53 protein-coding genes (1 of these 53 cut by a window edge) are annotated in these 57,671 nt (G+C 44.8%); 20 read left to right on the forward strand and 33 right to left on the reverse strand.

Features of this window, described 5'->3' with window-relative positions; translation table 11 throughout:
* Positions 1-114 precede the first annotated feature (114 nt).
* Entirely contained in the window at positions 115-1,140 is a 1,026-nt protein-coding gene (gene ansA, locus D5I41_RS17115) for an asparaginase (protein ID WP_119010847.1), read from the forward strand.
* Between the two features lie 176 nt (positions 1,141-1,316).
* Entirely contained in the window at positions 1,317-2,000 is a 684-nt protein-coding gene (locus D5I41_RS17120; RefSeq protein WP_119010848.1) for a haloacid dehalogenase type II, read from the forward strand.
* Between the two features lie 14 nt (positions 2,001-2,014).
* On the opposite strand, the gene D5I41_RS17125 is transcribed toward D5I41_RS17120, so the two are convergent.
* Positions 2,015-2,305 carry a YeaC family protein gene (locus tag D5I41_RS17125; protein ID WP_119010849.1) on the reverse strand — a complete coding sequence of 97 codons (291 nt, stop codon included), beginning with the start codon at positions 2,303-2,305 and terminating at the stop codon, positions 2,015-2,017.
* Between the two features lie 48 nt (positions 2,306-2,353).
* Positions 2,354-2,758 (reverse strand): peptide-methionine (R)-S-oxide reductase MsrB, encoded by a 405-nt coding sequence (msrB, locus tag D5I41_RS17130; RefSeq protein WP_119010850.1) that lies wholly within the window; start codon positions 2,756-2,758, stop codon positions 2,354-2,356.
* Between the two features lie 348 nt (positions 2,759-3,106).
* Between msrB and gap the strand changes: the two genes are divergently transcribed.
* From gap to rlmA (D5I41_RS17150), 3 genes are all read left to right on the forward strand, one after another.
* Positions 3,107-4,102, forward strand: a complete 996-nt coding sequence (gene gap, locus D5I41_RS17140) for a type I glyceraldehyde-3-phosphate dehydrogenase (protein WP_119010852.1) — start codon at positions 3,107-3,109, stop codon at positions 4,100-4,102.
* 130 nt (positions 4,103-4,232) lie between these two features.
* A complete protein-coding gene (locus D5I41_RS17145; RefSeq protein ID WP_119010853.1) occupies positions 4,233-5,117 on the forward strand; it encodes a D-hexose-6-phosphate mutarotase in 885 nt (294 codons plus the stop codon).
* 108 nt (positions 5,118-5,225) lie between these two features.
* Complete coding sequence (gene rlmA, locus D5I41_RS17150; protein WP_371860107.1) at positions 5,226-6,005, forward strand: 23S rRNA (guanine(745)-N(1))-methyltransferase; 780 nt, start codon at positions 5,226-5,228, stop codon at positions 6,003-6,005.
* A 45-nt stretch (positions 6,006-6,050) separates the two neighbouring features.
* Here the strand turns inward: rlmA (D5I41_RS17150) and D5I41_RS21290 are convergent, their stop codons facing one another.
* On the reverse strand, positions 6,051-6,737 hold the full coding sequence (locus tag D5I41_RS21290) for a hypothetical protein (RefSeq protein ID WP_147094847.1): 687 nt from the start codon (positions 6,735-6,737) through the stop codon (positions 6,051-6,053).
* A gap of 903 nt (positions 6,738-7,640) precedes the next feature.
* Between D5I41_RS21290 and D5I41_RS21520 the strand changes: the two genes are divergently transcribed.
* The 6 genes from D5I41_RS21520 (at position 7,641) to D5I41_RS17185 (ending at position 13,512) form a co-directional block, all read left to right on the forward strand.
* Complete coding sequence (locus D5I41_RS21520) at positions 7,641-7,982, forward strand: ChaN family lipoprotein (protein WP_268978232.1); 342 nt, start codon at positions 7,641-7,643, stop codon at positions 7,980-7,982.
* A 1,198-nt stretch (positions 7,983-9,180) separates the two neighbouring features.
* Positions 9,181-9,939 (forward strand): class I SAM-dependent methyltransferase, encoded by a 759-nt coding sequence (locus tag D5I41_RS17165; protein ID WP_119010855.1) that lies wholly within the window; start codon positions 9,181-9,183, stop codon positions 9,937-9,939.
* A gap of 17 nt (positions 9,940-9,956) precedes the next feature.
* Entirely contained in the window at positions 9,957-10,268 is a 312-nt protein-coding gene (locus tag D5I41_RS17170; protein WP_369691434.1) for an EamA family transporter, read from the forward strand.
* Positions 10,269-10,270: 2 nt separating this feature from the next.
* Positions 10,271-11,215, forward strand: a complete 945-nt coding sequence (locus D5I41_RS17175) for a glycosyltransferase family 2 protein (protein WP_119010857.1) — start codon at positions 10,271-10,273, stop codon at positions 11,213-11,215.
* A 513-nt stretch (positions 11,216-11,728) separates the two neighbouring features.
* Positions 11,729-12,541, forward strand: coding sequence for a 23S rRNA (guanine(745)-N(1))-methyltransferase (rlmA, locus tag D5I41_RS17180; protein ID WP_119010858.1), 813 nt, complete (start codon positions 11,729-11,731; stop codon positions 12,539-12,541).
* Positions 12,542-12,564: 23 nt separating this feature from the next.
* Positions 12,565-13,512 (forward strand): ChaN family lipoprotein, encoded by a 948-nt coding sequence (locus D5I41_RS17185; protein WP_119010859.1) that lies wholly within the window; start codon positions 12,565-12,567, stop codon positions 13,510-13,512.
* Here D5I41_RS17185 and D5I41_RS17190 read toward each other — a convergent pair whose 3' ends face one another.
* Positions 13,513-13,953 (reverse strand): YcgN family cysteine cluster protein, encoded by a 441-nt coding sequence (locus D5I41_RS17190; protein ID WP_017032457.1) that lies wholly within the window; start codon positions 13,951-13,953, stop codon positions 13,513-13,515.
* A gap of 176 nt (positions 13,954-14,129) precedes the next feature.
* On the opposite strand from D5I41_RS17190, the gene D5I41_RS17195 reads away from it, so the two are divergent.
* Both D5I41_RS17195 and aqpZ read left to right on the forward strand, forming a co-directional pair.
* Complete coding sequence (locus D5I41_RS17195; protein WP_065210057.1) at positions 14,130-14,381, forward strand: hypothetical protein; 252 nt, start codon at positions 14,130-14,132, stop codon at positions 14,379-14,381.
* 107 nt (positions 14,382-14,488) lie between these two features.
* Positions 14,489-15,172 carry an aquaporin Z gene (gene aqpZ, locus D5I41_RS17200; protein ID WP_119010860.1) on the forward strand — a complete coding sequence of 228 codons (684 nt, stop codon included), beginning with the start codon at positions 14,489-14,491 and terminating at the stop codon, positions 15,170-15,172.
* A 95-nt stretch (positions 15,173-15,267) separates the two neighbouring features.
* Here the strand turns inward: aqpZ and recR are convergent, their stop codons facing one another.
* The 6 genes from recR to D5I41_RS17230 form a co-directional block, all read right to left on the reverse strand.
* On the reverse strand, positions 15,268-15,867 hold the full coding sequence (gene recR, locus D5I41_RS17205) for a recombination mediator RecR (RefSeq protein WP_119010861.1): 600 nt from the start codon (positions 15,865-15,867) through the stop codon (positions 15,268-15,270).
* A gap of 16 nt (positions 15,868-15,883) precedes the next feature.
* A complete protein-coding gene (locus D5I41_RS17210) occupies positions 15,884-16,213 on the reverse strand; it encodes a YbaB/EbfC family nucleoid-associated protein (RefSeq protein WP_119010862.1) in 330 nt (109 codons plus the stop codon).
* Positions 16,214-16,284: 71 nt separating this feature from the next.
* Positions 16,285-18,423, reverse strand: coding sequence for a DNA polymerase III subunit gamma/tau (gene dnaX, locus D5I41_RS17215; protein WP_119010863.1), 2,139 nt, complete (start codon positions 18,421-18,423; stop codon positions 16,285-16,287).
* A gap of 25 nt (positions 18,424-18,448) precedes the next feature.
* Positions 18,449-18,994 carry an adenine phosphoribosyltransferase gene (gene apt, locus D5I41_RS17220; RefSeq protein WP_119010864.1) on the reverse strand — a complete coding sequence of 182 codons (546 nt, stop codon included), beginning with the start codon at positions 18,992-18,994 and terminating at the stop codon, positions 18,449-18,451.
* A gap of 280 nt (positions 18,995-19,274) precedes the next feature.
* Positions 19,275-19,625 (reverse strand): YbaN family protein, encoded by a 351-nt coding sequence (locus D5I41_RS17225; protein WP_119011538.1) that lies wholly within the window; start codon positions 19,623-19,625, stop codon positions 19,275-19,277.
* A gap of 117 nt (positions 19,626-19,742) precedes the next feature.
* A complete protein-coding gene (locus D5I41_RS17230; protein WP_235868941.1) occupies positions 19,743-20,804 on the reverse strand; it encodes a response regulator in 1,062 nt (353 codons plus the stop codon).
* Between the two features lie 220 nt (positions 20,805-21,024).
* On the opposite strand from D5I41_RS17230, the gene D5I41_RS17235 reads away from it, so the two are divergent.
* The gene (locus D5I41_RS17235; protein ID WP_162892855.1) at positions 21,025-21,900 is read left to right on the forward strand and encodes a LysR family transcriptional regulator; all 876 of its coding nucleotides are present in this window, start codon (positions 21,025-21,027) and stop codon (positions 21,898-21,900) included.
* Between the two features lie 78 nt (positions 21,901-21,978).
* Here the strand turns inward: D5I41_RS17235 and purF are convergent, their stop codons facing one another.
* The 10 genes from purF to fabB all read right to left on the reverse strand — a co-directional run bounded on the left by purF (position 21,979) and on the right by fabB (position 33,438).
* Complete coding sequence (gene purF / locus D5I41_RS17240) at positions 21,979-23,496, reverse strand: amidophosphoribosyltransferase (protein ID WP_119010867.1); 1,518 nt, start codon at positions 23,494-23,496, stop codon at positions 21,979-21,981.
* A gap of 31 nt (positions 23,497-23,527) precedes the next feature.
* Positions 23,528-24,019, reverse strand: a complete 492-nt coding sequence (locus D5I41_RS17245) for a CvpA family protein (protein ID WP_119010868.1) — start codon at positions 24,017-24,019, stop codon at positions 23,528-23,530.
* Positions 24,020-24,082: 63 nt separating this feature from the next.
* On the reverse strand, positions 24,083-24,682 hold the full coding sequence (locus D5I41_RS17250; RefSeq protein ID WP_119010869.1) for an SPOR domain-containing protein: 600 nt from the start codon (positions 24,680-24,682) through the stop codon (positions 24,083-24,085).
* Positions 24,672-25,946 (reverse strand): bifunctional tetrahydrofolate synthase/dihydrofolate synthase, encoded by a 1,275-nt coding sequence (folC, locus tag D5I41_RS17255; protein WP_119010870.1) that lies wholly within the window; start codon positions 25,944-25,946, stop codon positions 24,672-24,674. The genes D5I41_RS17250 and folC overlap by 11 nt, the downstream gene beginning before the upstream one ends.
* A 43-nt stretch (positions 25,947-25,989) precedes the next feature.
* Positions 25,990-26,913: an acetyl-CoA carboxylase, carboxyltransferase subunit beta gene (gene accD, locus D5I41_RS17260; protein ID WP_119010871.1), complete on the reverse strand. Its 924-nt coding sequence runs from the start codon at positions 26,911-26,913 to the stop codon at positions 25,990-25,992.
* Between the two features lie 168 nt (positions 26,914-27,081).
* Positions 27,082-27,873 carry a tRNA pseudouridine(38-40) synthase TruA gene (truA, locus tag D5I41_RS17265; protein ID WP_119010872.1) on the reverse strand — a complete coding sequence of 264 codons (792 nt, stop codon included), beginning with the start codon at positions 27,871-27,873 and terminating at the stop codon, positions 27,082-27,084.
* A gap of 67 nt (positions 27,874-27,940) precedes the next feature.
* Positions 27,941-29,632, reverse strand: a complete 1,692-nt coding sequence (locus D5I41_RS17270) for a FimV/HubP family polar landmark protein (RefSeq protein WP_235868942.1) — start codon at positions 29,630-29,632, stop codon at positions 27,941-27,943.
* Between the two features lie 215 nt (positions 29,633-29,847).
* Positions 29,848-30,861, reverse strand: a complete 1,014-nt coding sequence (locus tag D5I41_RS17275; protein WP_119010874.1) for an aspartate-semialdehyde dehydrogenase — start codon at positions 30,859-30,861, stop codon at positions 29,848-29,850.
* Positions 30,858-31,991: a 4-phosphoerythronate dehydrogenase gene (locus tag D5I41_RS17280; RefSeq protein WP_119010875.1), complete on the reverse strand. Its 1,134-nt coding sequence runs from the start codon at positions 31,989-31,991 to the stop codon at positions 30,858-30,860. The genes D5I41_RS17275 and D5I41_RS17280 overlap by 4 nt, the downstream gene beginning before the upstream one ends.
* A gap of 235 nt (positions 31,992-32,226) precedes the next feature.
* Complete coding sequence (gene fabB, locus D5I41_RS17285) at positions 32,227-33,438, reverse strand: beta-ketoacyl-ACP synthase I (RefSeq protein ID WP_017027802.1); 1,212 nt, start codon at positions 33,436-33,438, stop codon at positions 32,227-32,229.
* 118 nt (positions 33,439-33,556) lie between these two features.
* On the opposite strand from fabB, the gene mnmC reads away from it, so the two are divergent.
* On the forward strand, positions 33,557-35,584 hold the full coding sequence (gene mnmC, locus D5I41_RS17290) for a bifunctional tRNA (5-methylaminomethyl-2-thiouridine)(34)-methyltransferase MnmC2/FAD-dependent 5-carboxymethylaminomethyl-2-thiouridine(34) oxidoreductase MnmC1 (protein WP_186811104.1): 2,028 nt from the start codon (positions 33,557-33,559) through the stop codon (positions 35,582-35,584).
* A gap of 91 nt (positions 35,585-35,675) precedes the next feature.
* Here the strand turns inward: mnmC and D5I41_RS17295 are convergent, their stop codons facing one another.
* From D5I41_RS17295 to D5I41_RS17305, 3 genes are all read right to left on the reverse strand, one after another.
* Complete coding sequence (locus D5I41_RS17295; protein ID WP_119010877.1) at positions 35,676-36,212, reverse strand: NADPH-dependent FMN reductase; 537 nt, start codon at positions 36,210-36,212, stop codon at positions 35,676-35,678.
* Positions 36,213-36,340: 128 nt separating this feature from the next.
* Positions 36,341-36,607, reverse strand: coding sequence for a YfcL family protein (locus D5I41_RS17300; RefSeq protein ID WP_017027799.1), 267 nt, complete (start codon positions 36,605-36,607; stop codon positions 36,341-36,343).
* A 3-nt stretch (positions 36,608-36,610) separates the two neighbouring features.
* Positions 36,611-37,141, reverse strand: a complete 531-nt coding sequence (locus D5I41_RS17305) for an elongation factor P hydroxylase (protein WP_119010878.1) — start codon at positions 37,139-37,141, stop codon at positions 36,611-36,613.
* Between the two features lie 216 nt (positions 37,142-37,357).
* Between D5I41_RS17305 and D5I41_RS17310 the strand changes: the two genes are divergently transcribed.
* Positions 37,358-37,981, forward strand: coding sequence for a trimeric intracellular cation channel family protein (locus D5I41_RS17310; RefSeq protein WP_119010879.1), 624 nt, complete (start codon positions 37,358-37,360; stop codon positions 37,979-37,981).
* A gap of 110 nt (positions 37,982-38,091) precedes the next feature.
* On the opposite strand, the gene aroC is transcribed toward D5I41_RS17310, so the two are convergent.
* Together aroC and prmB are read right to left on the reverse strand one after the other, a co-directional pair.
* Complete coding sequence (aroC, locus tag D5I41_RS17315) at positions 38,092-39,177, reverse strand: chorismate synthase (protein WP_119010880.1); 1,086 nt, start codon at positions 39,175-39,177, stop codon at positions 38,092-38,094.
* Positions 39,178-39,311: 134 nt separating this feature from the next.
* On the reverse strand, positions 39,312-40,244 hold the full coding sequence (prmB, locus tag D5I41_RS17320; protein WP_119010881.1) for a 50S ribosomal protein L3 N(5)-glutamine methyltransferase: 933 nt from the start codon (positions 40,242-40,244) through the stop codon (positions 39,312-39,314).
* Between the two features lie 61 nt (positions 40,245-40,305).
* Between prmB and smrB the strand changes: the two genes are divergently transcribed.
* Together smrB and D5I41_RS17330 are read left to right on the forward strand one after the other, a co-directional pair.
* Positions 40,306-40,836, forward strand: coding sequence for an endonuclease SmrB (smrB, locus tag D5I41_RS17325; protein ID WP_017027794.1), 531 nt, complete (start codon positions 40,306-40,308; stop codon positions 40,834-40,836).
* An 86-nt stretch (positions 40,837-40,922) separates the two neighbouring features.
* Entirely contained in the window at positions 40,923-41,420 is a 498-nt protein-coding gene (locus tag D5I41_RS17330) for a fasciclin domain-containing protein (RefSeq protein WP_119010882.1), read from the forward strand.
* Positions 41,421-41,487: 67 nt separating this feature from the next.
* Here the strand turns inward: D5I41_RS17330 and sixA are convergent, their stop codons facing one another.
* Entirely contained in the window at positions 41,488-41,952 is a 465-nt protein-coding gene (sixA, locus tag D5I41_RS17335; protein WP_017027792.1) for a phosphohistidine phosphatase SixA, read from the reverse strand.
* A 204-nt stretch (positions 41,953-42,156) separates the two neighbouring features.
* Here sixA and D5I41_RS17340 point away from each other — a divergent pair, with 204 nt between their 5' ends.
* Together D5I41_RS17340 and D5I41_RS17345 are read left to right on the forward strand one after the other, a co-directional pair.
* A complete protein-coding gene (locus D5I41_RS17340; protein ID WP_119010883.1) occupies positions 42,157-44,934 on the forward strand; it encodes an insulinase family protein in 2,778 nt (925 codons plus the stop codon).
* A 376-nt stretch (positions 44,935-45,310) separates the two neighbouring features.
* Positions 45,311-46,474, forward strand: coding sequence for a threonine/serine exporter family protein (locus tag D5I41_RS17345; RefSeq protein ID WP_119010884.1), 1,164 nt, complete (start codon positions 45,311-45,313; stop codon positions 46,472-46,474).
* Between the two features lie 76 nt (positions 46,475-46,550).
* Here the strand turns inward: D5I41_RS17345 and fadJ are convergent, their stop codons facing one another.
* From fadJ to D5I41_RS17380, 7 genes are all read right to left on the reverse strand, one after another.
* Positions 46,551-48,662, reverse strand: a complete 2,112-nt coding sequence (gene fadJ, locus D5I41_RS17350) for a fatty acid oxidation complex subunit alpha FadJ (RefSeq protein WP_119010885.1) — start codon at positions 48,660-48,662, stop codon at positions 46,551-46,553.
* A complete protein-coding gene (gene fadI / locus D5I41_RS17355; RefSeq protein ID WP_119010886.1) occupies positions 48,662-49,969 on the reverse strand; it encodes an acetyl-CoA C-acyltransferase FadI in 1,308 nt (435 codons plus the stop codon). Before fadI ends, fadJ begins: the two co-directional genes overlap by 1 nt.
* A 146-nt stretch (positions 49,970-50,115) precedes the next feature.
* Positions 50,116-50,862: an efflux RND transporter periplasmic adaptor subunit gene (locus D5I41_RS17360; RefSeq protein ID WP_119010887.1), complete on the reverse strand. Its 747-nt coding sequence runs from the start codon at positions 50,860-50,862 to the stop codon at positions 50,116-50,118.
* Between the two features lie 4 nt (positions 50,863-50,866).
* The gene (locus D5I41_RS17365) at positions 50,867-52,864 is read right to left on the reverse strand and encodes a preprotein translocase subunit SecA (protein WP_119010888.1); all 1,998 of its coding nucleotides are present in this window, start codon (positions 52,862-52,864) and stop codon (positions 50,867-50,869) included.
* Positions 52,857-54,998, reverse strand: coding sequence for a site-2 protease family protein (locus D5I41_RS17370; RefSeq protein ID WP_119010889.1), 2,142 nt, complete (start codon positions 54,996-54,998; stop codon positions 52,857-52,859). The genes D5I41_RS17365 and D5I41_RS17370 overlap by 8 nt, the downstream gene beginning before the upstream one ends.
* Positions 54,999-55,007: 9 nt before the next feature.
* On the reverse strand, positions 55,008-56,828 hold the full coding sequence (locus D5I41_RS17375; RefSeq protein WP_119010890.1) for a GAF domain-containing protein: 1,821 nt from the start codon (positions 56,826-56,828) through the stop codon (positions 55,008-55,010).
* Between the two features lie 176 nt (positions 56,829-57,004).
* Positions 57,005-57,671, reverse strand: partial view of a calcium-binding protein gene (locus D5I41_RS17380; RefSeq protein ID WP_119010891.1) — the 3' end only. It continues 23,594 nt past the right edge of the window; 667 of the gene's 24,261 nt are visible here — the last part of the coding sequence; the start codon falls outside the window, past its right edge; it ends in the stop codon at positions 57,005-57,007.

Raw genomic sequence — 57,671 nt, forward strand, 5'->3', positions numbered from 1 at the left:
AAAGCCCAGCATTACGCTGGGCTTTGTTATACTTGAAGCAGTGTCATATTGCTTGAGCCCTTAAATCCGCTATACTTCGCCCCCATCAGTTACCCGTAAAAAGCACCTGTCTTTATGTCTCAGCAGAACACACGTAAACACATTTATATCGCGTATACCGGTGGTACTATCGGTATGCAAAAATCAGCAAACGGCTATGTCCCTGTGGCAGGTTTCATGGAGTCACAACTTGCTGGTATGCCGGAGTTTAATCGTCCAGAGATGCCAGAGTACACTATCCACGAATACGCGCCTCTTATCGACTCTTCCGATATGACCCCTGCTGATTGGCAACAAATTGCCGACGACATTAAGCATAACTACGACAAGTACGATGGTTTCGTGATTCTGCACGGTACCGATACCATGGCGTATACGGCGTCTGCACTGTCGTTTATGTTGGAGAACCTTGGTAAGCCAGTAATAGTGACAGGGTCTCAGATACCTCTTGCGGAACTGCGCTCAGATGGTCAAGCCAATTTGCTAAATGCCCTGCATATTGCTGCCAACTACCCAATCAATGAAGTTACCTTATTCTTCAATAACCAATTGATGCGCGGTAATCGAAGTACTAAATCGCATGCCGACGGTTTTTCAGCATTTACCTCGCCCAACCTTCCTCCTTTGCTTGAGGCTGGTATCAACATTCAGGTGAGCTCTATTGCAGAAGTGGATAAGAAGCCCGTCGGTGAATTCAAGGTACACACGATAACTCCGCAACCTATCGGTGTTATCACTATGTATCCGGGTATTTCCCATGAGGTAATTCGCAATACATTGCGCCAGCCTGTGAATGCAATGATTTTGCTGACCTTTGGTGTGGGTAATGCTCCGCAAAACCCGCAGTTGTTAGCACACCTTAAAGAAGCCTCAGAGCGTGGGGTTATTGTGGTTAACCTCACCCAGTGTCTCGCAGGCAAGGTGAACATGGGTGGCTACGCAACAGGCTGTGCCCTCGCTGACTCTGGAGTGATCAGCGGCTACGACATGACTCATGAAGCGGCCCTCGCTAAGCTTCACTTCCTTCTAAGCCAAGGTTTGGACTACGAAGAGATCAAGGTTCAGATGCAGCGAGTACTGCATGGTGAGATGAGTTTGTAAGACTAGAATCTTTGGGATTTGTTTTTGTCTCGAGCTTTCTTTCAATGAAATGAGCCGACCAATATTCGTTGAGTCGGCTTGCTTCTACCCTACCCATCTTTTGTCCTGTCCGCCTTTAACAGTCATAACAGTAAGTGCTATTGTCATCCTATCCAACAGAACAGGGTAAGCCGGTTATGCGTGATACAGTCTTATTTGATATTAACGAAACGGTTCTAAGCTTAGCGCCACTCAAACCTAAATTTGCAGCCTATTTCGGCAGTGTGGATTATGCCGAAACCTGGTTTTCTATGTTGCTACATAGCTCAACTGTCACCATCGTCACTGGGGTCAAATCAGATTTTGCGACTCTTGCAAAAATTGCCCTGCAAACGTTAGCCTCAAAAAAACAACTCTCCCTCGGTGAAGCCCAACAAACAGAAATATTGTCTACATTTGCAAACCTTCCCGCCCATCCAGATATAAAACCGGCATTGATTTGGCTTAAAGACAATGGTTATCGCACCGTTGCCCTGTCCAACTCATCCTCTAAATTAATCACCACACAGATAGAGAATGCCGGACTCACTGAGTATTTCGACCAAGTCATTTCCGTCGAAGAAACAGAAAGCTTCAAGCCATGTGTGGATGTATACCACTATGCAGCATCAAAGGTGAACCGCTCGATCCAGGACCTAAGATTAGTAGCAACGCATGATTGGGATACCCATGGGGCGATGACGGCAGGAATGCGCGCCGCTTACATCAACCGAAGCGGCGCAATCTATCATCCGTTATACAAAAAGGCGGAGATAGTTGCTGACAACATGCAGCAACTGGTCGAGCAGATAGTAAAAATTGACGATGAGTTGAAGGCTTAACTAACGACCACTGATTAATCGACTTTCACCTTAGTGATCGTTTCTTCGTTGTTAAATTGGCGCTTTAATTCACTCTTAGATTTAAAACTGATTTCTCCCCCTGCTGCCACCGTCATGTGCTGCGCCTCGGTATTATTCTTACTTTGATACAGCATTACCGCCTGCTGACAGTAGGCTCTTTGCTCTTCACTCAACGTTGTCCCTTCAGGCCAGCGGCCCGTTTCTACAGCAAAGCAAAGTCTTTGATATGCCTCAGGGGTAATGGCATCGACCATTTGCTCTAAATCCGGAATAGTTTGACTCATTGTCTCCCTCCTGTGTTGTTTTATGTTGTAACAAAGTTACCACAATGATTAACCTTGCTCATTATCCTTGTTGAACACTAAGGATATCGAGTTCACACAATAGCGCTCTCCGGTGCTAATAGGGCCGTCAGGAAACACATGTCCCAGATGACTATCACAATTAGCACAGCGGATCTCTACGCGTTTCATGCCGTGACTGTTGTCTTCCAAATAGCGAATCGCATCATTAGACACTGGTGCATCAAAGCTTGGCCAACCACAACCTGAGTCGTACTTATTATCTGATTTAAACAGCAAAGTCTTGCAACAAGTGCATGCGTAATCGCCGGTCGCTTTGTTGTGCAATAGTTTTCCACTATAAGGCGCTTCAGTGCCCTGCTCTCTGCACACACGATATTGTTCTTCTGATAATTCCTGACGCCATTCTTGGTCTGATTTTCTACTATCACTCATACGTAAAACGAGTCCCTGCTTCCCTAATTAAAATTTATCATTACTTTTTGGCAGTGGATCACTTGCCTCGTCCGATGTTGTAGCACATACTTTCTTCCACTTATGTGAAAGAGATAGAAATTCGCGCTTCAATATCAGTTTTTTGTTGCGCAACACGCACTTATTGGACATTACCTCGTCAAATGAGTGCAATAAACCACCATCTGCAGGCCTAAGTACGATAAGAAAGTATTTTTTTTTGACTTTAAACAAAATAAGCTGGATTATCTGTTGCAGAAGGAAACTGAGTTTTGTAATTTTACTACCAGTTTAAAATTAATCTGACATAAAAGTTGTGGAGCAACAATAATGACTATCAAAGTAGGTATTAACGGTTTTGGCCGTATCGGCCGTTTCGTTTTCCGTGCAGCACAAGAGCGTAACGACATCGAAGTAGTAGGTATCAACGACCTAATCGACGTAGAGTACATGGCTTACATGCTTAAGTACGATTCAACTCACGGTCGTTTCAACGGCACTGTTGAAGTTAAAGACGGCAACCTAATCGTTAACGGTAAAACTGTACGTGTAACTGCTGAGCGCAACCCTGAAGATCTTAAGTGGGACGCAATCGACGTAGACGTTGTTGCTGAAGCAACTGGTCTTTTCCTAACTGACGAGACTGCTCGTAAGCACATCACTGCAGGTGCTAAGAAAGTTGTTCTTACTGGTCCTTCAAAAGACGCAACTCCAATGTTCGTTAGCGGCGTAAACTTCAACACTTACGCTGGTCAAGACATCGTTTCTAACGCTTCTTGTACTACTAACTGCCTAGCGCCAATCGCTAAAGTTCTTAACGACAAGTTCGGCATCGAGTCTGGTCTTATGACTACAGTTCACGCTACTACAGCAACTCAAAAAACTGTAGATGGTCCTTCTGCTAAAGACTGGCGCGGTGGCCGTGGTGCTTCTCAGAACATCATCCCATCTTCAACTGGTGCAGCTAAAGCTGTAGGCGTTGTACTTCCAGAAGTAAACGGCAAACTAACTGGTATGGCTTTCCGCGTACCAACTGCTAACGTTTCTGTAGTTGACCTAACTGTTAACCTTAAAGAAGGTGCATCTTACGAAGCTATCTGTGCAGCAATGAAAGAAGCTTCTGAAGGCGAAATGGCTGGCGTTCTTGGTTACACTGAAGACCAAGTTGTTTCTCAAGATTTCATCGGTGAAGTTTGTACTTCTGTATTCGATGCTAAAGCTGGTATCGCACTTAACGACAAGTTCGTTAAAGTTGTATCTTGGTACGACAACGAAATCGGCTACTCAAACAAAGTTCTAGACCTAGTTGCTCACATCTCTAAGTAAGCATTGGCTAAGAAATTTGCATGAAGGCGGCTCTCGAGTCGCCTTTTTTTTGTCAAAAATTTAGGGCAATAATTACAACTGCACATCCAACCGTGCATCACAATACGCCCTAATTTAGTGAGAACTCAATATGGATGTATATCAACTACCCGCAATAGCGGTCCTCTCTGACAACGTCACCATCGTTCAGCAAGACGAGCTTCAAATTGTTCGCGTCATTCACGAAAAAGCTTCTGCTGCCATTGCGCTTCACGGCGGTCACGTCATCTCTTTTAAGCCACAAGGCCAACACGACCTTATCTGGATGAGTGAACAAGCCCTATACGATGGTAAAGCAGCATTGCGTGGCGGGATCCCTGTATGCTGGCCATGGTTTGGCCGAATTGCAGCACCTGCACACGGGTTTGCTCGTAGCTCACAATGGAAACTTATCGAGCACAGAGAAAATGAAACCGGTGTTATTGTGAGTTTAGGTCTAAGCACCTCTGAGGAGACGCTAGCAGTATGGCCTCATCAATTTGAAGCTGTGCTGAACGTAGAAGTAGGTAGCGAGCTAAAGGTTAGTCTTGTAATGACTAACACTGATGAAGCCGACTGGCGCTTCTCTGGCGCACTTCACACCTACCTTAATATCTCTGATATCAATAACGTTGAAACACGTGGTATGGGCCCTGAGTATATCGATAGCCTCAACGAGGCGAAACTGACTCAAGGCGGCGACGTACTCACCCTTACTGATACCATCGACAGAGTTTACACTCAGCCTAAGCCGCTTATCACCTTGGGCGATCCTGGCTTTGAGCGTGAGATTGTCATTGAAAACCAAGGTTCTAATTCAGCGGTGATTTGGAATCCTTGGGCTGAAGGTGCTCAATCAATGGGCGACATGCAAGACGATGGTTACAAAACCATGCTGTGCATTGAAGCCAGCCAACATGCCCCAAGTATCGAGTCAGGCACGATTGTTAAGCCTGGTGAGAGCTACACGTTGTCTACCACCATCGGTTGCAAGTAAACACCTATGAGTGACTCTAGATTCAATCCTAGAGTCACTTCTTATAATCATCGTCTCTATCTTCGATAGCGACTACTATCTGCATACCATTTTTCGAATCCAGTTATTATGATCTACGCCTGCCCTCTTTGTTCACAACCTTTAGCCCTAGAATCTCGAACGCTTAAATGCCCTAACAATCATAGGTTCGATAAGGCTAAGGAAGGCTACGTAAATCTGATGCCCGCCCATCACAAGCATTCAAAGAATCCAGGTGACAGCAAAGAGATGATGCAAGCTCGTAGAGTCTTTCTAGAATCCGGTCACTATCAAAATCTTCATCAGCAATTAGCGGCAACCGTAAGTAGGTGTGTAAAAGACATCGAAGCTCCAACGATATTGGATATAGGCTGCGGTGAGGGCTATTACACCAATGAAATCGCCCAAACACTTCCCGATGACGCTGCAGTCTATGGTTTGGATATCTCCAAAGTGGCCGTGCGTTATGCGTCTAAACGCTACGCAAATTGCCATTTCAGTGTTGCATCAAGCTACAAACTGCCCTTTAGCGATAACAGCCTAGATATCATTGTTAAAGTTTATGCACCCAGTAAACAAGAAGAACTGCTACGCTGCCTAAAGCCTAATGGCCTATTAATTACCGTAACCCCTGGCGCAAGACATCTATATCAGCTTCGCGAACGTATATATCAAGAAGTCCGTCTACACGAAGAAGAAGCAGATGAATTTGTAGGGCTAGAGTTAGTGGAACAAACTAAACTCAATTATCAGATGCAGCTAGAAAAAGGCTTAGCGTTTGAGTTTCTGCAAATGACACCCTTTGCTTGGAAGGCGTCTAAGGAATTGCAAGCAGAGCTCAAAGAATGTGACACCTTTGAGTGTGTGTGAGACAGATTTCAATTTATGCATCTATAGAGTTACGAAACGTAATTACTATTCAAAATAAATGTGCCAATGGTCGTCAATTCTTGTTGTACGAACAACACCCATATATTCAGTATTTGTATAAAGAAACTGAACATTATCAAAACCCTGTGCTAAGAGGTAAGGCCGCACTTGACGGTATTCAAAGTCATTAATATGTTCAATGCCAAAAGGTTGTTCTTTGGTATCAAAGAAAAACTTGTATTCTTCATTTTTGTTCCAATGAACGTAAACTTTACCATCTGCACCATTAAAAATGTGACTAATGCTATTAAACCTTTGCGCTACAGTAGATGAAACATCTTTAAACCATATTACTTTCTCAAAATTAAATGCCAAAAGAATAAAAGAGCATAAAATTAATGATATAGACCTATATGGAGGCTTTAAGAACATAAATAATATAAACAAAGCAACAAAGGAAGTTAACAAACTTCGATAACTTATAATAATCCCATGGTATATATTACTAAAATAAAAAGAAGAAAATATTATTACAGACCAGAAGTAAGCCTTAACAGGAATTCTTCTTTGGGACAAAATAATAAAAGAGAACAACACAAGAATAATATAACGCATTTCGCTGTACACAAGATCACTAATTATCCTAGAAACCGTAATGTGAAAATTCCCCATTAATGATTGCATCGAGTTTATAGGATTCGGGTTTCTCCAGTCCGCAAGCTTAATAAACATAGGCTCATCAAAATATAAATATGTAAAGAAGTAAACAAATAAATTTGATGTGACATACCCAATGATGAAACTTCCAACCCATATCAAAATAAAGTTAATGGTAAAACTGGCACTAGATTTAGTTAAACTATTCAAAAATAATAAAGGCATTAGAAAATGAACATTTGAATATGTTGCAAAAGACAATATTCCGCTCAATAACAATAGGAATTTCAAGTCTATCTTTTTACTATAGTGCAATAATATTAGTAATATTATTGATGATAACACAGGGAGAACAGGCCAAAGTAAAAGGATATATAACGTTGGTGAATTAACACATAACAAAGAAAAAAGAATAGAATCATCATGATTATCACTAATTTCAAAAGATACCTTATAGAAGAAAAATAACATGATTGAAAAATACAATGATATATTTACTATTGGAGGTAACTGCTTAACATAATTAAAGTACAAGAAATATACCCATCGTCCTTCATTAATTAATTTCCATACGTAAGTATCAAGGTAGTATCCAGAGTCATGCCTATAGAAATCCAAGAATGACATATTATACACATTGTATGAAGTTAAAAGCAGTAGTACCACGATGGCGACTTTTTTTATAATGCATTTATTAATAAGCAAATTAATATAACCCTCATTCTTAAATGATATATCAGTAATTATATTTTCGCCTAGTATATAGGACAATAAATATTATATCAAAATCAACCCTGACGATAAGGTATTCTACTTATGGACTAGAAAATAAAACCTATTCATTGAACAATATAATTTTTCTTCATCTTGAATTTCTCACTAACTTCATATTTACAAAAAAAGCAAATGGTATCTAAACTATATCTAACCTTCTTTTCCCTTAAATTTCAAGAACAACACTATGAGTTGAGAAAAAATATGTTAGTTACTAAAAAAATTGGGATCCAACCCTCAATTATATCTACGTCATTATTCACCTTTACTAACTCCTTCAACGCTGAAGTTCTTAGCTATTGCGACTACTTGCTTTACAGTCCATCACAAAATTTAGTTTCAGTCTTTTCCCTTTCAATAAATATCATACAAGAACATGTTGTGCTCGTAGGTGAATGGTACACCCGTCCCGCTATGCATCGTTTTCAATCGGATCTATACCGACACTTGTTAGAGAAAAATGAAAAAGCGGCGCTCTCAATGGAACAGTTTATCCGACCGGAACAACTTACTCTCGACCGGTATTTGAATAGTGAGATTGGTTAGTTGGTGCTAATTGCTCACGGTGATACATAGCCTAACTACACAAGTGACTATCGATCTATGGTAGAGCTAACTAAAGTGGTAATTGCGGCAAACGCATTGTGCGATGTATAGGGAAGGTGGAACTCGATTACCTTAAAAAGTTAGAACCTAAAGAACGTAAGTTTGTAGCAACAAAAATAGATACCTCTGAGAGACGCTATAAAAAGAATTTTGCTGACATTATGGAGGGAATGAATCGAGAAGTCATAGAAAAATTGTACTAAGCCCAAGTTACTACATGGGACAAGACTATGGCAGAAAACAACGTAGTGCATATAAAAAACAATCCAGAAAACTAAGTCATGCACACCGCTGAAAAATTTCACGTCAAGCATAGGATGGGTATTGCCTACTCCATCAACAAACGGATGCCCGATCTTATAATCGCCTCGATAACGCTGGTAACTAAAGTGTCAAACAAATTAAATCAAAGTCCTTACCCTGAATACCAATAATTGGTATTACCTCTGTCACAACAGATTGCGGCTGGGAGTTATGAGCATGGTATATCAGATCACTTCACATTCGGACTCAACCATAGATTATGAGTAGTTACAATCGGTTTGCATGATTGAGAACAGACGACGCTTAATTACGAATAACTATGGAGGGTAGAATAATATACCGGTTCAGCATTTAAAAAGGACAGCCAACTGTTTTATCCCTAAACATTTTTCGAGCGGTAATTTATCCATTGTTAAGCCTTGTCAATATCGTCATCGTTGACGTTGCTGAGTAAGTTTCTTACATTACCATTGTCAATTTTTTGGCAAGGTGAGCATATCAACTTATGCGATTATCTTCCTCCTATACACCTTATAAGAAAAATCGAAATTATTATCTTAAATCTTGAGTAACTATGGAATTGATAACGAAAACTAATCTCCCCTGAAATATATTCCCGAAAAATATCTCTCCTTATAAGAAAACATGAAGATGCAACGTTAACAAAATAATCTTCTAGATAAATTTCACAATTCACGTAGCTCTAGTTCTCACCTAAAAAACTGATCAAAGTCTCATATTTTATATACAATTCTTTGTAATGTGCTTTTTTACTTAAATAATTCATTAATTAATTGTATCATACTACTGTTTCCAACTGATATCTAGACACCGTAGTAAAGCCATATAATAATCTAAAGGAATATATTGTTGGATGAAAGATTTAGAGCATGCTTACAATGACGACTTTTTCCGATATATCAACAAAGGTTCGGAATTTGCCGCAAATGCTATTATCCCAGTAATAATGCAACACTTTGTAGTGGATAGTATTCTTGATGTTGGATGTGGTGACGGCACATGGCTAAAAGTATGGCAAGACAATCATATCGGTGATGTTTATGGTATTGATGGCAATAATTTAACAGATAAAGATTTATTGATTCCTAGACAAAGTCTTCTTAGTATGAATTTGTGTGGTTCATTCAACCTTAAGAGAAGTTTCTCCGTAGCCCAATGCCTCGAAGTAGCAGAGCATATTCCTAAAAAATATTCCTCGACATTAATTGAGTCAATATGCAAGCACTCTGATATTGTCATTTTTTCTGCAGCTCCTCCAGGACAAGGGGGAGAAAATCATGTCAACGAACAGTGCTATGACTATTGGCGGAATATTTTCAAAAAGAATAATTTCGAGCCCTACGATATTATTAGACCTAGAATTTCAGCTAAAAAAAGCATTCCACCTTGGTATAGATACAACATCCTAATTTACATTAGAAAAACCTCATGTTACGCAACATCACTCAAAGATTATCGACAACCATATAACGAAAAAATTGCGGATATTTCTTCTTTATCATATAAGATCCGGAAGAAATTGGTCTACTTTTTACCTATTGAAATTGCAACTTTTATTGCGAAGATTAAAAAAAGACTAACACTGATACTTTACTTTAAAGGTTCAATTTGAGTTATTGCAATCTTGTATTGATAGTATTAAGCTGTTTTTTTGCAGCATTAGGTCAACTAATGTTTAAAATTGGCGTAAGTAATAAAGTAAACATCTTTTACTATATAAATTTTAGTGTTTTCTCAGGTGGCATATTTTATTTAGCAGGGCTATTATTGTGGCTTAAAGTATTATCTTCTGAACCATTAGCGACTGTCTATCCATTTACTATTTTAAGTCTTCTTTTTGTTTTGTTATTTAGTAGCTTAATTCTTAAGGAAAGCATATCTATAAACCAAAGTGGTGGGATTACACTCATCCTATTTGGCCTCTACCTAGTAAGTAAGTAAAAATGAATAAAACCTTATCCATTGTTGTACCCTGTTATAATGAGTCGATGATAATAGAATCTACTTATGACAAGTTGAATAATAAATTAGAAGAACTCATTAACGCTTCATTAATTAGCAAAGAAAGCTCAATTATATTAGTTGATGACGGTAGTAACGATAATACTTGGTCAATTATAAAAGCATTATCTTTAGAAAACAGCAACATTGAAGGAATAAGGCTTTCTCAAAACGTAGGTCACCAAAAAGCACTTTATGCGGGGCTAACCGAGTCTAAATCTGATATTACGATTAGTCTTGATGCCGATCTTCAAGACGACATTGATGCTATCAACCTAATGATTAAAAAGCATTATTTAGGTTACGAAATAGTCTATGGCGTAAGGAACTCTAGGCGCAATGATAGTTCTTTTAAACGAAATTCTGCTCAAGTGTTTTATTGGTTTTTAAGTAAGTTTAATCCTACTCAAATAAAAAACCATGCAGATTATCGCCTCCTTGGTCGGCGATCACTTAACGCCTTATTAAGATTCAACGAATCTAACCTTTATATTAGGGGTATAATCCCACAGTTAGGTTTTAAAAGCGATTCAGTCTTCTATGAAAGAAAGACTAGAGATATCGGCGAGTCCAAGTACCCACTTAGAAAAATGCTTTCTCTTGCATTAACCGCAATAACTTCAACTACAATTACCCCCTTAAGATTAATAACTTATATTGGCCTAACCGTAGCTTCCCTCTCATTTATGGGCGGACTTTACGCGGTATACGTAAAGTTAACGACAGATTCTGTGGACGGATGGGCATCTTTAATGACAAGTATATTTTTTCTAGGGGGAGTTCAACTTATCTCCCTAGGAGTGATTGGAGAGTATGTAGGTAGGATCTACATTGAAGCAAAACGGAGACCAAAATTCATTATTGAAGAAAGGCATAAGTCGCCATGATTTTGTAATCATCATTGTCAGTTAAAATAAATACCTCGGAGCTGCTCCAACAAGGCGAGCTTAGCTGAACTGTTCGAAGAAATAAAAAGGAAGTTGCCGATAGGCGGCTCAGGTATCTTAGGATAAAACCATAGCGAAAAGCATTGCAATACACATTACTAAATATCTCTGATATCGATAATGTTGAGATTCGAGGCATGGAACTTTAGTACATCGATAGCCTAAACCACTCATCACCTTGAGCGGCCCTGATTTTGAACGCGACATCGTCATCGAAAATTGCGGTGCAAATACTGCAGTGCTCTAGATTCCTTGGGCTGAAGGTGCGAAAGCAATGGGTGACATGCACGGTTGTTAAGCCCCAAGAGAACTACACATGCTATCTACAACTATCGGTTGTAAGTAAAGCCCATAAGTGGCTCTAGGTTCATTGCTAGAGTCACTTCTTATAATCATTGTCTCTATCATCGATAGCGACTACTATCTGCATACCATTTTTTGAATACAGTTATTATGATCTACGCCTGCCCTCTTTGTTCGCAACCTTTAATCCTAGAATCTCGAACGTTTAAATGCCCTAACAATCATATGTTCGATAAGGCTAAGGAAGGCTACGTAAATCTGATGCCAGCGCATCATAAACACTCAAAGAATCCAGGCGACAGCAAGGAGATGATGCAATCGCGCAGAATCTTTCTAGAATCAGGTCACTATCAAAACCTGCAGCAGCAATTAGCCACAACCGTCACTAAGTACGTAGAAGGCATCGAAGCTCCAACGGTATTGGATATTGGCTGCGGCGAGGGCTATTACACCAATGAAATCGCCCAAACACTTTCCGATGACGCCGAAGTCTATGGTTTGGATATCTCCAAAGTGGCCATTCGTTATGCATCTAAACGCTACGCACATTGCCACTTCAGTGTTGCATCAAGCTACAAACTGCCCTTTAGCGACAACAGCCTAGATGTCATTGTTAAAGTTTATGCACCAAGTAAACAAGAAGAACTGCTACGCTGCCTCAAGCCCAATGGTCTATTAATTACTGTAACCCCTGGCGCAAGACATCTATATCAGCTTCGCGAACGTATATATCAAGAAGTCCGTTTACACGAAGAAGAAGCAGATGAGTTTTCAGGGCTAGAGTTAGTGGAACAAACTAAACTCAATTATCAGATGCAACTAGAAAAAGGCTTAGCGTTTGAGCTTCTGCAAATGACGCCCTTTGCTTGGAAAGCGTCCAAGGAATTGCAGGCAGAGATCAAAGACTGTGACATCTTTGAATGTGAAGCCGACTTTAATATTCAGGTTTACAGGGTGAGTTAACCCAAGCAGGCAGGAGAGCCGATATGTACGCACATAAAAACACCTTAGTTTTGCTCTCCTGTTTTCTTTGCTTTCAGGTCCTTGCTAAAGAGCAGCATTCTCCTGTGACTACATTTTTTGACTATCAGCTTTATCAAAAACCGTCCAACTCAATCCCCCTATCCTCGCTTCCGTCGCAAGTCTTGAACGCAGATGTTGTCCTCGTCGGTGAATGGCACTCCCATTCCGCAGTACATCGCTTTCAGTCTGATCTCTACAGATTGCTACTAGATAAGAATGACAATGTGGCTCTCTCTATGGAGCAATTCAGCCGACCTGCACAATCAACTCTCAACCAATACCTCAATAATGAAATTGGCGAACTAGCACTGATTGCTCATGGAAATGCGTGGCCTAATTACACCAGTGACTATCGCGCTATTGTTGAGCAAGCCAAAGCGGCGAACATGCCTGTAATTGCGGCAAACGCTCCACGAGATATCGTGCGTTGTATCGGAAAAATTGGCCCTGATTACCTCAAACAACTCAATAGTGAAGAGCGTAAGTTTGTCGCGGCACAGCTGGATACTTCTGATAGGCCCTATAAGGCAAATTTCACCGAGATGATGGATGGGGTGGATAAAGGTGTCATAGAAAAGATGTACGCGGCACAGGTTTCATGGGATGAGACCATGGCGGAGAGTATTGCTATGCACATTAAAAACAACCCCGAACATCAGGTGATGCATACGGCTGGAAAGTTTCATGTTGAGAATGGGATGGGCATCGCCTACTCGCTTAATAAACGAATGCCAGAGCTCAAGATTGCGCTAATAACACCAGTGAATGAGGTTTCAAGCACATCAAAACAAAGCCCCTTCCCTGAGTACCAATTATTGGTTTTACCTCTACCCGACCAGGTTGTCAGCGGAGCTCTTAATCATGGCATGTCTACACATCCGCATTCGGATGCAAAGACAAATTGTGAGTAGTTACTTTCTGTTAGGGTGATTCAGGATGTGGTCTTCCCAATCTACAACATCAATCTCATACACCACTTTGTTGCGAACGCTTTCGCCTGCAGCATGCATGGCTGATTTTGAACCAGTGATCAACGGGTGCCATTCAGGCAGGTCTTTATTTTCAGACAATAAGCGATAAGCACAGGTTTCTGGCAACCAATGAAACTCATGAATCTTGTCGCGTGTGAGCTTTAAGCATTCTTCACCAGACTCAAAACGATTGGCATAGTCTTTACAGCTACAGGTTTTGCTGTTTAACCAGCTACAGGCCACATTAGTGTAGTAAACCTCGTCACTGTCTTCGTCCATAAGTTTGTGTAGGCAACATTTACCACAGCCATCACATAGAGCTTCCCACTCTTGTTCGCTCATCTGTTCTAGTGTTTTTGTTTGCCAAAATGGAGAAGTCATCTTAAATCTTACCGTCATAAACTTGGAGGCGTTTTATACCTATTCATCGCTTAAAATACAAGCAAAAGCGACAATCAAGCACTTACATGAATACTTTTCATCCGAGTACAGAAACTTCTTTCAATCTTAGTAAAACTGTTGATAATCCCCCTTCACTTTTCTTCTAAGGCTCAACTGTGGAATGTCGTCTTTATTGTGGTGCCTGTTGTATAGCGCCAAGTATCTCTAGCAGCTTTCCGCTGCATCCTAACGGCAAGAACGCCGGTGAGCGCTGTAAACAACTGACCGAAGATAACTTGTGTAAGCTTTTTGGTAAAAAAGAGCGCCCAGACGTTTGTCATGGCTTTAAAGCGGCAGAATGGGTATGCGGTGATACCCGTGAACAAGCCCTTTTCATTCTCAATGATCTGGAAAACTGTACTGCTTAAAGTGGCTCTTATCAGAGTTCTTCGTTTTGTATCCCTATAAAATTTTCCACACTTAGCAAAAACCGACTACCTTTATTAAGAATCAAACACTTATAGAAGGGATTCTTATGAATAAGTACTTAGCCGAACTGATTGGAACATTTTGGTTGGTATTGGGGGGTTGTGGTAGTGCTGTTTTAGCGGCTGGCATCCCCGACCTCGGCATTGCCTTTGCGGGCGTTGCTTTAGCCTTCGGTCTTACCGTTGTCACTATGGCCTATGCGATTGGCCATATCTCAGGTTGTCACCTAAACCCTGCTGTTACTATTGGCCTTTGGGCCGGTGGTCGCCATGAAGCCAAGGAAGTTGTCCCTTACATCATTGCACAAGTTATTGGCGGCATTATCGCCGGTGGTGTGTTGTATGTGATTGCGACGGGAAAAGCAGGTGCCGATATTGGCGGGTTTGCGACCAACGGCTACGGTGATTACTCTCCTATGGGCTACGGAATGACCGCGGCACTAGTCACTGAGATCGTTCTCACTGCCGTGTTCCTATTCGTAATTATGGGCGCGACCGATGGTAGAGCTCCGGCGGGCTTTGCCCCTCTTGCTATAGGCCTATGTCTAACTCTGATTCACTTGATCAGTATCCCTGTCACCAATACTTCAGTAAACCCTGCGCGAAGCACAGGTGTGGCGGTATTTGTCGGGGATGCGGCAATCAGTCAGTTATGGCTATTTTGGGTAGCTCCCATTATTGGCGGTATTATCGGCGCCATCATCTATAAAGCCGTTGCTGGCAAAGAGTAGTAATACCAACCACTTACTTACTGCGATTGGTATAAACTCGAAAGCATAAAAAAGGCCGCTTAGTCTACACTAAGCGGCCTTTTAACATCTTGCCATTAAAGCTTGTGTCGTCCGAGCAGCGAATGAGACAAGGTGGTGCCATCCACTAAGTCCAGTTCACCACCGACAGGTACGCCATGAGCGATCCTAGAGGCATTGACTTGGTGGATATGACATAGCTCAGCAATATATTGAGCTGTAGCCTCACCTTCAACCGTTGGGTTAGTCGCCAATATCACTTCGCTGATTTCGCCTTCCTGAAGCCTAAAGTCGAGCTTATCAAGCCCAATATCACTAGGACCAATTCCATCAAGGGGAGAAAGATGCCCCATCAACACGAAATAGAGTCCAGAATACTGACCTGTTGCCTCTACGGCTGCAATGTCAGCAGGGCTTTCAACCACACATATCTGGCCTGTCTGCTGCCTTTTGGGGTTGCTACAGATATGACAAACATCGTTTTCCGTGAAGGTTCGACATTCGCCACAATGACCCACTTCAGTCATCGCCTGACTAAGAGCGTCTGCTAGCTTAACGCCACCACTTCTATCTCGCTGCAATAAATGAAAGGCCATACGCTGTGCTGACTTGGGACCCACCCCAGGTAGACAACGTAAGGCCTCCATCAACTGCTCCAGCATGTTACTGGTACGCATTGATTAGTTTTGTTTCTTAGAACGGCATTTTCATGCCTGGTGGTAGTTGCATACCGCCAGTCACAGAAGCCATTTTTTCTTTTTGAGTCTCTTCAACACGACGAGCTGCATCGTTAAATGCTGCTGCAATCAGGTCTTCAAGCATCTCTTTGTCGTCTTCCATCAAGCTCTCATCGATGTCAACGCGACGCACATTGTGGCTACCAGTGATAGTCACTTTAACTAGGCCAGCACCAGACTCGCCAGTAATTTCCATTTGTGCGATCTCTTCTTGAAGCTTCGCCATACGATCTTGCATTTGCTGGGCTTGCTTCATTAGGTTGCCCATACCGCCTTTTCCAAACATTCTGAATCTCTCTTTGATATCGGTATTGATAATTACTAGTGAAATGGGGATTAATCTAACCCATTTCAACCCTATATTGGACGAACACTCTCTCTATCCAGTTCCGCTGAAAAACGGGCCTCAATAAACTTTATATGCTCGTCGCTCTCTAAATTGTTAAACGCCTGCTCAAGCTTTTGTTGATACAGGGTTTCTCGCAGCTCTAGTGGTGTTTGACCTTGCTCATCAACTTGTACTTTAATCTCGCGATGTTGCCCTGTCACTTCAGCAAGCGCCTGCATCAACTCACTGCGAGATTTGTCTCCATCGAGATGTTGTTGACTCGGTCTTAAATGCAAGACAATCCCACTATTGCTCTCCTCAAAGTGGGAATTCAAGGCTAACTGTTCTACTAGCTTAGCGGTATTCAGCTTAGCTATCAAAGCACTCCAGCTGTCTTGTGCAACAGATTCATCCACCAGTTTGGACACCATTTCGGGTGTCTTTTCGTGCTCCAAAGCCTTTTTCAGCAATGCCGGTGTTAGGCCTGGCTTTATTTCTTTGGGTTGAGAAGACTCTGACGCCTGCCATTGATATGGCAGACTACTGGTATCGACTTTTTCTTGCAGCACGGACTCTGAAGGTGTCTTTGGCGGGTGCTTTTGAGTCACTCGCTCAAGTACGCTTTCTTTTTTACCTGTCTGTACTGCCTCACCCTTTTTTGAGCGGTCGCCTTGTACTGATGTTTTGCTTTGGCGCTTAGAACGAAGTTGATGACGAAGACCCACCAGCGGGCTCTTAACCGAAGCTTGTGGTTCGTTCGCTGTGCCATGACCAACAGACTCTGCTGGCTGAGCGACGTTTGAGGCATCTTGGTGCTGCTGAGCCGGTGGCTCATATCCTGAGTGCACAGGAGGCACATCAGCCATAGACGGTTGCTGTGCAGAATAAGGGGCTTGTTGCAGCGGCTCTGCTGGGCGAGGTTCTGGTGAAACAGGTTTAGCAGCTCCCTGATCTAAAACCTTTTTCGCTTGTTGAACCGGCGACGGCCTTTCGGCTACAGGCGCAGTATCTACTACAGGTAAGGACTGTGTTGCTTCACTGCTGATATTGCTCTGCGTAGAAATAGTGTTCGCTGCAGGCTTGTCAGCTGGGCTAAACGCTAGCATACGCAGCAAGGTCATTTCCGTCCCTGCTCGCTCTGTTGGCGCCATAGAAAGCTCACCACGCCCTTTTAGAGCGATCTGGTAATATAGCTGAACCTCTTGTGGAGAAATTTGCTCAGCAAGGTGCTGAACTCGCTCAGCGTCCATATGACCGGCATCTAAGGTAGCTGGAAGCGTTTGATACATGGCGATGCGATGCAATTGCATCGACAACTCTTGCAATAAGCCATCCCAATCGACGCCATTGCTGGCGAGTTGATTTAGTGCCTCTAGGCTTTTTGATGCCTGCTTATGAACAATGGCATCAATCAGATATAGCGCTTGTTCGCTATCTAGAGTGCCAAGCATTCGCGACACTTGCTCTGTCACTACATTGCCGTTACCTAAAGCAATGGCCTGATCAGCGAGGCTCAATGCATCACGCATACTGCCATCAGCAGCATGGGCAAGCATACCTAGGGCACGGTCTTCTCTGGCAATAGTCTCTTGCTCGAGAACGTGCTCTAGCTGCTGATGGATATCATCAACAGTAATAGGCTTAAGATGAAACTGAAGGCATCGAGACAGAATCGTCACTGGCAGTTTTTGTGGGTCCGTTGTCGCCAACAAAAACTTCACATACTCAGGCGGCTCTTCTAAGGTTTTCAGTAGTGCGTTAAAACTATGCTTTGACAGCATATGCACTTCATCTATCAGGTAAACCTTAAAGCGTCCTCTGGCCGGCTTGTATTGAACGTTGTCCAATAGATCGCGAGTATCTTCAACCTTAGTTCTGGAGGCAGCATCGATTTCTAGCAAGTCAACGAATCGACCTTGGTCTATCTCTACACAGCTTTGGCACGTGCCACAAGGTGTTGAAGTGATGCCAGTTTCACAGTTTAAGCCCTTGGCTAGTAGGCGACCGATCGTCGTTTTACCTACACCGCGAGTACCACTAAACAGATAGGCGTGATGCAAACGGTTTTGATCCAATGCATTCTCTAATGCGGTCAAGACGTGCTCTTGCCCTACGACTTCTTTAAATCGCTTTGGACGCCATTTACGTGCTAACGCTAAATAACTCATTAATTATCCTGATAGATGAGAAGGATTAGTGGCCATCAAACTCGCATAGGCTAAACACTTCGATGCCCATTTTTTCAATGCGCTTATCACCACCAATCTCTGGCAGGTTGATAACGAAGGCTGCGTGTTCAACGATGCCACCAAGTTGGCGAATCAGCTTGGTTGTTGCTTCGATTGTGCCACCAGTAGCAAGCAGATCATCAACCACCAGCACCTTATCACCTTCGGTGATCGCATCGGTGTGGATCTCCAGCACATCGGTACCGTACTCTAGCTCATAGGATTGAGAGATAGTGTTACGAGGTAGTTTGCCTGGTTTACGCACTGGAACAAAGCCAACACCCAATTCAAGCGCTAGAGGCGCACCAAACAAAAACCCGCGAGCCTCAGTGCCCACCACTTTAGTAAAGCCCATGCCTTGGTAGCGTTCGATAAGCATCTCAATCGTGGCTTGATACGCTTTTGCATCTTCCATCAAACTGGTTACATCACGAAATAAAATACCTGGCTTCGGGTAGTCTTGAATGCTTTTGATACTGGCTTTGATCAGGGCTTGCTTTTCAATATTCATAGTTAATTCTTACAGTTTAATTCAGACCCTAACCATAGTCGTTCCCCCTGACTTCGCATCGCTAAAGCGCTCAGTATGAGCACTCAGGTAAGCCTAAATCATGGTGATGAACTACCGCTAATTTGCGTATGGGTTGGGTGCGATTGATATCCCTCTAAACAAAGTATAACCAGAGTCTCTGACCATAGTGATTAGATTGATATAAGTGGACGATATGGTAGTGATTTTATCAATTTTGAGCAAGCCACACTTTGGTATGCCTCAAGTTTTCGCTCTTGAGTTACTCAGCAGGCTCCGGAAGACGGCTTAACCACAACAGTAATATCGCCATTATGGCCACCAACAGTAACCTCACCCAGTTAATCGGAGCTAGAGCAATAGACAAAGCGAAGCTAAACAAAATGAGCCAGTACGCTTTACGCTTAACCGAACGCTTGACGCCACGAGTATCGCGCCAGTCTTCGATAATAGGACCAAAGATCGGGTGAGAGAGCAGCTTTTGATTAAGGCGCGGAGAGCTCCTCATAAAACAGGCGCTGGCAAGCAACACAAAGGGAGTGGTCGGTAGCAGCGGCAACACGACGCCGATTATCCCTAACACAAGGCACACTATCCCTAGGGAGATTAGCATCCATCTTTTTATTGGGTTTTGGGGGGTAACCACTACTGCAAAGCCTTGTCCACGCATAAGTCTACAAAGAGCATATCTGAACTAGGCAAAAAAAAGAAGTTGAAGCTAGGTTTGCAACTAATTCGCTTTGCTTTCAATGACAATTTGACAGTTAGCGTTTGCTAGGCCAGAAAGCTTCAGACTATTTTTTCCAGTTGTGGAAAGTGGAAACTGTTCCTGATGCAACACTTTATCGCCACCCAAGCTCTGTTGAGTTGCGAGCGTATGGTTTGCATTCGAAGTACTCCAAGCGCCCTCAACACCTGCGCTGATCACCTTAAACTCACGATTTGAAAAATCAGCAAGTCCGACTATCGCGTTTATGGGCTCACCACAATCGGCATAGCGAATGGCTTTTTCAAGGTTACTCACTAAATCTTGGATATGAAAAACCTGCGATTCTTGGCTACGGATATAATCATTAAACAAGGCTCGAACCAATAAGGTTGTTGACACTCCAAACTGCTCGGCCGAGTCAGAATCAAGAACGTAAAACAGAAACTGTCCATTCATGCTCCACGCGTAGTCATAGACAATAGGCATGGATTCAGAGCTTTGTAGTACCCGAAAATGACAGTTCCATACACCTTGGCTGGTTTTCTGCTCAGGAACTAAAGCCTGCAACAAGTCTCGGGATATATCAGGATGATTGTCTAGGTACTCTAGATGCCAGTGCAATTCCTGATCTTCTGGCAGTTCACCTTGAGGATTTAGCTGAAACCATTGGCTAGTAAAGTCTCTTGCGCCCAATGCGGAGTCTTCCGCTTCTTTGAGGGTACTCTCAACCGTCGACAAAAGATGTGTAGGATTGACGATAGGTTTAGTGACGAAGTCTTTTATGCCGAATTTCAAAGCCTTTGCCACCACCGACATCTTTTCAGTACCGGAAATAACAATCAGAGGCAAAGAGGGATATTGATGACTGGCCTCTTCCACAAACTCCATACCATTTAGCAACGGCATCTCAATATCGCAAATCACCAAGTCGGGTACATGTTTCGCAAGATGCTGTAACCCCTCAAGACCATTATCCGCTTCAAACACGCGATAGTTTTGGGTCTCAAGTAGTGAACGCACTAAATTTCGAAATACGGCATCATCATCCAATATAAGAACGTCTGCTGCATATTTTTTGCTCATCGGCAGCTCCACTAAGGTACTCTCTTGGTGCACTTTATACTCTTTAAGTCTACTTCAATTGCTATAACATTAGATGTCCGTTTAAATAATCACAAAGATAAATGACTTATTTTGACGACAAATTGTAAAAACTGTTTGATAATAAACACTAAATCACCTGACCCAATAGGGTTGTTCCCCCCTTTGAAAGTGAGCGCATATCTAGATCATGAAAGATACTATGAAACTTGATGACCTCAATCTGTTCCGCCAAGTCGTGGAGCATGGAAGCTATACAGCCACCTCTCGAGCCACTCGCATTCCCGTTGCGACCATTACTCGAAGAATACAAGCGTTAGAAGACGCGATTGATTTACGACTGCTGAACAGACACGCTCGCAAATTAACACTAACAGAAGCCGGCCAACGTTTTTATGAGCAATGTGGCCCTCTACTAAAGCAAATTTCAAGTGCTGCAGTAGAACTGGGTGAAGAGTGTCGCGGTGCGGCTGGTCGCTTGAGAGTCTCCTCTCCTGCTAACCTGACTAAGCGTATGTTAATGCCGTTGTTTGAAGGCTTCATGGATACCTACCCTGATATCCAGATTGACCTTAGCATGACCAACCGCGCTGATGAACTTGACCCTACAGAGTGGGACATGATTTTTCGTGTGGGCCCTCAACGAGATTCAAACCTCATTGCTCGCAAGCTTACCGAAGTTAAAGACATCTTAGTTGCTAGCCCTGAGTACCTAAAAAGCAGCTCAGCGTCATTGCAGCATGCAGAAGATCTTACCGATCATGCACTTCTGAAAGGCTTACCCCTTACCCACTGGTCACTACTGAACACTCACGGTGAAACCGTAGTGAACAAAGCGAAAGGTCGCCTAGAAGCAACCGATCTTAATGTAGTAAGGCATGCCTGCTCTGCAGGTGTTGGGATTGCTTTGATTCCAAACGTAATGGTGAATCATCACATCGAAAGTGGTGGCTTGGTGCAAGTGCTACCAGAGTGGGCAGCAAACCCACGCGATATCTTTATGCTGTATAACCATAAAGACCATATCCCAGAAAAAACACGACTACTGATCGACTACATCAGAGATTACTTTAACTAAACCAGTGTTGGTTAAAATTGAAAGTACAAAAAAAGGCCCAGCATCATGCTGGGCCTTTTTATTCGAGCTGAAGCAGCATTACGCGCCTTCGTTATACATCTCTAAGTTTGCTAAGTCTTGAGCAATGTTCTGCTCTGTTTTTGCATCGTCAGAGCGCAATGAATCAAGGAAGTCTAAGTACTCTTGGTCCACATCACCTGTCACGTATTGGCCACTGAACACAGAGGTCTCAAACGTCTTAATATCAGGATTGCCCTCGCCTACTGCAGCAACAAGATCTTCTAATGATTGGAACATCAGTCCATCAGCGCCGATAAGCTCAGAAATCTCATCAACTTCACGACCGTGAGCAATCAACTCATTAGCACTTGGCATATCAATACCGTACACGTTCGGGAAGCGCACCTCTGGTGCCGCTGAAACGATATAAACCTTGTTTGCACCTGAATCACGAGCCATCTCAATGATTTGCTCGGATGTCGTACCACGAACGATAGAATCATCGACTAGCAGTACATTCTTACCTTTGAATTCAGAGCGAATTGCGTTCAGTTTACGACGTACTGATTTCTTACGCTGCTGCTGACCCGGCATGATGAAGGTACGACCTACATAGCGGTTCTTAACGAAACCTTGACGGTATGGCTTATCAATAATCTGAGCAATCTGCAGAGCAATATCACAAGATGTTTCTGGAATTGGAATAACGACATCGATATCCAAATCATCCCATTCGCGCTTGATCTTCTCGCCTAACTTGTTACCCATCTCAACACGAGCACTGTATACAGAGACCTTGTCGATGAAAGAATCAGGGCGAGCAAAATAAACGAACTCAAAGATACATGGGTTCAATTGTGGGTTTTCTGCACATTGTTGAGTGTACAGTTGTCCATCAAAAGTAATGTATACCGCTTCACCTGGTGCTACATCACGCATGAAGTCAAAACCGACAGCATCGAGTGCTACTGACTCAGATGCCACCATGTATTCTGTGCCGCCTTCAACTTCACGCTTACCGAGGCATAAAGGACGAATGCCGTTAGGGTCGCGAAATGCAACCATGCCATGACCAATGATCATTGCGGTTACTGCATATGCACCACGAATGGTCTGATGAACACGCTCAACCGCATCAAACACATCTTTCTCAGTAATGTTGAATGTTTTTGTCATATCAATGTTATGAGCCAATACATTCAATAGAACTTCAGAGTCAGAAGTTGTATTTACATGACGACGATCTTGTTCAAATAGCTTCTGACGAACATCAGCAGCGTTAGTTAGGTTGCCGTTGTGAGCCAACGTGATACCAAAAGGAGAGTTCACGTAAAAAGGCTGTGCTTCAGACGCACTTGAACTACCTGCCGTAGGGTAACGAACGTGTCCGATACCTACGTTGCCTTGTAAGCGTTGCATGTGTTTTGCTTCAAACACATCCTTAACTAGACCGTTTGCTTTACGCAGACGAAAACGATTGCTATCTATGGTAATAATACCCGCAGCATCTTGTCCACGATGCTGCAAAACCGTAAGCGCATCATAAATCGATTGATTAACAGGAGTTGTGCCTACAATTCCAACAATACCACACATGTCTAAACCCTCAGTATTGGCCAGTTAAGCTTTATACCACTCCGGATAAAAAGCTAGACGTTTCTTTAAGATGTTCGAAAAACGGTGCGATCAGACGACTGAACTCTGGAATCAATTGCGATTGGCGCCACCAGTCCGAATTTGACAAACTGGTGAAGGCATCCATAAAAAACAGTACTGCGGCAACGATCAATACGCCACGCAAAGTACCAAACACGATCCCAAGCACGCGATCTGTTCCTGACAGACCTGTCTTTTGGACCAACTGTCCTATGGTGTAGTTAATGACTGCACCAACGACTAGCGTTGCCACAAACAGAGCGCCAACTGCGGCTCCATTTCGGACCATGTCATCTTGGATGTTTGTAAAGTACACCGCTAGTCTAGTGTAGTACTGGCTGGCAATAAAAAAGGCGCCAAACCAAATCACTAACGAGAGCGCTTCCTTAACAAAACCTCGTACCAAACTGATCAGCGCAGAGATGCCGATCACACCTAAAATAGTAAAATCTATCCAATTCATGAGCTTTACTTCCTCATGCTGGCGCGCATTCTAACAGAAAAATGCGCGACGCAAACGTTTTCTTTATGGTTTTAGTGGCTTAAATGTCTGAATCTGGCCTTGTTCGCCTGTGAGCTTTTTCAATTCAGGCAGTTGCGATTCTAACTTTGAACGAGAGACATCCGGGCCAACGATGACGCGATAAATGTTACCCGCCTTACGAACGCTGGCTATAAAACCACGATTACGCAGATCCTTAACCATTCCATCCGCGTTCTCTTTACTGCTAACGGCGACCAACTGAATAATCCAGGCACTGTCTTCGTAGTCATTGCGTTCTTCTACCTTACGCTCCTTAACTTCAACCACTTCAAGTTTAGGTTTCGGCTCAGCCTTAGGTTTCGGAGCAGGTTCCACTTTTTTCTCTACCTGAGCTGTTTGAGTCTTTTCACTTTCATGAATCACTTCTTCAACCGGTTCTGGAGGCAAAGACACCTCTTCTTCTACAGGGTCTTGAATCTCAAAAGATTCGACTTCCGACTCAAGCTGAGGCTTGATTGGAATGGCAACAAACTCTTCTTTGTAGTGAAGCTTCTCACCATCTAACACGTCAGGGAGTACGATAACTCCGACGGCAACGAGTACTATGGTACCGACTAAGCGACTTTGAAATTTACTCGCCATTGTTTCTCCTTGTTTGCCAATGTTCCAACACGGCCCCTACGGTAAAAAATGATCCCAATACGACGACGATGTCCTCTTTCCCTGCATCACTCATGGCTTGCTCAAACGCTTCCACAGGGTTTTCAAATCCTACCGTGCCCTTGTCGAGGTATTGACACAGTTCATCGGCTGATGCCGCTCTAGGACCTTCTAGCGAAGCAGGATACCAATGCTGCGTGCAACTCGAGAGCGCTTCGAGTGTGGCTGCGACATCTTTATCATGAAGCATTCCAACAACCGCTCTTATTTTTTGCTCTGGATAGCGCTGTTGCAGTTGCGCAACCAAGTATTCGGCAGAGTGAGGATTATGCGCAACATCTAATATCACCGTTGGCTGTTGCGACAAATACTGCATTCTTCCCGCAAGCTTGGCACTCTTTAGGCCATTAACGATATTCACATCGGTAAGGTCTAAATCAGAGACGCCCAACGCCATCAAAGCAGTCGCTGCATTGGCTAACGGAAGATTCGGTTTTGGCAAATCGGTGACATCAAAGCTGCCGGACTGCCAGTGCCACAGCTCTCCGTCTTCTTGATAAGAATATTGATACTCCACTTGATAAAACGTCGCACCGATATCATCGGCATGAGCGGCTACTGTCATCGGTGCATTAGGTTGACCGCAAATCGCTGGTTTGCCTGCTCTAAAGATACCCGCTTTTTCAAAGCCAATGACATTGATGTCATCACCAAGCCAGTCAACATGGTCCACCGCAAGGCTAGTAATGATACTGACGTCGTGATCCACGATATTGGTTGCATCTAGACGACCGCCAAGACCCACTTCAAGAAGCACAACATCAACTTTTTTCTGCTGGAATAAGTGCAAAGCAGCTAAGGTCGCGTATTCAAAAAAGCTGAGACTGATGTCACCTCTTAATTTTTCAATAACATCAAAAGCGGCAACATGAGACTCGTCAGCAAGCTCTGCACCATTGATTCGAACGCGTTCGTTGTAGCGAATAAGGTGCGGTGAGCTGTATACGCCAACGCTATATCCAGCGTCGAGCAATATGGCCTCCATAATGGCACACGTTGAGCCTTTGCCATTGGTTCCGGCAACGGTGATCACTTTGGGCGCTGGCTTAGTCAGGCTAGGCGTCGCTTTCTGGGCTACTTGGGATACACGGTCAAGACCTAGGTCTATCGCACTGGTATGAATGGACTGTAAATAATCAAGCCACACCGTTAGGGATGATGTGGCTTGTGGGATATGTGAACTCATCTATCTATATAACGCTAATTACTGGCAGATAATGAGTACTGTACTATTTTTCTGGCGCTACGGGTACTTCGTATTCAGCCTCTTTTGGGCCTTCGTTAACAGAAACCACTAAAGGTGATGAATGGTTAGTCAACTTAGCCAATAAGCCGCCCACTCTTTGACGCATTTCACGGCGATCAACGATCATGTCAATGCCACCATGCTCAAGTAGGAACTCACTGGTTTGGAAGCCTTCAGGTAGATCTTCACGAACCGTTTGTTCGATAACACGACGTCCTGCAAAACCGATAACCGCACGAGGTTCACCAATATTGATATCACCTAGCATCGCAAAGCTTGCTGATACGCCACCCATAGTTGGGTCTGTCATAACAGAAATGAACGGCAAACCTTTCTTTGAAAGTCGTTCAAGTGCTGCACTGGTTTTTGCCATCTGCATTAGAGACATTAGCGCCTCTTGCATGCGAGCGCCGCCACTTGCAGAGAAACACACTAAGCCACAGTTGTTTTCAATTGCAGCGTCTACAGCGCGAACAAAGCGTGCACCCACAACCGAGCCCATAGAGCCGCCCATGAATTTAAACTCCATCGCACACGCTACAACAGGCATACCGTGTATAGCACCCTTCATTGCGATCAATGCGTCTTTCTCGCCACTGCTCTTTTGGTAAGTAGTGATACGATCTTTATAGCGCTTAGTATCTTTAAACTTCAGTTTATCTTGAGGCTCTAGCTCTGCACCTAGCTCTTCACGGCCATCTGCATCTAGAAAACTGTCTAAACGGTTACGTGCAGAGATGCGCATGTGATGATCACACTTAGGGCAAACCTCTAAGTTACGCTGTAGCTCTGCTTGATATAAAACTTGTTCACAAGAGGTACATTTCGTCCATACACCTTCAGGAACATTCGCCTTGCGAGACGTTGAAATACTGCTTTTGTTGAAAATCTTCTCAAGCCAACTCATGAAAGACCTTTTTCATTAAGCTCTCGCCGCAACGGCAAGAGGTTGATAATTTGCAAGGATTAAACCATAGATCCACTCTAGTGTAGATAAAAAACTGGTTGTACCTATCCCTTACTACTTAATTATTACCGCAAAATGACGTCAAATTGACGCTATATTTGCGTTTCATCACAATTCTTCGGGTAAAAATAGCGGCCCCATAGGCAATTCAGGAATAGCGAATTCCTCTGGGTAGTCCACTTTTACCAAATATAATCCATGAGCTTTCGCCGTTGCTCCTGCTAGAGAGCGATTTTTCTGTGACAATAGCCATTCAATCCATTCTACCGGTTGCTCATTGCGGCCTACCACCAGCAAACTACCGACGATGTTTCGTACCATATGATGGACGAAGGCATTCGCCTTGATATCGACAACGATATAATGATTATGACGAGTCACGTTAATATGCATCATATTACGAAACGGACTATGCGACTGACAATGTGCAGCTCTAAATGACGTAAAGTCATTCTCTCCTAACAAGAACTGGGCAGCTTGATGCATTTTTTCTACATCAAGGTCGCCATGATAATGGCTCACCCCTTTTGCTAGGATTGCAGGGCGCAAAGCATGGTTATAGATAACGTAGCGATAGCGCCTTGCTGTCGCACTGAATCGTGCGTGAAAGTCTTCAGATACCTCTGTGGCCCAACGTACAGCAATATCACCAGGCATGTTAGCGTTCACGCCCATTTGCCAAGCCAGCATCTTACGAGAGGCGGTAGTATCAAAATGCACTACTTGTCCGGTGCCGTGTACGCCAGCATCTGTGCGGCCTGCGCATTGAACCTCTACTGGGTGATTCGCCACTATGGAGAGCGCTTTCTCTAAACGCTCTTGAACAGAATCGAATTCGTTCTGTCTTTGCCAACCATAATATTTTGCACCATCGTATTCGATGCCTAAGGCGATTCTCATCAGTCACAATCCAGTTGAAATTTGGGGCGGGCAGTATAAACGATGCACGTTAACCTCACAAATTTCATTAAGAGCGAATAGACTCCAACAACTGCTGAGCGCGCTGTTGCTCCTCTTGCGTACCCTTTTCCAACACCCCTTTTAACAACTTACTGGCGTGGTTTAGGTCGTTCATTTGAATGTAAACCGTAGCAAGATCTAACTGACTTGCGACTTCACCCTCCAAATCAACGTCTTTTAGTTCTACTTTACCAATCACATCTGGGAATTCATCAAGCCCAACCCTAAGGTCTAACTCTTCTTCATCTGGGTTAGTCGCAGGCTCTGAGTCTCCCTCAGCAATCACTTCATCGATAGTCTTATAAGGACTGTGAGGCTTATGTTCTACTGATGGTTCACTCTCAACAGGGGTCTGCTGCGACACAACTTCATCATTAGGGGTAATCTCTTGTGATTCAGGCGCTGGCTCGTCATCTGCAGGCTTGGATTCAGAAATCGTATCAGTATCGTCTTCAGCTAACAGTTCTAAGGCTTCTTTTCTGGCATCAGCTAACGCCTCTTTCTCACCATATTCTGGCAGGTCTTCGTCATGAACAACGTCTTCTGATTCGACTTCTGGTTGAGAGCTGAATTTGACGTCCGCTTCTATTAGCTCGTCATGCTCGCTATCTGTTTTATCCGCCAAGATTTTATCAAGCTCTTGCTCAAACTCTTTATCTAAAGGATTTACCGTGCCTTGCTGTGGTTCAGTATGCCTAGGTTCAGTCTGTGTAGATTCTTCGTCAGTGGCCAATTCTCTCTTCGCTTCGACTGGGTCTACATTTTCAATCTCTGGCTCATCATCACCTCGAGCAACAGGCGCTGGGTTTAATGCCTTAGGTGTAGAAGGTTCTTTGCCGATCTGAGGAACAGGTCGAATGGAAAGGGTCAGCCTAATGATCAACAACATAATCAAGGCAGTGACTACCGCAGATAACGCAACAATCACCCACACATTCGTGAGTAAGGTTGCCCCGTCTTGATTAATTGTTGAAGCAGGTATATTACGCTGCTCAATGAGTATCTTTTCTACATTGGCGCGGCGCTCAGACTCAAGGTCTAGTTGACCTTTTAGCTCCACTACGTCGGTGCGAATTGTGCCGATAGCCTTTAGTAGGTCCTGATTATTTTGTTGCAGAGAATTATATTCACTTTGCGACGATTGCAATTGCTGCTGCAAAAACTCTATTTGTTTTTGCTGAATTTCTCGGGCTCCAAGGTCTTCAACATTAATCTGAGTAGGTGCATTTTCATTGGCCACCTTGGCAAGGTAACTCGCTTTTCGCTCATGAATTTTGAACAAACGAACCGCTTCTGCAACGTTCTGCTTTTCTACCTCGGCATCTGCTGGAATAGTGATGGTGCTTCCAGGTTTCAGCAGATGAATATTCCTGTCTTCAAAGGCGGTAGGGTTCGCTCTGTAGATAGCCAATACCATCTTATAGACAGATTGTTGATTGCTAGTTCTTACCGTTTGGCCAATAGACCACAAGGTCTCATCTATAGCGGTTGGGCCATACGTTCTTTGAGTGGAAAGCCTGTTTTGGTCGCGATTAAGCGCCGTGCCATCAAGGTTGTCTGGGACAATATAGGTAGGAACCGCTTGTAGTTTTCCACTCGGTCCAACAAGGCGAATTTCTTCAGCCTGCGAAACAACAGAAAACAGAATACAAGCAATGATAACAAGGGTACGACGATACAATTCCATTTGAGAGCGCAACTAGACTTACCTTAGGCGATGAATAGTTCTAATTTGCTAAAATTTACAACAAAAGACAACAACAGCATGCCAATTTACGTTAAAAATGTGTTGCAAATACCGCTAATGGTTAATCATTGAGCTTTATCTTACCTAAAAAGAAAAAGCCAGAGATACACGAGGCAACTCTGGCTTTATCAATCAGACGAGCGTTACTTCATAGAAGCAGTCACCGTTTAGAAGTAATCGCGAATCAACAATTCAGCGATTTGTACTGCGTTAGTTGCTGCACCTTTGCGGACATTATCAGCAACAACCCATAGGTTAAGGCCGCTTTGATGACTAATATCATTGCGTACACGACCGACCATAACATGGTCTTTGCCGCCAGCATCACGTACTTGAGTTGGGAAGTCTTCTCCTTGGAAAACCTCAATACCCTCTGTTTGCTCAAACAGCTCTATAGCATGAGTGGCATCAATAGGAGCACGCGTTTCTACGTGAACGGCTTCTGCGTGGCCATAGAAAACAGGAACGCGAACACACGTAGGGTTCACCATGATTGAAGGGTCATTGAAGATCTTTTGTGTTTCCCAAACCATCTTCATTTCTTCTTTGGTGTAACCGTTATCCATAAACGTATCGATCTGAGGAATACAGTTAAACGCAATTTGCTGAGAAAACGTTTCAGGCTCTGCAGGAATACCATTAAGTAGCTTCGCTGTTTGGCCTGCTAGTTCATCAATACCTGATTTACCCGCACCCGCAACTGACTGGTAGGTCGATACGTTAATGCGTTCAATGCCTACTTCATCATGAATGGGCTTCAAAGCCACTAGCATTTGGATAGTAGAACAGTTTGGGTTTGCAATGATATTACGGTTACGGAATTCCGCAATCGCCTCAGGGTTCACCTCAGGAATAACTAGAGGGATGTCGTAGTCGTATCTGAAGTGCGAAGTATTGTCGATGACTACAACCCCTTCATCTGCCGCAACAGGTGCCCAGCGCGCAGACAACTCTCCGCCTGCTGAAAATAGAGCGATGTGTACTTGAGACCAATCGAATTCTTCAACATTTTGTACTTCGATGCTCTTACCGTTAAAACGGTAGCTCTTACCCTTACTACGCTCACTGGCCAGTAAATGCAGATCTCCTACTGGGAAATCTCTCTCTTTAAGCACTTCTAGTAGTGTTTCGCCCACAGCACCAGTCGCGCCTAAAATAGCCACATTAAATTTTTGACTCATTTACTTACCTCTACCTTAAAACCTAATTCTTGCAAGGGTTGCAGATTACAAGACGCATCACCGATCAGCGTCACCGCACCATACTCTCGGCGGTCCCAGTATTCTTTGCGCATTTGGTCAAATGCACCCGTTTCCCCAATCTTCCGGCGAAACAAGGCATCGTCTTTGCGCACATCATAGATCAATTGAGTGATGTTGTGCAGTGTTGCTTCATCCCAAGGGCGAGATAAGTGCATTTCAGGTACTGGCGCGATAGGCAAAAGATCAGCAGCGTTGGCAGAAAGTGGACTCTCGATTAACTGACAAAAAGAGTTAAAGATCATGGTCGTGCCACGGGCTTTACCCTCTAGACCATATCCAGCAACGTGTGGCGTTGCAAAAGCCAGCAGTGGAAGAAGCTCAAGATCGACCTCTGGCTCAAATTCAAACACGTCCAGCACTGCAGTGAAACCATCATTGCGTTGTAGCCTCTGTTTTAGCGCAGAATTATCTACAATCGGTCCACGGGCTGCATTAATCAAAATTTGATTAGCACGCATTGCCTGTAAACGCATAGTGTCGATGAGATGATGTGTTGGATACTCCCCATCTCGGGTGATTGGCGTGTGCAGAGAAATTACATCACTTTGTTCTAGCAATTCATCCAAAGCGGTAAACTGACGAGTATCACCCCCAGCCTCTTTTAATGGGTCGTTAAGCATCACTTTAATACCGATGCCAGAAAGGCACTTGGCTAAATAGCTACCCACTTGCCCTGCACCTATGATGCCAACCGTTTTTTCAAATATTGTGAAACCTTGCTGCTGAGAAAGCACCATCAATGATGAAATGACATACTCCGCCACACCAACCTTGTTACAGCCAGGGGCATGAGTATAAGCAACGCCCTTTGCCTCAAGTGCTTTTTCGTCAAGGTGATCATGGCCTGCCGTTGCAGTACCCACGAACTTAAGCTTGTTGGCTTTAGACAACAACTCACTGTTCACTTTAGTGACAGAGCGAATCATCAGGGCATCAACGTCGACTAGGTCATCAGCATTGATAGTACGTCCAGATAACGCGATAACCTCACCTAGCTGGCCAAATAACTCTTTGGCGTAAGGCATATTTTCATCAATTACAATTTTCATTTACAGGGCTTCAAAGTGATTGGCAGGGTTATAGATTAATAATAAAAGGCCCGACAAGCAAAGCCTGTCGGGCCTTAAAGTAGTTTATTGGGTTGCTACTTTTATTTGTAGAAATGACAACCGTCGTCCCCGAGGGCTTGTCCGGGCTGGCGTACCAGTCGGGACTTTTCAATTGTAATGCCCAAAACCAGATTCCCGATAAAAACACTCGGGAATGACTTGTACACTATGGGGATTAGCCTTCGTACTTTTTGAACACTAGCGTTGCGTTAGTACCGCCGAAGCCGAAGCTATTAGACATCACGGTCTTCAGTTCTTGGTCGCGCTTCTCAGTCACAATATCAAGACCGGCAGCTGCTTCGTCTAGATTTTCAACGTTGATGCTTGGCGCAACAAAGCCGTGCTCTAGCATAAGCGCAGTGTAGATAGCTTCATGTACACCTGCCGCACCTAGTGCGTGACCTGTCATTGCTTTGGTTGCTGAGATTGCAGGGCTGTTGCCACCAAATACTTCTTGGATTGCGCCTAGCTCTTTCACATCACCAACAGGAGTCGATGTACCGTGCGTGTTCACGTAATCTACAGAGTCAACATTCTGCAGAGCCATCTTCATGCAGCGAACCGCACCTTCACCTGATGGAGCCACCATATCGTGACCATCTGAGTTAGCACCGTATCCGACAAGCTCACCGTAGATTTTTGCGCCACGAGCAAGAGCGTGCTCTAGCTCTTCGATAACCATCATACCGCCACCACCAGAGATAACGAAACCATCGCGGTTTGCATCGTAGGTACGTGAAGCGCGAGTCGGCTCATCGTTGTATTTAGTAGACAGTGCACCCATCGCATCGAACATCATCGACATGCTGTAATCAAGCTCTTCACCGCCACCAGCAAAAACAACATCTTGTTTGCCTAGTTGGATAAGCTCCATAGCGTGACCGATACAGTGAGCTGATGTAGAACATGCAGAGCTCATTGAGTAGTTAACACCTTTAATTTTGAATGGTGTTGCTAGACAAGCTGATACTGTAGAGCCCATGGTACGAGTTACCATGTAAGGACCCACACGCTTAACGCCTTTCTCTCTTAGGATATCTATAGCCGCTACTTGGTTTAGTGAAGATGCACCACCAGAGCCTGCAACAATACCTGTGCGTTCGTTAGAAACCTGCTCTGGAGCCAGGCCTGAGTCAGCAATGGCTTGTTCCATAGAAATGAATGCGTAAGCTGCCGCATCACCCATGAAACGCATTTGCTTGCGATCGATATGTTCTGCTGGATTAATCTTCAGACTGCCCCAAACTTGAGAACGCAGCCCTTTTTCTTTAAATTGTTCTGAGGCTTCAATACCAGATTTGCCAGCTTTTAGAGACTCTAGTACTTCTTCGACGTTGTTACCGATGCTGGAAACAATACCCATACCGGTGATCACGACTCGTTTCATGTGACATTCCTATAATTCAAATTTCCGCTAGATGATAACCAGAAAGGCCGGATAAAGTGGTCAGCTTTCCTAGATATTTGTACAATCTCTACAGTTAACGACTCATTCTATGATCAATATGCCCAAAATTAAACATGCACAGCTGGATTGGAACGACTCCGGCACCCCTATCTCTGAACAATTCGATGACGTTTATTTTTCCAATAATGACGGGCTTGCTGAGACTCGCTATGTCTTTCTTACTCAAAACCATATCCCAGAACGATGGCACAAATATGACCAATCGCGATTTGTCATCGCTGAAACGGGCTTTGGAACCGGTCTAAACTTTCTGGCGGTATGGAAAGAGTTTGAGCAATTTAGAGCAGAAAATCCACAAAGTAGCCTGACTCAACTGCACTTTATCAGCTTTGAAAAATTTCCTGTTACCCTCCATGACCTTAAGCAAGCACACAAAGCATGGCCGGAGCTGGAAAAGTACGCTATCGAACTTCAGCAGCACTACCCTATGGCATTACCGGAATGTCAGCGCCTGATCTTAGCCGATGGCGCCATTACCTTAGATTTATGGCTCGGTGATATTAAAGATAACCTGCCTCGAGTCCCAACATACCAAGACGGCATTATCGATGCTTGGTTCTTGGACGGGTTCGCCCCGAGCAAAAACCCCGAAATGTGGAATCAAGACCTGTTTAATGGCATGGCCAAAATAGCCAAGCAAGACTGTAGCGTTGCCACCTTTACCGCAGCTGGGTTTGTGCGTCGAGGCTTGAATGAAGCGGGTTTTGAGATGAAAAAAGTGAAAGGCTTTGGTCACAAGCGCGAAATGATTGCAGGCTCGATGGTTAACAAGCAGCCTTACGGCAATCTATCGCCACTGTTTGAGCGTGAATCTGCGACGAAAAAAGTAGAGCACCTTGGGGATATTGCAATTGTTGGTGGTGGCATTGCCAGTGCTTGCTTAGCATATTCATTGATTCAAAAAGGGGCGAGTGTCACCCTCTATTGCAAAGATGAATCTCTCGCTGAAGGCGCTTCAGGAAACCGACAAGGGGCGCTCTACCCTCTTCTTAATGGCAATAACAATGCTGTGTCTCAAGTGTTTGCTAATGGCTTTACCTTCGCGAGGCAGTTCTATGACCAGATTGCGAGTAAGGTTGATTTTGACCATGACTGGTGCGGAGTGACTCAGCTTTTTTGGAATGAAGCAGAGCACAAAAAACTCTCTCGCTTAGTGCAGGGACAATATCCACAAGAGCTTATCAAGTCGTTAAACCCACAGCAAACCAGCGAAACAGCGGGCTTGGATTGCTCCTTTGGTTCTGTGTTTTATTCTCTTGGCGGCTGGTTATCCCCTCAGCAATGTACTGCAGGCGTGTTTAAACTGCTTAGCGAACAAAGAAAGCTGACGTTAAAGCTTAGCCATGAAGTCACCGACTTAACGGAACAGGATCAAAAATGGCACATTGAGACTAGCAAAGGGGCGTTTGAGCATTCTGTTGTTGTCATTGCAAATGGCCATCTGTTTGACCAATTTACTCAAAGCCAATCAATACCATTGGGCAAGGTAAAAGGGCAAGTCAGCCATATTCCTACCAATGAGCATCTACAACAACTAAAAACTGTAGTTTGTTACGATGGCTACCTAACACCAAAGAGTCCGTTAGATAAACATTGTATTGGTGCCAGTTATGATCGTAGCGACTTGACCACAGCGTTTGATCCACAAGCTCAGCAGCAAAACGCTTCTAAGCTACAGCAATGCATACCTGAGCAAGCGTGGACATCAGAGGTCGATGTGAGCGACAACGATTCGCGACAGGGTGTTCGCAGTGTTTCCCGAGATCACCTCCCTTTCGCGGGCAATGTAGGACAGTTTGAACCGATACTCGAGCAGTATGCAAACTTGTATAAGCGAAACAGCGCTGAGCCAACCCCCGTCAGCCAATACACAAATCTGTTTTGCTTGTTGGGATTGGGGTCGCGGGGCCTAACATCGGCTCCAATGTTAGCTGAGGTATTGGCTTCTCAGATCCTTGGGCAGCCGTTGCCTATGTCTACCGATATGCTTGAGGTGGTGCATCCAAGTCGGATGTGGGTACGAAAACTGAGAAAAGGCAAACCCATTCCTGGGCTCGATAAATAGAATCTAGATATATAAGTTTGGATAATAAAAATGGGCTCACTCTTTATTTAGAGATGAGCCCATTTTTGTTTTCGTTCGATGCGGGAGAAGTTTACGCGACCTCTGCCACTAAGGTATCGACCGCTTCTTGAACCTTCCCTTTAAGTTCAGTCTCCTTGAACTCATTGCTCTCAACGTCAAAAACATCGTAAAAGCTTGGGATAGACAGTGACGCTTTAACGTCAGCGCCAAAATACGGTGCTGAGCTTACTGCGCTTGCCAGTACACTCTGTGCACCACCAGGGCCCGGTGAAGTGGCTAGATACACAACAGGTTTGTTCTGGAACACATTGCGCTCGATGCGGGTCGCCCAGTCAAATAGGTTTTTGAATGCTGCAGTGTAGCTTCCGTTATGTTCCGCAAACGAGACAATCACAGCGTCAGCACGACCAATCTTAGCAATCAGCTTTTGCGCCGACGCAGAATGACCTATTTCTTTCTCTGTGTCTTCGCTGAACAGCGGCGCAGGGAAATCAATTAGGTCAATGACTTCAACATCGGCACCAGGAATTTGCTGAGCGGCATAAGCGGCTAAAGTTTTGTTGATAGAGGTTGAGCTTGTGCTGGCTCCAAACGCGACTACTTTCATGATGACTTCCTATTTTAACTGTCTCTTAGTGTTACGTTCATAATAATAAGATCAGAGCATTTGACCATAGAGTCAGTTATAACAACTTCATCAAAAAAATTGAACAAGTAAACGGGGCGAGTTAAAGACTAAACGATCGCCTTTGATAAGCCATCCCACATATCTGCCACGATAACGCGATCTGCTGGAGTCAGTTCAGATTGCGCATCCGCCAAACTTTGTTCAATTTTTTGTTTGAATACGGCGACTTCAGTAACGGCTTCATATTCGCAATCAGCGGCGGCAAGGGAAATGTGACCACGCAGATAACCACCAGCAAACAACTCATCATCCGAGGCTGTCGCAACGGTTTGGTCAATAGTGTCAAGGAGTTGTTCTTCGAGTTGTAAAATCATGGTTTAAAGTACCTTAAAGTCTTCTTGAGTAAGTGAAGGAACACTGTAATGTTCCCGAAGCGCATTAGAAAGCATCTCGACCCTAGTTGGCAAGCCTTTCTCTAAAATGTCGATGACCTCTGCATGCACTTTCTTCATAAAACCTAATCTATCTGGCTCAAACGCGCCGTGCAAGTTGTCACAGCTGACTTGAAACCGAAACCCAGCACTTTGTGAAAGTATCCATTCATAGGCTTGTGGCCTGATTTCCACTTTTTCGAATTCCGCCTGTGTATTGGCGTCGCGACCATCTGGCTCATACCAATAGCCGAAATCTTCAATAAGGCGTCGCTCAGGCCCTGCTACGCACCAGTGCGCTATCTCATGCAATGCAGAGGCATAAAAGCCTCTGGCAAAAACAATACGATGATGGTTATTTGATTCATCGGCAGGGAGATAGATTGGCTCATCTCCACCAAGTTCTAGCTTGGTATTGAACGAACTATAAAAAGTATCGTTGAATAGAGTGATTAGATCTGAGTACTCGTGAGTCATAGCGAGCTTTGGTCGTTGTATCTGTGTAAAACAATATTGTCTCTTTTTTAAGACAATAGGTAAACCCACAGTAATCAGCCCGTCATTAGATTTAGTAATCTGACAAACGATTGCGTCGGTACAAAATCTCATTCGTCAGCGTTCGAATTTCACTCTACACTCACGCCTAATTTTCCCACCTACCAGCATAACTGGTCACGATTAGAGTCTCACAACATGCTACTAAGTGTTTTGTATATCATTGGAATTACAGCAGAAGCTATGACTGGCGCATTAAGCGCAGGTCGACGCAAAATGGATTGGTTTGGAGTAATGCTAGTAGCAAGTGCAACGGCCATAGGTGGTGGAACAGTCCGTGATATTTTGCTCGGCCACTACCCACTAAGCTGGGTGAAAAATCCAGAGTTTTTAGTGATTACCTGTATTGCAGGCATACTCACTACGGGATTTGCCAAATGGGTAATCAAGCTCAAGGGAGTCTTTATTCGCTTAGACGCTCTGGGACTGATCGTATTTAGTATTATCGGTACTAAGGTGGCGATGGGCATGGGACACCATGCTCTTATCTGTATGGTCTCAGCCTTGGTTACTGGTGTTTTTGGCGGGCTTTTAAGAGACTTAATCTGTCGTCAAACACCTCTGGTATTGCACCAAGAGTTATATGCCTCAGTGGCATTAATCGCATCGGGTTTGTACCTAACCCTACTTGAGTTCGGCATTAGCGATGTTACTGCGACGATAACCACCTTGGTTGTTGGTTATCTATTGAGAATGGCAGCAGTACGATTTAAATGGCGCTTGCCTTCGTTTCATCTAGAAGCGGAAAGCTCACTGCACTAAAAACAAAACTCATGCGAGTGCATATGAATCAACTTTAAACTGCATCAGACAAGAAAAAAGGCCCTGAACATTTCTATTCAAGGCCTTTAAAATATCAATTACAGCTAAGTTTAAATCTTCGGCGTCTCTGTCGTCACACCAAAGTTTTGTCCACGATGACGAAGCAAATGATCAAGCACCACAATCGCTAGCATAGCTTCAGCAATCGGCACTGCGCGAATGCCCACACATGGGTCGTGACGACCTTTAGTGATTAACTGCGTCGCTTCACCCTGACGGTTGATAGTATTACCCGGTACGGTAATGCTCGATGTCGGCTTAAGTGCAATGTTGGCAACAATATCTTGACCAGTTGAGATACCACCTAATATGCCACCAGCATGGTTTGATGCAAAGCCATCCGGTGTTAGCTCATCGCGATGCTCGCTGCCTTTCTGTGCAGCCACTTCAAAACCATCACCAATTTCAACGCCCTTAACAGCATTGATACTCATAAGTGCATGGGCAATATCGGCATCTAGGCGGTCAAAGATAGGCTCGCCCAAACCAACAGGCACGCTCTTTGCGACTACCTGCAGTTTTGCGCCTACTGAATCGCCGTCTTTTTTCAGATCGCGAATCAGTTGATCAAATTTTTCAACCGCTGCTGCATCTGGGGAAAAGAACGGGTTATTTTCAATCTCGTCAAAATCGATATTCTCAATCTTTACGTCACCCATTTGAGTGAGGTAAGCCTTGATTTCAACACCAAACTCTTGTGCTAGATACTTTTTCGCTACCGCACCTGCGGCTACACGCATGGCAGTTTCACGAGCAGAAGAGCGACCACCACCACGATAATCACGCACACCATACTTTTGATGGTATGTGTAATCAGCATGACCTGGGCGGAATTTGTCTTTGATCTCAGAATAATCTTTTGAGCGTTGATCGGTATTTTCGATCAACAGACCAATTGAAGTACCTGTCGTTTGTCCTTCGAATACGCCAGAGAGGATCTTCACCTCATCGGGTTCGCGACGAGCGGTTGTATAACGAGAGGTACCCGGACGGCGGCGGTCTAGGTCTTTTTGAAGGTCGGCCTCATCTAAGGCTAAACCAGGAGGGCATCCATCGATGATACAACCCAAAGCGATACCATGGCTTTCGCCAAATGTGGTTACGCGAAAATGCTGGCCAATGCTGTTTCCTGCCATTACTTCCTCATTGTAAGTCTGTTTTGTGCGAGCTAATGTCTTTCATACTCGCCTTATCACACTCTATTGTAAAGATCTTTGACAACAAAAAACGGCACCTCCATGGGTGCCGTTATTCAATTTAGTTCTTAAAACTAGTCGATATACAGAGCAAATTCATCTGCGCAGTCAACGAGCTGCTCGCGAGTTAGCATGAATACGCCATGACCACCGTTCGCAAATTCAATCCAAGTGAATGGAATTTGTGGGTACTGTTCTATCATGTGAACCATTGAATTGCCCACTTCACAAATCAGGATCCCATTGTCTGATAAGTAATTAGGGGCATTGGCAAGGATACGACGCACCAACTTAAGGCCATCAGTACCAGCCGCTAAGCCTAACTCAGGCTCATGCTTAAATTCCTCTGGCAGACTGTTCATGTCTTCTTCGTCCACGTATGGCGGATTAGTCACAATCAAGTCGTATTTCTCTTTAACCAAATCGCGGAACAAGTCTGAACGAATCGGCGTCACTTGAAGCTCTAGGCCGTGATCTTGAATATTTTGCTCTGCCACTTCTAACGCATCAGAAGAAATATCAATCGCGTCAACTTCAGCATCAGGGAACGCATGCGCGCACGCAATGGCAATACAACCACTACCTGTACACATATCCATGATACGAGTTGGCTGGTCAACCAACCATGGCTGGAAATGACTTTCGATCAACTCACCAATTGGCGAGCGTGGCACCAGTACTCTTTCATCAACAAAGAATTCCATACCGCAGAACCATGCCTTGTTGGTCAAGTAAGCGGTTGGAGTGCGTTCGTTAATACGCTGAATGACTCGCTCTACTACGCGTAAGCGTTCGCTGCTAGTCAGGCGCGAGTTTAAGACATGCGAAGGCACATCTAGGGGTAGATAGAGTGAAGGCAGGATTAATTGTACAGCTTCATCCCACGCATTATCTGTGCCGTGACCATAAAATAGTCCCGCCGCGTTGAATCGACTAACTGTCCAACGAATCATGTCTTGCAGTGTGTGAAGTTCCGACACTGCTTCATCTACAAAAATCTTATCCAAAATTTTCTCCAAAAAGCGCTACAATACTGCCCAATCAAAGATAGATCAGAAAACTAATCCCATGAACAAATCCGATAAGCCAAGTGATGATGACTTTGCTTTGTTTAAAGAAGCAGTACAGGGCGTAAAAAAGTTGCAACAGGATACCATAATCCAACCGCCAAAAAGAGAGACAAAGCAAAAACAACAGCAAAGGTTCAGTAGAGAAGCCAAAGACAACGAATTTTTCTTCTCTGACGAGTTCGAGCCTATGCTCAGTGATGACGGTCCGACCCGTTATGCGCGAAGCGATGTGTCTAAATACGAAGTGAAGCGATTGCGACGTGGCGTTTACGTACCCGACGTTTATTTAGACATGCACGGCATGACTCAACAAGAAGCGAAGCGTGAACTTGGCGCTATGATTGCGCACTGCATCAAAGAAAACGTCCACTGTGCCAGCGTAATGCACGGCATTGGCAAGCATATTCTCAAACAGAAGGTTCCATTGTGGCTAGCGCAACACCCTGATGTCATGGCTTATCACCAAGCTCCTCTCGAGTTTGGCGGTGCGGGTGCGCTGCTGGTATTACTCTCTATTCCGGAAAAATAATGATCCTTTGTTCCCTCGATCCGTAATCAATGTTGCATGTATCCAAAGCGTTTGGATATTCAATAAGACAACACGAGGGATACGTTATGTTCTCACAACTCGCAAAAAAAGCAGTTTGGTTCGTCGGTTTACTGGCGCTGAGTTTTAATATTTATGCTGGCCATCACGGCATGAAAAAAGACATTGTTGATGTGGCTGCAGGCAACGACGATTTTTCAACGCTAGTCGCTGCGGTTCAGGCAGCAGGACTGGTTGATACGCTCAAAGGCGAGGGCCCGTTCACTGTTTTTGCCCCCACCAATGAAGCGTTTGCCAAATTGCCCGACGGCACAGTGGATATGCTACTAAAACCGGAAAATAAGGATAAGCTAGTCGCTATCTTGACCTACCACGTGGTGGCAGGAAAGGTAATGGCTGCAGATGTTGTGAAACTGAGTGAGGCGAAAACAGTACAAGGTGGCACGGTGATGATCAAAGTAATGGACGGCACAGTAATGGTAGATAATGCCACGGTGACCGCTACTGACATCAAAGCATCGAATGGCGTTATTCACGTTATTGATACGGTGATTATGCCTAAATAACAAACCACATTGTGAAAACGGCGACCATAATGTCGCCGTTTTTGTATTTAAATTTGCTGTCTGTAAATTAAGGTGCGATATGCCACATCAACTCGCCGTTACTGCTCTCAAGATCAAAGTCTATAGCAGCAAAGCCCGAGGTTGGAAACATGGGCGCACTCATATCATTGACAAATTCAGCGGTAAGGTAGCCCACTAAAGGCAAATGTGAGACAAGAAGAATAGACTTTGGCTGCTGGGTGTCTGCGATTGCACAAACATATTGATAGACGTCATCGGACTGACCATAAGGCGTAATATCCGCACACTCCTCAACCTTTGTCGCCGAGAACTGCTCTTTAATCACATCCCATGTCTGCTGAGCTCGAATATAGGGACTGACTAACACGAGATCAAAATGGGATACACCCTGCCCTACCACAGCTTTAGCGACCTCTAATGATTGCTGTTCTCCACGCTGAGTCAGAGTACGTTCTGCATCGCTTATGGCAAAGCTTCCCGCCTCTCCATGGCGCATGATAAATACGTTCATTTCTATCCTAAACTTGTGACTACCTCATGAAAGAGTACACCATAACCCGTAGGGTTATCTCTGATTGAGCTAGCATTTCAATAAAAATTTACTTTTTAGGTTTGCTAGACGTCATTGCTCCGCCATACTTGATATACAAAACAATAGTTTACCTCGCTAGAGATTAACCTCTTTGGACGTGAGTAACTCAAAGGAGAGCGTTAAGTGCATCAAAGCCCGAATGATAAAAACAGCTATCGTCCCTTAACCCTAAGCAATCAACTTAAGGTTATCTTGGTTCAGGCCCCCGAAGCACTCCGTTCATCTGCCTCACTTGCGGTAAGAGTAGGACACTTTGATGATCCCGCTGACCGTGAAGGGCTTGCGCATTACCTCGAGCACATGCTCTTTCTTGGCACTAAGGCTTATCCTAAAGTCGGCGAATTCCAAACGTTCATAAGCCAGCATGGGGGCAGCAATAATGCTTGGACGGGCACTGAGCACACCTGCTTCTTCTTCGATGTTTCTCCTGACTTCTTTGAGCCGGCTTTATCTCGATTCAGCCAGTTTTTTATTTCTCCGCTGTTTAACCAAGAAGCCTTAGATAAAGAAAGGCAGGCGGTGAACTCTGAGTACCAGATGAAGATCCATGATGATTCTCGCCGCTTCTATCAGGTACAAAAAGAGCTAGTTAACCCTGCTCATCCGTTTTCCAAATTCTCTGTGGGGAACGAAGAAACGCTAAGTGACAGAGAAAGTGGTTCAATCAGAGACGAAATCATTCGTTTTCACGATGAAAAATACTCAGCTGATCTCATGACGGCAGTATTGGTTGGCCCTCAATCCTTAGACGAACTTGAAGAACTAGCCTCTGGCTTGTTTTCTGATATCCCCAATAAAGACTTTAATGGTAAAACCCTCACCACCCCATTGCTCACCGAGCAAGAGCAGCAACTGTATATCCAGATAGAACCGGAAAAAGAAGTGCGAAAGCTAAGCCTGTCCTTCTCTTTTCCCAATATGGATAAGCATTACGCCACTAAGCCTCTGTCTTATTTTGCCCACCTTATTGGTTATGAAGGGCCGGGAAGCCTGACTTTGGCCCTTAAAAATAAACACTGGGTTACCTCTTTAGCTGCCGGTGGCGGTATCAGTGGCGGCAACTTCCGAGAATTTACTATCGGCTGTCTGCTCACACCCGAAGGACTTGACCATATTGATGACATCATTGAGATGATCTTTTCCTACATGAAACTGGTGTTTGAACAGGGCATTGAAGACTGGCGCTATCATGAGAAGCAAGCGGTTTTAGAGTCTGCATTTCGCTTCCAAGAGTCAGTAAAGCCGATGGATCTTGCCAGTTATCTGGTGATGAACCTACAACACTACCCTATTGAAGAAGTGTTATATGGTGACTACCGCATGAGCGATTTTGACCGTTCACTAATTGAAAGTTTTGTGCCGTATTTTTGCGTGGAAAACCTCCGCGTTTGGGTGACCGCAAAAGGGCTCGAGTATGACAAAGAAGCGGATTGGTACTTTACCCCTTACTCATCTAAAAAATTAAGTTCCGAGCAAGTTCAGCTATGGAACAATCCACGCGCTTATGATGAGTTTGCACTGCCGAGTAAAAATCCGTTTATTTGCTACGACTTAGATCCAAAACCACTAGAAGAACGCAGAAAGCTACCGACGCTCATTGAAGAGTTGCCTGGTTTAAGGCTTTGGCACCTTCAAGAGCCGGACTTTCGCGTACCCAAGGGATCACTCTACATCGCCATTGATAGTCCATGCTCAGTTAAAGACCCGCAAAGTATAGTGAAGCTGCGCCTGTGTGTTGAGTTGTTCATGGAGGCTTTGTCTCGCCAGTCTTATCAGGCCGAGATCGCGGGCATGAGCTACAACATTTATGCCCATCAAGGGGGCTTAACCCTGACTATTTCTGGCTTTAGTGAAAAGCAGCCTCAGTTATTGAAGATGATCTTAGAAAAGTTTGCCACTCGCAATTTTGAGCAGCAACGCTTTGACACGATTAAAGCTCAGATCCTTCGAAAATGGCGAAATGCCAGCAAAGATAGACCACTTTCACAGCTGTTCAACCAATTATCGGGGATCTTACAACCCAATAATCCACCAGCAGCTGTACTTGCTGATGCCCTTGAAGAAGTGACCATTGAGCAACTTCCGGAATTTGTCTCTATGCTACTGGGCAAACTCTACGTAGAGATGTTTGTATTCGGCGACTGGACTCAACAAGCGGCCCATCAAATCTCTGATGAGTTAAAGAATGCATTACGTGTAGAAAACCAAGTATACAAAGAGTCACTGCGCCCTCTAGTGAAGCTAGGCAGTCAAGGGACATTCCAGCGGGAAGTCAAATGTAATCAAGACGATTCTGCTGTGGCTATTTATCACCAAGGTAAAGACTCTAGCCCCACATCAATTGCCACCTTCACCCTAGCTAATCATTTAATGTCGTCGGCATTTTTCAATGAAATCCGCACCAAGCAGCAGCTGGGCTACATGGTGGGAACAGGAAACATGCCACTGAATCGCATTCCCGGAATTGTCCTCTACGTACAATCCCCCGTAGCTGCCCCTATAGACCTTGTTGCATCAATCGATGAATTCTTGAATGCGTTTTATATGGTGCTGTTAGAGCTCACCGAAGCACAATGGCAAAACAGTAAGCAAGGGCTACTCAATCAAATAATGGCACCGGACAATAACCTGAGAACCAAAGGCCAACGACTGTGGGTCTCTATTGGCAATAAAGATAAAGAGTTTAATAACAGAGAGATTGTGGTCGATAAGATTCGAGATCTCACACGCGCAGATATGATTCGCTTTGTTGTTGAACAGCTCAAGCCAAGAACAGCGAACCGCCTTGTTATGCACACGCAAGGAAACCAACACCACGATGCTCCGCCATTGAAACTCGGTAAAGAAATAGGCTCTATTGAAGAGTTTCAGCTTATGCCTAAAGATGTGGAGCTTGGCTAGGGTCTGTTGACCTTTTGCGATTAAATTTTGCTCGACCAGAAGCCATTTAATCAAGGCGAGGGAATTGCCGCCTAGTCATCTAAGCAAAAGTCGCTCAACGAAGAGTAAATGGCTTCTGGACGAGCCCTTCGGGTAGCGCTTTGTTGGGCATTTCTACCGCGTTAGTCACTTTTCATGTGGAACCACCACACCTAAAAGCGACTGCCTTGTATTAATACCCAACAAAGCGCTACAAAAATAACCTCAAAAGGTCAACAGACCCTAGCAACGGATTGAAATAAGGGCAAAAACAGTATCAAAGCTAGGCGCATGTTTTGGCTTTGATACTCTTTATCTGTTACATTCGCGACAGTCTTAATCATCTTTGTTAGTAGCCATGCCCCAGCAAGAAATGTTCGACAAAATAGTGGAATTTGGAAACACTCTGCATAAGAGTGGATGCCCACCTTATAAGGTAGAAAAATTCACTCAACATTATGCGAAACAACATAACGTTCAAGTTATGCTGCAGGCACTACCAACGTCAATTAATTACCAGTTTCCCGAAGACAACAATAAAGTCATTATGAAGCGCCTAGCGCCGGCTTCTATCGACCTTAGTCTGCTTGCACAAACCATACAGCGTCTACGAAGACCTAATGGCTCAACCAAGCAAGAGCCTTTTCGTTACCCTATCTGGGCAGTCGCTTTGGCAAATATGTCCATTCCTCCAGCTTATCTAATGCTTATCGGCAGTACACTTGAGGCCATCATCTGCTCACTCTTTCTCGGGTTTATGGTTTGGGGTTGTCAGAGGGTACTGCGTGGGCGTCGTACCATCGCGGTTGAATTTATTGCGGCGTTGCTCACGGGCATCTGTGTCGCCGGGTTAAGTAGCCAAGGACTCCCCATTCCTGTGTATGCATTATGTATCGCCGCGATCGTGCTATTTGTGCCCGGCTTATCCATCGCCAACTCGCTAGAATGTCTCGCCTTCAACGACCTTGTCTCGGGCACCAGTTTACTGGGACAAAGTGCGCTGACCTTGATAAAGCTCTTTATCGGCATCTTCATGGGCGTTCAGGTGGGCGAAGCAATATGGGGGATGAGTGACTCCCTAACCTATACCAATGATGTACCAGTATGGATGCATATTGCAGGCTTGCCCCTTATATCTATTGCTATCGGCATCATATTCAATGCACAACCAAGAGATATGCTACTAGGATTGCCTGTTGCTGTACTTGGCATGTGGGGACCGTATTACCTTGGTTTTGGCAGTGGTTGGATTGTAGGGACTTGGCTTACAACAGTCATTATTACCCTCTACGGCACATGGATCGCAAAAAAAATGAACCTGACGGGATCCATCTATATCCTGCAAGGCATCATTATTCTAGTACCAGGTAGCCGAGTGCTAGTCAGTGCCAGTGAATCCGTGTTTGAGCAATCGATACTGCCGATCCCTAGTATTGGATTGTCAGCACTGTTCATGTTCTCCGCGATTATGGCGGGGCAAATTACTGCATATTCTATTTATTCACCGAGGATTGAGAGATAAAACTAACAGCTAACACAAAAAAGCGTAACCAAGGTTCACTCGGTTACGCCCAATTTATTCAACAAATCTTGTTCTGTCAGCTATAAAACTTCTCTCCAGACTCCAATCTATCCAACAAGCCCTGACACGGCTTAAATCGCTCGCCATATTTAAGCTCAAACTGGTTCATCCTCTCGATCAAGTTCTCCAAACCGTAAGTATCAATAAACCTGAACGGGCCACCTGTAAATGGCGGGAACCCAATACCAAAGATGGCGCCAATATCGCCGTCTCTTGCGCTCGCAATAATCCCTTCATCAAGACAGCGTACCGCCTCATTTAGCAGTGGAATAGTGCAGCGAAGGGCAATATCTTCTTCGGAGATACTGCGTGAAGGCGTCAATTTCAATAATCCATACACAGATTTATCGACCTTCTTGTCCTTGCCTTTGTATTGGTAGAACCCCTTGCCGACTTTTCTTCCCTTGCGACCATCATTGAGCAGGGTATCGAACAGGTCTGGGCCTTGGAATCGCTCACCTAACTCTTTGACTAAAATAGGCATGATCTTGGCACCAATATCCACGCCAACCTCATCAAGCAAGGTTATTGGACCAACCGGGAAACCAAAGTTAAGCAAGGCATTGTCAATATGCTCTATTTCTTGCTCTGCCATTAGTACTTGTGCCGCCTCGTTCATATAAGGTGCAAGAATGCGGTTCACATAGAACCCAGCGGTATCTTTAACCACAATCGGAGTTTTGCCTTGCTTACGAGCTAGGGCTACCACAGTGGCCACAGTTTCATCTGAGGTTGTTGCATGAGGGATTACTTCAACTAACGGCATCTTCTCTGCTGGGCTAAAGTAATGCAGGCCTACGATATTTTCAGGCCTTTGAGCACTTTCGGCTATCTGATGAATAGGCAAAGATGAGGTGTTTGAGGCAAAGATAGTGCTATCTGAACACTCATTTTCAATCTCTTTCACCATGCTTTGTTTCAACGCAAGGTCTTCAAATACGGCTTCGATGACAACCTGAGCTTTATTAAACCCTAAATAGTCCGTTCCGCCACGAAGCTGAGACATTTTAAATTGCAGCTGTGCTTTAGAAAGAATGCGACGCTTGCGCTGCTTGTTTAACAGCTTGTAGTTGTAACCAAGCGCATTAAGCACGCCATCTTGAGACACATCCTTAAGATTCACTGGTAGCTTGGCTTTAGCCAGTGAAACATGCGCAATCCCCGCTCCCATCAAACCGCCACCAAGGACACCCACATGCTTAACCTTTGCAGGAACTGCATTACCAAAGTGCTCTTTCTTCATTTCTGTTGTAGCAAAAAACAAAGAACGCAGCGCCTTAGATTCAGAGGTCATCACTAGCTTGCCAAATTCAAGGGCTTCTTTTTCAAGCCCCTTGGCAAAGCCTTTTTCTAGGCCAAACTGCATCACTTCAAGGATTTTGTCAGCAGCGGGATAGTTACCACGCGTCTTTTGCTTGGTTTTCTTTGCGGCTTGGTCAAAAATCACTTTGCGACTCAAGCCAATGCTGGAAATGAGTTTCTCTTTGGCGGGTGCTTTGCGTTTTGGTTTAGATTTAGCGGCGTAAGTCTTTGCAACGTCCATCAAGATACTCTGAGGAACGCTGGCATCTACAAGGCCCAACTTCTTTGCCTTCTTCGCTCTTACTTGCTTGCCAGTCAGGATCAAGTCAAGGGAGGCCATAAGGCCAATCAAGCGAGGCAAACGCTGAGTGCCCCCTGAACCAGGTAACAAACCTAACTGAACCTCGGGCAAGCCCAAGCGAGTAATATCATCATCACTGCACACTCTGTAGTCACACGCTAACGCTAGCTCTAATCCACCACCGAGACATGGGCCATGAATGGCTGATACCACAGAGAAAGGAAACTCACCTAATCTTGCAAACATCTGCTGACCAGTCGTTGCAAGCTCTGTCGCTTGCTGCGCCGTGCCGCATGCATCGAGCATTCGCACATCGGCGCCTGCCACAAAATTATCCGGTTTCAAAGAGTAGACAATCAGGCCTGTGATCTCTGATTTCTTTGCCTCAAGCTGCCCCAAGATTTCATTCATCTCATCAGCGAATGCCGCTTGCAGGGTGTTCATCTTCTCACCCTGCACGTCAATTGATAGCCAAGCTAACTGCTCTGAATCTATGCTTAGATTAAATGTTTTAGTCTCGCTCATTATTCCACCTCCAGGATCATTGCAGCACCCAGTCCACCAGCAGCACAAGCCGTATTAAGACCTAACCCGCCCCCTCGTCGTTTGAGCTCTCTTAGGGTTTGCGTAATCATACGAGCGCCCGTTGCCGCAAATGGATGTCCGTAAGCAATAGAGCCACCTAACACATTGAACTTATCCATATCGATTTCGCCAATGGCCTTATCTCTGCCTAGTTTTTCTTGAGCGAATTTATCGCTAGCAAACATCTTCATATTGGCTAGAGCTTGAGCTGCGAAGGCTTCGTGCATATCGATCAGCGTTAGATCATTTAGTGAAATACCAGCGCGGTCTAGTGCTATGGGAGTTGCATAAGAAGGCCCCATCAACATGTCTTTCTCAACGCCAGTGGCTGAAAACGCGTAGGAGCGAATGTACCCTAGAATGTCTAAGCCTAGTGCCTTGGCTTTACTTTCTGTCATCAGCATTATCGCCGCCGCTCCGTCAGTAAGTGGCGTGGCATTGGCTGCCGTTACCGAACCAAATTGACGGTCAAAGGCAGGTCTTAATTTGGCGTAGCCTTCAATGGTAGAGTCAAAGCGAATGTTGTTGTCTGTATCAATCCACTTCTTATAAGGTTCGGGATAGGCCGTCATGACTTCATCACGAATTTTGCCTTCATTCCATGCCTCAGCGGCAAATGCATGGGAACGGTGTGCTAATGCATCTTGATCCTGTCTAGAGATAGAGTGCGTCTTTGCCATTTGCTCTGCCGTTTGCCCCATCGATAGTCCGGTAGAGTATTCTGCAACAGCGGGAGGCACAGGCATCAAGTCTTTCATCTTGAAGCTGCTTACGATTTTGAGTTTTTGTGATAGCGAGCGAGCTTTGCTCAGTGCTAAAAGGTTTGAAGCTAGAGATTTAGTCACACCAATCGGTAGCACTGATGATGAGTCTGCGCCACCGGCAATACCCACTTCGATGTTACCAACAAGGATGGATTCAACGACATTGGCGGTGGCTTGAAAGCTGGTCGCACAAGCGCGTGTCACACTGTAGGCGTCAGTATTAATATCCATGCCTGTACCCAGCACAATCTCTCGCGCAATGTTGGGGGCCGCTGGCATTTGGATGACTTGCCCAAATACGACCTGCTCTATCATAGACGGGTCGATCTCGGTACGCGCAAGCATTTCACTTACCACCATCTTGCCAAGATCTAATGCAGGCACATCTTTGAGTTCTGTGCTTTGTCTCGCAAAGGGCGTTCGAAGCCCTGCGACTACTGCCACCCTATCTCCCTGCCGGGTCGTCAACTGTTGTAATCCCATCACACATCCTTAGTTAAGAGGTCAGACCTCACCATTGTAATCAGAATGTTAATGAAATCAAAAGATAAAATGCACAAATCCGATCTACATCGAGATAAGTGCACCTGAATATTCACCGGATAAGGCCACTCTAGAGGGGATTAATGCTAGCTTTTATCGAACTCAACTTGGCAACGAAGCCCAGCCGATAGCGCTCCACTGTCATTATTGAGGGAAACCGTAACTGCAAAGGTATTGCTTGCTGCATCAATAATAGGGTCGATAATTTTTACTTTGCCCGTATACGGGGTTTTTGAGCCCAAGGTATACAAGGTAATCGCTTCATTTTTCTTAATTGAACCATACAATTCCGCAGGTAATACGACCTCCGCATGCATTGGGTTTAGGGTTGCAATGCGCAGGAAAGGGAGTTCATCTACAAACTCGCCGGGGTCCTTAATTCGCTCAATGACAACACCGGAGATAGGGCTGCGCGTTTCACGCTGACTCAATCTCACCCTTGCTTCCTTCAGTTGAAATTCGGCCAGTCTCTGCTCTGTTAACATCTCATCTTGCTCGTTGTCAGAGATCAGGTTCTTTCGGTAAAGATCAGCATTACGTTCAACCTTACGCTTTGCAAACTCTAACCTGGCCTTTACCGTATTTACCGCTGCAATTTCTAAGGTGGAATTAAGCTTCATCACCACTTGGCCTTTTTTGACCGTATCCCCACGATTTACCCTTAATTCCTTAATGATCCCTTGAACCCCGCTTGATAATTCAACATCAAAGCTTGGTTCCAACAAACAACTTAAAGGGGCCAATTCATTGCCAAAGCTGTCCGTTTCAATATTGGCTAAAGCCATTGGAGACAGCAATAATGTCCCTAACATCCATGTCTTTATTTTCGTCATCTTGCTACACCTGTTGCTGAGAAAAAGACAACAGTTCCTGCTGCTGCTCATCATGCTTCAATAACTGGGTGCGACGTCGCTGATGTTGTCGCTCAACTTTCCTCTGGCAACGTCGAATCCCTTTAAACAATAGTTTATTTTTCAATATCTTGGGAATTGGCAAGTAAATTATTGCTCTCAATAATTTAGCCCAGCCTTTGGTTATCAATTCTTCTTCCAATGAGAGTACAAACTCGACGCTGCCACTGTCCCCTTGCCGAGCACAACGCCCCTCTAGTTGCCTGTCGACCCGAGAAGAATTATGTAGCCCCGTCACGATGACATGCAGCCCTCCTTGAGGTTCCACATTGGGTGCAAGCTTAATATCGGTTCCCCGCCCTGCCATACTCGTGGCGATCGTAATCTTAGAGGGCAAACCGGCTAAAGCCACGATATCTGCCTCAGCTTGATCCTGTCTCGCATTAAGTACCTGATGATCAATATCCTGCCTTGTAAGTAATGACGAAAGCCATTCAGAATCGCGTAAGGATTGGGTGCCAATCAGAATGGGCCTCTCTCCTTGTTCGCGGATACGATGAATACGAGATACGATTGCCAGCCATTTTTGTTCTTCGGTTAGATAAACAGATTCTCCCAGTTGTCTGCGTTTGCTTCGCTTATGGGTTGGGACATTCACTACAGGTAACTCATAAACCCTCCAAAACTCACTTCTCACCTCATCGGCGGTGCCCGTCATACCCGAGAGGTGGTGGTAAAAACGGAAAAAGTTTTGAAAACTAATGCTCGCTAACGTCACTCTTGGATCACTAAGCTCACACCCTTCTTTGATTTCAATAAGTTGATGTAGCCCCTGCTCCCAAGTTCTATCAGGCATTCTACGTCCAGTATGTTCATCAATAATGACCACCTGACCATCATCAACCAAATAATGCCGGTCTTGAATGAAGAGATGTTGTGCAGTTAAGGCCTGCTTGACCAATTCCAAACGGCGAACTCGGCTGTGCCATAACGGGCCAAACTTTGTTGTCATAGCCTCTATTCGCTCTTCGCCAACGGGGGTGAATTCTATCTGTTTTGAGGGCAGTCGAATCCTAAATTCTTGGTCTTTTACCAGGGCTATCCCTACCTCAAATGCCTGCTGATACATCAAGGTTTGCTCTTGCTGAGGCGCTGACTCTCCCGAGATCACTAGAGGCGTAGTCGCCTCGTCCATAAACACCCCATCCGCTTCATCGACCACGGCAAAATGCAGTCCTCTTTGCATCAGATTATCCAACATACCACTATGAGAAGACGGCATAGAACGCAAGGCATGCAACTGCAAAGATTCATCAAATTGACCAAGCTGGATACGGTCTTTCAGATAATCAAAGGCTAACTCATTGTTGGTGCAATAGACGATATCCTTAGCATATTGTAGCTTGCGCTCATCTAAGCTTAACCCCTGAACAACCACTCCCAAGCTCAAACCTAGCCGTTGATAAACTGACGCCATGAGCTCGGCGTCGCGCTCTGTGAGATAATCGTTTACGGTAACCACATGCGTAGGCACTCCCGCAAGAGCGGCGGCAGCCACAGGAAGGGTTGCTGTTAATGTCTTGCCCTCACCCGTTTGCATCTGGCCAATATTGCCATGCAATATGGAAAGACCGCCAAGGATCTGACTATCAAAATGCCACATACCCAACTCACGCCCTGCAACTTCCCGAATCAAGGCAAACACCTCAACGGTAAGGTGATTGGTCAACCCATCGCGCAGTAGGGCCTGATGTATTTCTTTAATACTGCTATTGAGTTGCTGTTCCGTTAGATTTCGGTAGTGTTTGTCACGACGTTTTATTCGCCAAAGAAGAGGCTTATAAAGCCACACAGAGGAGCGAAGAGGTCTAGTGCCAAAAGCGGTTAGACTTCTCCACCAGCGCTCCATACGCTCTTGTTTTTCAATCTGCTTCTGCGGTCGTTCTATGAGCGAACTTGGCCTTCTTTGAGGGCGTTTATACATCGAACTGCCTCAATAGCAGGCGTCTTACGCCACGATACCAACGATAAGCGATGGGCTCAGGCTGGTGCTCAAACAGCACATGAACTCTTTCGTCAAATCGGTCAAGCGGCAAAAGAGAACTGTCCAGTTCAACTCTAAAGTAACTACTGTAGCTCTCAAGATCGTGGCTGCGATTTGGGTCTAAAGCAATCAAGCCCCCTCCCTCTGTTGCAAGTACTCCACTGGGTAGGTTTCTCGTGGAGGACGGAACCAATCTCAATATCTGACTTGGAAACTCTTGGTCCGATTTTGAGACAAGTTTAAGGGTGACAGATTTGGTTTCACTCCTTACCCTATCGATGTCATCTTCTGAAATCATTGTTGCCAAGGGCAAGGTATCAAAATCCACTAGAAAACCGATGATCTCACCGCGGTTATAGAATCGACCTTGCTTAGCATCCCGGTGAGCAAAAATAAAGGTTCCCTTGTCAGGGCTCTTAACCGTCAGATGTTGTAGTCTGCCATTGATATCTCGGTATTCTTGCTCAAGGTATTTGTACTCTTGTAGAAGAATGTTCGACTCGGTGCGATTGTTCACGCTTGCCTCATACCTCAACCTTGCTTCATCCAGCTGAGATTTTATTACCCTCTCTCTGGATTCAAGGCCGGGAGAGTCCATCTCTATTATGACGTCTCCCATCTCTATCTCACCATCGTCACTCACTTGCACCGCTTTAACAAACCCTCCGGTTTGAGCACGAACATAGGATTCCTGAGGCACGTAAATAACCCCTTGAGCATAGGTTTTATAAGGGACTGGCATATAAAAGAGTAGGAATATGACCCCTGCCACCAATAATGCTGAACCTATATAGATGGGTACACTAATTCTTCGCATAAAAGGATCTTGCCTTGGCTTTGCCACCACTTTAAGAATGGGCATCACTAAACTTGTCATCACTGACCAAATAGCAAGGATGATGCCAATAAAAAAATACTTGCTGGCGACAAATAACGAGATAGCCACCATCACAAACAGTCTGTAGATATAGGATGCTACGGCATAAAACACTAACCAGAAGGATTCCGATCGGCTATGTGCATTGGTTCGGACTTGAGAGATTCGAAACAGGTAACGTTTAACCCAGTACCCCACCTGCGCATTACCACGTGAGGCCAGATTTGGCGTCTCAAGAAAATCAGCAAGTACGTAGTAGGCATCAAATCTTAATAAGGGATTGCCGTTAAATAACAGGGTCGAGATGCCACCAATTAACATGACGTTATACGCCAAAGCTCGAACGATACCTGGCTCAACCAACACCCAGATAATCATCGCAAGCGCTGCCATGAACAACTCTGCCAACACACCCACTGCTCCCACGATCATACGTTGGTATTTATTGCTAAAAGAGCTTGCTGCTGATGCATCCACATAAGGCACAGGGATAAAGATAAGTAGCATGATCCCCATTTCATGCACCTCACCACCCCAGCGCTTTACCGCCCAGCCATGACCTAACTCATGAGCGAGCTTTATCACTGGGTACACCAAAGCCATTAGGAACAGATTCTCTAACCCAAGTACTTGATCACTCAAATTGTTGGTAAGCTCTCCCCAGTGCAATGTCACAAAAAGCACCCCTAAAGCGACTACAGCAAACCAACACAAGGCGCCAAACCGAGAAAAAATAAGTCGTGCCGCCCATTGAGTGGCAGTGAGAAATACCTCTGGATCCAAGAGTGGAATTCGAACACTTAATGGGGATTTAAGTTGCTGCAGTACTTTCTTGCGTTGCTCAGTCTCATGTCTTTTATGCAGGTGCTTAATACTCGGAAGGACATTAGTTTGGACCACATTGGCCTTGTTGAGTTGGCCCACAAGATTGATCACCTCATCTTGGCTAGGCAGATCCTCTTTCAGGTCATGGCAAGCGATATCCCAGATTTCCTGTAGTGTTCTATCGCCATTCATCAAACCGATCAGACGATACGCTTGTGGAGTAAAGCGTTGAAATTGACCCGTCACATGATCTTGCAACACGTACCAAACCTTGTCGCGATATACATGTCGATGAATATCTGCGTGCTTGCGAACTCGAACCTTGAGATCGGATACCTTGTACCAGGCGGGGCTAAATAGGGTCTGAGACATCGAGATCGACTACCCCCACCAAGACCACACTTGCAACCTAAGCCATTCTGTCAGCTCTCGCGTCCATATATGTGCAAACAAACGTTCATCGATATAGACCTTGCCTATTCCTTCCATCCCGGGTTGGAGCTGCTGTGAAAATTCCTTGAGGTCACCCTCGACGATAAAATAACTCGAGCCGTCTTTTACCTCTGTGATGGGAGTGATCTTGCTGACCACAAACTCGAAGCCTTTTTCAGGTAATGCTGACAGGTAAAGGGTACCTACTTGGCCCAATTCTAAGTCTGATATTCGGCTTTCATCCACCTGAAGCTTAATTCGATAACTGTCCAGTGGTGCTACCTCCAGCAATAACTCTCCTTTAGTGACCGCACTGCCAAGTCGCTGACTTAAATCCCCACTGACAATGAGACCATCATAAGGAGCAACCAACTTACCTCGTTCTAATTGGCTCTCAACCAAGGCAAGCTGAGCCTCTACTTGTCTTTCTTGAGCTGACAGTATATTGATCCTCGCTCTATCACGCACCGCCAGTGCCTCTAGGCGCTGACGAACAAGTTTGCTCTCTTCACTGAGCCACTTTAAGCGCTCAAGGCGTAGATCTCTGTCATCCATTAGCACTAGCTCTTCACCATCAATGACCCTATCACCGGCGCGAACTAAGGCTTGATTTATGTATCCGTCAAAAGGGGCAACTATGGCACGCTGAATACCGCTTTCTATCGTAGCATTGGCCGACAGCTTGTACTCCCCGCTCGTTGTCGCAAGCAAGTATCCGAGGATGACAATAGAAATAAGAGTTAGCTTTCGACCTAGATAGCTAGGACCCAGCAAGCGTACGAATTGCTGTCTTGTGCCATCTAGAAGTTTTTGAGGCAAAGACCTGTCGTTTATTCGCTTATCATCGAGAGTCGGTAAAATAAGACTTGCGATACTCTGACATAACTCCGAATCTGTTTCGCTCCAGTGTTGATCCGGCTTACCTTCCACAACAAGCGCACCATATATCTCACCGCGAAGATACAAAGGAATGGAAATCAGTCCAATATCCCCTTGACTGGATGACAGGTTTTGATGAGCTTGGGTGATAGCTTGTTGCTGTGGTTCGGGGAATCGGATGATCTTCCCCTGATCAATACACTCGTCCATGACACGCTCAATCAAGCGTACATGGTTCATCTTTTTACCAAACTGGGCGCTATGGGATAGATGCTTCAGCCTCGAACGCTTCTTTTTGTATTCACCTAGACTCACTCGATCACAATTGAGTAAAACAGCCAACTCAGTGACCATTCGAACCGCCGATGCACCATAGCTTGATTCGGCAAGTACCCTTGCTAATATTTCCACTCGGGAGGCATAGGATTCTTGAGCCAATTCGGCCTTTTCTACCCTAAGTTGCTGTTCAGCTACCTCAATCCCTGACGCACTCCATTGCAACAAGGTTAGCGCTTGAGTCAGTTCAGATTGAGAGTTGACCTGAATGGCAAAACACGCAAAAGCGATCAGTTGCCCTGCATTGTCCAATATTGGATAGAGGAGCCCAAATGCCTCTCCCGCTGGCGAAATAGAAGCTAGCCGAGTGACTTGGGGCTGCGCGGTTTGTTTGTTCTCATCAACCAATTGGTGCAAGTAAGCAAAATTATCATGCTGAGGCTGAAAATTAGCGACCGCTATCAATTCGCCACTAATGGGCAAATACACGGACGCACATTGCATCCCTGGGATCAAAGACTTATGTTTGGAAAGCCAAGTATGATAGTAATCATCTTGGATTTGAGAGTGCTCGGAATGCGTCTCGGCAGGCGCAACTGAGCTCTGTTGGGTCATAACTACTTCCTTTTTCGCATAAATACCTGACCATTTCCCTATGGCCTATGCTCTTCGCCAATTAGCGTTGAACAGAGTGCGCTAATTGCACAACCTATTGATAAACGTAGTCTTGGATTGCCCAAGTGTCTAGCCGAGTTCGAAAAGGGCGATGGCCAAAGCCAAAGCCCCCTTAATTAGTGTCTTCTTGTTCCCTTAGTGGTTTTGTCTGCACGCATCACCATCCAGCTACCCGCACCTGCCACACTTGCAACGGCGGCCTCAAGGCTAATACCTTCCTCACTTTCAGCGATTAGCTCCGGTGATTCTGGGGTAGGAACTTCAAGCGCTACCTGCTCCTCTCCTTCGACAGCTAGAACCTCTACAACTGGCGCCTCTTCGACTGGAGTAGCGTCCTCTTCAGTCGGTGCTACCGCCTCGATCTCGGCTTCTTTGACTTCAGGCTCTGCCTCGCCTTGTTGTTCAACAGCAGGGGTTGGGGCAGGACTACTGCCTGCGCCGGTCGAGGTCATAAGACCACCGAGTTGCAGGAAGGCAAGCTGTGCTTCTTCGGTAAACTCTATCTCGACTTCAGCTTCATCTGATGCACGATCGCGAGTCACCTCACGATAGCCTGACTCTGCATAAACCTGCTCTGAGTAACCGCTGAACAATCCTGCTTGAAGTACACGGATAAGATCTAGTTGGCCAACAACAAGAGAGACAATAGATTCTGGTACAATTTCATCCCCTACTTCTACGAAGGTAAATGTTCCGTACTCACCAAAGAGGACATCCTCGCTAAAGTTCGCAGAGAAGAAGTCACTGCCATAATGGCCCTGCATACGGTCTTGGCCTTCGCCA

The organism is Vibrio superstes (assembly GCF_003569005.1).
GTDB lineage: Bacteria > Pseudomonadota > Gammaproteobacteria > Enterobacterales > Vibrionaceae > Vibrio > Vibrio superstes.

Coding starts and splice junctions, on each gene's coding strand:
- dnaX (WP_119010863.1), bottom strand. CDS start 18,423: ATGAGTTATTTAGCGTTAGCACGTAAATGGCGTCCAAAGCGATTTAAA.
- D5I41_RS17310 (WP_119010879.1), top strand. CDS start 37,358: ATGCTACTAAGTGTTTTGTATATCATTGGAATTACAGCAGAAGCTATG.
- rlmA (WP_119010858.1), top strand. CDS start 11,729: ATGATCTACGCCTGCCCTCTTTGTTCGCAACCTTTAATCCTAGAATCT.
- fadJ (WP_119010885.1), bottom strand. CDS start 48,662: ATGAGCGAGACTAAAACATTTAATCTAAGCATAGATTCAGAGCAGTTA.
- D5I41_RS17370 (WP_119010889.1), bottom strand. CDS start 54,998: ATGTCTCAGACCCTATTTAGCCCCGCCTGGTACAAGGTATCCGATCTC.
- D5I41_RS17360 (WP_119010887.1), bottom strand. CDS start 50,862: ATGACGAAAATAAAGACATGGATGTTAGGGACATTATTGCTGTCTCCA.
- D5I41_RS17165 (WP_119010855.1), top strand. CDS start 9,181: ATGAAAGATTTAGAGCATGCTTACAATGACGACTTTTTCCGATATATC.
- D5I41_RS17190 (WP_017032457.1), bottom strand. CDS start 13,953: ATGACTTCTCCATTTTGGCAAACAAAAACACTAGAACAGATGAGCGAA.
- D5I41_RS17280 (WP_119010875.1), bottom strand. CDS start 31,991: ATGAAAATTGTAATTGATGAAAATATGCCTTACGCCAAAGAGTTATTT.
- aqpZ (WP_119010860.1), top strand. CDS start 14,489: ATGAATAAGTACTTAGCCGAACTGATTGGAACATTTTGGTTGGTATTG.
- D5I41_RS17125 (WP_119010849.1), bottom strand. CDS start 2,305: ATGAGTCAAACTATTCCGGATTTAGAGCAAATGGTCGATGCCATTACC.
- D5I41_RS17295 (WP_119010877.1), bottom strand. CDS start 36,212: ATGAAAGTAGTCGCGTTTGGAGCCAGCACAAGCTCAACCTCTATCAAC.
- mnmC (WP_186811104.1), top strand. CDS start 33,557: ATGCCCAAAATTAAACATGCACAGCTGGATTGGAACGACTCCGGCACC.
- D5I41_RS17185 (WP_119010859.1), top strand. CDS start 12,565: ATGTACGCACATAAAAACACCTTAGTTTTGCTCTCCTGTTTTCTTTGC.
- D5I41_RS21520 (WP_268978232.1), top strand. CDS start 7,641: ATGTTAGTTACTAAAAAAATTGGGATCCAACCCTCAATTATATCTACG.
- fabB (WP_017027802.1), bottom strand. CDS start 33,438: ATGAAACGAGTCGTGATCACCGGTATGGGTATTGTTTCCAGCATCGGT.
- aroC (WP_119010880.1), bottom strand. CDS start 39,177: ATGGCAGGAAACAGCATTGGCCAGCATTTTCGCGTAACCACATTTGGC.
- fadI (WP_119010886.1), bottom strand. CDS start 49,969: ATGGGATTACAACAGTTGACGACCCGGCAGGGAGATAGGGTGGCAGTA.
- D5I41_RS17305 (WP_119010878.1), bottom strand. CDS start 37,141: ATGACTCACGAGTACTCAGATCTAATCACTCTATTCAACGATACTTTT.
- D5I41_RS17245 (WP_119010868.1), bottom strand. CDS start 24,019: ATGAATTGGATAGATTTTACTATTTTAGGTGTGATCGGCATCTCTGCG.
- D5I41_RS17250 (WP_119010869.1), bottom strand. CDS start 24,682: ATGGCGAGTAAATTTCAAAGTCGCTTAGTCGGTACCATAGTACTCGTT.
- purF (WP_119010867.1), bottom strand. CDS start 23,496: ATGTGTGGTATTGTTGGAATTGTAGGCACAACTCCTGTTAATCAATCG.
- D5I41_RS17120 (WP_119010848.1), top strand. CDS start 1,317: ATGCGTGATACAGTCTTATTTGATATTAACGAAACGGTTCTAAGCTTA.
- apt (WP_119010864.1), bottom strand. CDS start 18,994: ATGAATATTGAAAAGCAAGCCCTGATCAAAGCCAGTATCAAAAGCATT.
- D5I41_RS21290 (WP_147094847.1), bottom strand. CDS start 6,737: ATGTTTATTAAGCTTGCGGACTGGAGAAACCCGAATCCTATAAACTCG.
- truA (WP_119010872.1), bottom strand. CDS start 27,873: ATGAGAATCGCCTTAGGCATCGAATACGATGGTGCAAAATATTATGGT.
- D5I41_RS17275 (WP_119010874.1), bottom strand. CDS start 30,861: ATGAGTCAAAAATTTAATGTGGCTATTTTAGGCGCGACTGGTGCTGTG.
- D5I41_RS17365 (WP_119010888.1), bottom strand. CDS start 52,864: ATGTATAAACGCCCTCAAAGAAGGCCAAGTTCGCTCATAGAACGACCG.
- sixA (WP_017027792.1), bottom strand. CDS start 41,952: ATGAACGTATTTATCATGCGCCATGGAGAGGCGGGAAGCTTTGCCATA.
- D5I41_RS17175 (WP_119010857.1), top strand. CDS start 10,271: ATGAATAAAACCTTATCCATTGTTGTACCCTGTTATAATGAGTCGATG.
- D5I41_RS17145 (WP_119010853.1), top strand. CDS start 4,233: ATGGATGTATATCAACTACCCGCAATAGCGGTCCTCTCTGACAACGTC.
- ansA (WP_119010847.1), top strand. CDS start 115: ATGTCTCAGCAGAACACACGTAAACACATTTATATCGCGTATACCGGT.
- rlmA (WP_371860107.1), top strand. CDS start 5,226: ATGATCTACGCCTGCCCTCTTTGTTCACAACCTTTAGCCCTAGAATCT.
- D5I41_RS17375 (WP_119010890.1), bottom strand. CDS start 56,828: ATGACCCAACAGAGCTCAGTTGCGCCTGCCGAGACGCATTCCGAGCAC.
- folC (WP_119010870.1), bottom strand. CDS start 25,946: ATGAGTTCACATATCCCACAAGCCACATCATCCCTAACGGTGTGGCTT.
- D5I41_RS17230 (WP_235868941.1), bottom strand. CDS start 20,804: ATGAGCAAAAAATATGCAGCAGACGTTCTTATATTGGATGATGATGCC.
- gap (WP_119010852.1), top strand. CDS start 3,107: ATGACTATCAAAGTAGGTATTAACGGTTTTGGCCGTATCGGCCGTTTC.
- D5I41_RS17330 (WP_119010882.1), top strand. CDS start 40,923: ATGTTCTCACAACTCGCAAAAAAAGCAGTTTGGTTCGTCGGTTTACTG.
- D5I41_RS17210 (WP_119010862.1), bottom strand. CDS start 16,213: ATGTTTGGAAAAGGCGGTATGGGCAACCTAATGAAGCAAGCCCAGCAA.
- D5I41_RS17300 (WP_017027799.1), bottom strand. CDS start 36,607: ATGATTTTACAACTCGAAGAACAACTCCTTGACACTATTGACCAAACC.
- accD (WP_119010871.1), bottom strand. CDS start 26,913: ATGAGTTGGCTTGAGAAGATTTTCAACAAAAGCAGTATTTCAACGTCT.
- msrB (WP_119010850.1), bottom strand. CDS start 2,758: ATGAGTGATAGTAGAAAATCAGACCAAGAATGGCGTCAGGAATTATCA.
- D5I41_RS17345 (WP_119010884.1), top strand. CDS start 45,311: ATGCCCCAGCAAGAAATGTTCGACAAAATAGTGGAATTTGGAAACACT.
- smrB (WP_017027794.1), top strand. CDS start 40,306: ATGAACAAATCCGATAAGCCAAGTGATGATGACTTTGCTTTGTTTAAA.
- D5I41_RS17225 (WP_119011538.1), bottom strand. CDS start 19,625: ATGCTAATCTCCCTAGGGATAGTGTGCCTTGTGTTAGGGATAATCGGC.
- D5I41_RS17235 (WP_162892855.1), top strand. CDS start 21,025: ATGAAACTTGATGACCTCAATCTGTTCCGCCAAGTCGTGGAGCATGGA.
- recR (WP_119010861.1), bottom strand. CDS start 15,867: ATGCGTACCAGTAACATGCTGGAGCAGTTGATGGAGGCCTTACGTTGT.